Here is a 57,671-nt window from a genome sequence, read left to right on the forward strand (position 1 = left end):
AACTAGGAATGACAATAGTTCACCCTGCCTTTTATTAAAACGTTATCCACAATGCTTTTAGTTTTTTAACACCCCCCGGACCCCCCATTTCAACAATAACAATAGCTAATAAATATTCTTTCATTGACCAAAGGAATGACATATTATTTTGGGGGAATAAGGAATACGGCTCAGAGGCCGGAATCTGGGGTGCAAGCTCCCATTTTGTCTTATTATGAAATAACTATTACATTCTCATGTTGGGTTTGCCCCATCACCGGTGCGGCAGGATTAAGCATTGTTTAACTAAAAGGATCAGATTTAATATTTTCTATAGGAGCATCTACAGATTCAGCAAAATTCTTCTTAAATTTCTCCTCATGTTCAATTGAATACAGAAACCATGAAAAATAATCGCAGAGACTTTATTAAACAGGCCGTTCCGGCTGTTGCTGGTGTAACAATGTTAAGCAGTTTATCTGCATTTGCATCCGATAGAAATGTAAATCTTGATTCGTCTGATTTTCCGAGGCGTCCTCAGAAGTTTAATATGTCAGGCTATGCTGCTCCAAAGATTGAAACAGTTCGGATTGCTTTTATAGGCACCGGAAACCGGGGATCGGGTGCGGTTCAGCGAATGAGTAAGATTGGTGGAGTTGAAATTAAAGTTATCTGTGATCTGCGTCCTGAAAAGGCAAATGCAGCATTTAAGCGTATTGAGGCTTCAGGTCAGAAACCTGAACTAGTTACCGGAAATCCGGAAGCCTGGAAAAAGGTATGTGAGCGTGATGATATCGACCTGGTTTATATTGCAACTCCCTGGGCCTTACATGCTCCAATGGCTGTTTATGCAATGGATCATGGAAAACATGCTTGTACGGAGATACCGGCTGCTACAACAATTGAGGAATGCTGGCAATTGGTAGAAAGCTCTGAGCGAAACAAAAAGCATTGTATGATACTCGAAAATTGTTGCTATGACTTTTTCGAGTTACTTACACTCAATATGGCTCGACAGGGATTTTTTGGGGAGATTGTTCATGCTGAAGGAGCATATATCCATGACCTTTTGGCTGGTGATTTCTCAAAAGATAAATATTATGATTTCTGGCGTCTCAGAATGGATGCCAGCAGACAAGGCAATTTGTATCCTACCCATGGACTGGGTCCTGTAAGTCAGGTGATGAACATTAATCGTGGTGATAAAATGGATTACCTGGTTTCTGTTTCTACAAATGATTTTATGATGGGTGATACAGCGAAGAAACTGGCCGCCAGCGACGATATCTATAAGCAATTTGTTGGAAAGCCATTTAATGGCAATATGAATACCACTACCATTCGTACCAATAAAGGCAAAACGATCATGCTGCAGCATGATGTTACCTCTCCGCGCCCCTATTCCAGGATACATCTGATTAGCGGAACTAAAGGTACTGCCCTGAAATACCCGCTTCCTGGCAAGATCTCAACAGGTCATGAAGGCTGGATTTCTGAAGAGGAATTTAAGGTACTTGAAAAGAAATACGAACCCGCAATTGTTAAAAAAGTTGGTGAGCTGGCAAAGCAGGTCGGAGGCCACGGAGGGATGGATTTTTTAATGGATTGGCATAATATTGACTGTCTTCGTAATGGTTTGCCAGTCGATCAGGATGTATATGATGCGGCATTATGGAGCTCTATTTTCCCGCTAAGTGAATGGTCAGTTAAGAATCGCTCGAATTCTATAGATATCCCTGACTTTACAAGAGGTTCCTGGAAAACGAATGAGCCGGTGGATATTACTTTAAGCAAGGGTGGGAATACGGAGGTGAAAATTTAATCAGTTGACAGTTGATTTCGTCAGTCACATTTTTCGGAGCAAATGGAGGAGAATTTGTCGATGGGTTATTGAGCATTTTGTAACGCTTGTCATCCGCCCGGGGCGGAGCCAAGCGGTTTTCCTAATTTAAAGAAAAATAAAGGCGACGAAGGATCTCATTATGATGAGTATGAAATTTTGCTGAAGCAGGAATTTCTCTTTAGGGCCTCACCCTGTGTACGGAACTGCTGGTATAAAGTCTAGTGCTGCCCTCCGCCCGGGGCTGAGAGGGTTTAAAGGTATTGAAAGGAGAATTTGTCGATGAGAGAATGAGTTAATTTGTGCTTTATGTCATTCAGAGGAGCCAGCCTACTTTCTCAACCCGATGGCTATCGGGTTATTAAAAATGGGAGACGACCATGAATCTTATCACCGGGAGAAGTAATTTTCAATCAGAAGCAGATCCTTGTATTCTCCCATTTCCTAATTTGATTAATATATTTGCAGCCATCAATTAGAGAATATATGCTACCTAAACTGACGCCTGATTTGAAAATTGGAGTAATCGGGCTGGGATATGTAGGTTTGCCTTTAGCGCTTGCTTTTTCCGAAAAATACGAGGTTATAGGATACGATTTGGATGAAGGGCGTATATCCTCGCTTCATAATGGATGTGACCTTACATTGCAGGTATCAGAAGATGATCTGAAAAAATCGAAACTTATTCTCAGTAGTGATTTCAACGATCTGTTGGGTTGTGAGGTCTATATAATTACTGTACCTACTCCTGTTGATGAAAATAAGAAACCGGATATTAGTTCATTACTGCAGGCTTCTGAAACTGTTGGCAATATGCTAAAAGAAGGGGATATAGTAATTTATGAGTCGACAGTTTACCCCGGTTGTACAGAAGAAGATTGTGTTCCTGTGCTTGAAAAGGAAAGCGGGTTAAATTATAATCTTGATTTTTTCTGTGCTTATTCCCCCGAAAGGGTTAGTCCGGGAGATCCGGTACATACTCTTAGAAATATTGTTAAGGTAACCTCTGGGTCAAATCCTGAAACTGCAGATTTTGTTGATAAGCTTTATTCTTCAATAATTGATGCTGGAACTCATAAAGCGTCAAGTATCAAAATTGCTGAAGCTTCCAAAGCAATTGAGAATGCTCAAAGGGATATTAATATTTCCTTCGTCAATGAACTGGCCCTGATTTTTGATAAGATGGAAATTGATACCAAGGAGGTTCTGGACGCAGCTGCAACTAAATGGAATTTCCTGAATTTCAAACCCGGACTAGTTGGAGGACATTGTATAGGTGTTGATCCTTATTATTTATCTTTCAAAGCCGAGTCTTTAGGCTATCATCCAAGAGTAATCCTTTCAGGCAGGTATGTGAATGATCAAATGGCTTCTTTTGTGGTGAACAAGTGCGTTAAGCTGATGGTAAAAAAGAATATTCAAATAATGGGATCCAGGGCATTAATGATGGGAATAACGTTCAAGGAGAATTGTCCGGACATTAGAAATAGCAAGGTTATAGACATTGTGAGTGAATTAAAACAATTCGGGATTGATGTAGATGTGTATGACCCTCTGGCTGAGAAGGAACAAGTAAGCACCCACTATGATATAAGTTTGATCACTGATATTTATAAGCAAAAATATCAGCTCATAATTCTTGCTGTTGCTCATAATGAATTTCTTTCGATTGATTTTGGCAAAATGAAAAATTTTGATACCATACTCTTTGATACCCGGGCGGTGTTGAATAGGGAATGGGTGGATGGGAGACTTTGATTCAATTTGTCTATTTGTCAATGGGGGGATAAATTAGAGAATTTGAAAATGAGCAAATTAGCAAATTCGATGAGTGCTTCAATTGGAAATCTTAGAATATGTGGCACATTCTGTTTCTCAAACGTGTAATTGCATTTGAGTGGTAGTTGGCCTTGTGCCTGAGCCTATGCGCCCAGTGTCTCCCGCTGGTCCAAAGGACTCCTTCGGAGCGGGAGAATAAAAGAGGGTGGCTATGCTGATTGATTGAGTGAATTTGTGCTTTATGTCATTCAGAGGAGCCAATCGGTTTTCCTAATTTAAAGAAAAATAAAGGCGACGAAGGATCTCATTGTGATGAGTATGAAATTTAGCTACAATAGGAACTGCATTTAAGGCCTCACCCTCTGACAACTGGAAACAGATAACCAACAACAGATCAAAGAGCCAGGGACAACTCTTACAAAATAATTGTTAAATTTGGTTTATATATTCAGCCGCAAAAAGACTACATGTAATTTGATTTCGGATAGATGCAATGTGCAGAGGTTTTATATAGTGACCATGCGGTAGCCTAAATGTTTAAACGGGATATTGAAATAAAAGACATTCGATATGTTATTGAGTATGGCGAAGCTATTAATAGATATCCTGATGATAAACCTTATCCCAGCTTCTTGGTATTTGGGTTTGTGCAAAAAAGGCCAATACATGTGGTAATCGCAAGAGATGCAGAAAACGAAAGGTGTATCATTATCATTGCTTATGAGCCAGACAATGTAATATGGGACGCAGATTTTAGAACGAAAAAGAAATAGATATGGATTGTGCATTATGTAAAAATGGAACTACCCAAAAAGGCCATATAACGGTAACGTTGGAGAGGGGTTCTGCCATTATCCTGATAAAAGATGTACCTGCGGAGGTATGTACAAATTGTGGCCATTACTATTTATCAGAAGAGATGACAAAAATTATCATGGAGAAAGGTAGAGAAGCTATTAGTAAAGGTGCTGAATTTGAGGTGCTGAAACTTCAGGTAGCTTAATTGGCAACCCGATAGCTATCGGTGTTGAAAGGACTTAGAAAATCACATAAGTTCCAGGGATCAAGAGTCAGAAATAGTTTTCCAGGAAAATTTATAAATTTGTGTCAGGTACTCAGTACTGAGTCTTTATTTTTAATAAAATCGTTGCAGAAATAATTATTGATATCAATTGTCTGTGCTGGTTTGTTAAATAAATAATTTAAACCATTATTATGATAGCTGTAAAATTATCAGTTCAACAACTAATAGAAGCTCTTAGCGGATTAAGTGAAAAGGAAAAAATCCGCGTACGTGAGGCACTGAATAAGGATTTTGAAATTGCTGATACTGAATTGGAAGAGCTTTTGAATCGTAAACGTGATTTTCAGGCAGGCAGAATAAGTTCACGTCCCTGGGCTGAAATCCGGAGAAATTATGATAGAGTATAGTTTAGAGCTTCTTCCAATTGCAGAGGAGGAATTAAATGATTCTTTCGAATGGTACGAGAAACAGTGTGATGAACTTGGACATGAATTCATAAATGAGGTATCCCATTACCTTTCAATAATAGAACGTAACCCATTACATTATCCTTTACGTTACGGAAAAGATTTACGTTTTGCTCCCCTAAGTAGATTTCCATTTCTGATAGTATATTGGATCGAAGAAAGTAGGGATTTAATAGTTGTAGCATCATTGTTCCATACAAGTCGTAGGCCAAAAAAGATCAAAAACATCCGTAAAAATCAGTAAGATTCGTAGTTTCGGTTGAAATCGAGATGAGATTTGTTGAAGGTAAGGACTTAATCACATAGGCGATTAGAAAGTAGATCTCGTCAGTCACTTTTTCCGGAGCAAATGAAGGATAATTTGTCGATAGGAGAGAATTAGCAAATTTGTGGTGTATGTCATCCAGAGGAGCCAATCGGCTTTCTAAACCCGATAGCTATCGGGTTACTGGAATTGTAAGGCGACGAAGGATCTCATCACGATGAGTATGAACTTTTGCTGAATCCTCTTTTATATTGTATTTATACCCCTCCAGTATCGCCATCCGGCGATCAGTATCAACAGGCTTACCAGAACCATAATAATTTTAGAGAATGCAATTCTGCTTTCCTTTTCCTTAATCTTCGAATCTGTATTCTGTTCCATCCTCCGACTAAATTCAATATTATCCATTTCAAGGTTATGGACATCCTGAGGTCGATTCGAACTGTCAATAAGACTCCTTAATACATTTTGTTTTCCTTTAATACTGATACTGAATGCTTTTCCTTTAAATCCATTTTCCAGCGAAAAACTAAATGTATCAACAGGAAAAATATCTACCTCATAGATATGGCCGGTAGAATCGGATAATCGGATAGTATGGCTGTCTCTCAACCTGGCTTGCAGCTCTGAGCTAATCATGGTTTTCTGATCCTCCGATATCTGCATTTTGCTTTTCTGACGATTCAGAAATTTATCAATCTGGCATGATGTTAAAGTCATTGAAATGAACAAAGCACCCCCAAAAGTATATCCTAACTGAATTATATTGATTTTCATGATTATTGATTTTTATGTTCTTCTATTTTTTGTTTTGAACATTAGTTTTTTGCAGCATTGGCTGATGGCTGGTGCGCGCACAATGTCATTAGTTAAGGATTGGGAATACAGCTTTCGGGAATGACAAATCGTGAGAGAGGTAAGGGGAGATTTCAGCCTTCGCTGGAATCGGCTCAGCTTAATACTAATTAAATGAACCAATCCGCTGTAAGATCATACCTTCAGTTCACATCAATAAATTTTCACATTATACCCCAAAATTGCAATCCCCGAAATACATTAAGACAAAAAATGAGTAAAGGGAAGTTCCTCATTTCGATTCCAAGGCTGGAATCTCCTTCATCCCCCCACACTTGTCATTCTCGCGGAAGCGAGAACCTCCTTACCTCCAACAACATTTATCAACCGATAACTATAGGTTCCTGCAAAAGTGGGAACCAATGAGCCTAACCATACTCTTAAACAGCACGCACACCGCGCGTTCCAAAAACAATCTCAACCTTATTAATCGTGCTCTGAACATTACAATTTTCTGCTTTTACCTTTCAGCTTTCTACTGATACCTTGCCACCTGATAAACAGATTTAACCAAGCGCCTTTTTCTGTATACACCGTCACCCTCCCTGCCACCTGAAACATTCGTATTACCCTCAACTGTAATCAACCAGGTTCCATCCCATTGATCAATGAAACCGGCATGGGCAATGCGCTTTTTGTCAGGAAAGTAGATACCGAAAACGTCTGCTGTCGCAGGTTGCCAGTTACCTGTTGTCTGTTGCCTGTTATGAGTTGTTACCCGATAGCTATTGGGTTGCCTGTTACCAGTTGTCTGTCTGGTCGGATAGAGGGATGTTATTGGTGAGTGTCTTGATTCCTGGCTCCCTACCTGACCGGCAGACAGGTTGGTTCCTGACTCACCTGACAAGCTTTTGGCTTTCAGCTTTCTGCTTTCAGCCTTTGTAGTTGTTGGGCGGACAGACATTGATCCTAAAGAATTTCCGTCCTGATGCTTTTCCCTGCTTTCAACTTTCAGCTTTGAGCTTTCAGCTTTGGTCCATATCACTTTACTACCCTTAAATAATTCCGGCGACCAGCCTGTCTTGGGGTTCTCTACATTGGCCTGCCCAAAAACCCAGCAGACAAAGGCAGCGCACCAGGGGTTTCCTTTTGGAAGGTTAACATAGCGGAGGTATTGCTCTACCACTGCACCCGAGTTTGATCCTTTCTCGCGGATGCCGATCTGGCTCATATAGATGATCACTTTCTGATTGGCAGGCAGCGACCTGAAATTGCTTTCAAGCTGCCTGTCTGAATAATTGGTAAAGGCAGGCCAAATCGTAATGATGATCCACCAGGTAATGGCTTTAAATATGAGCACCGCTGATGCTGCGAGGATTATGGCACTTAAGATTCCGGGATCAATTGCTGCGGCAGATCCATCCACCTCTCGAATCAGATAAGGAAACAATAAGAATGTGGCTATGACCACTACTATGCCTGCAAGCTCCTTTCTGAAAGGAAAATGCCATGGGAGATAATATTTATTGAAGATTTCCATGATTTTGATTTTAAGATGATTAATTAAGGTTAATAAGTGATTCTGAAAAAGAAACATCCGGTAAATTAACAGCTCCCAAATACATACTGTTTGATACTGCTTTGCCTTTGGCATTAATGAAATACATATAGGTTTCCAACTGCTCACCGATAAAGCTGCAGGGCAGACTAAGCATACTCCTACAGTCGTCGGATCTCAGTTCAAGATTGTCGCAAACCCATTTCTTTCTAAGTGGGTTATAAGCCAGCATGTATAGCCTCCTGTCTAAATAGAAATCAGGGGTATCGGGACACCAGCTGAAGATCAGATTGTTCTGACTTGCATGTATAGCATGGCAGTGGCCAATAGAGAGTCTTCCGGAACTGAGTTGAATAGCAGCATAATTGAAGCAATAATCAGGGCAGGTTCCTTTAATAGCCTCTTTTAGAACTTTGCTCAGGCAGCAATTGAAAGCTGAAATCCTTCTTTTACCTTTCTCAGGTAATTGTTTCAGCTGATCACGCAAAGGAGAGATTAAAGCGATAGATAGCTTAAATTTCCCCCTTTGTGATACTTGTTTGTTGCCTGCAGGCTTGATTGATTTACGCGGCATCTGCCGGATGCAATAGTGGTTTTTATACCTGTACCCTATAATGTTTCCAACTTTTCCGCTGAAACCTCCCAGGATACCATGATGTAATATAGCCATGATTGATTTTTTTAAGGGTTTTTAAAAGAGCCGGGAATAACCCGGCTCATGAATTTATGCGATCACTACTTCGCTGATATACAGACTGGTAGAAACCGTTTTTTTATCTGCTGAAATAAAAGCAATCCAAACATGCACGGTATCCCCCACAAAGTCGGCAGGCAAATCCATGCTATCTGCCAGGGTGCTGCGATTGTCGCCATCAGTCGTAAATACATATTGCGACTTTTCGGGGTTATAAACCAGCAGCATAACTTTATCGCCAGGTTTGGCAGTACCTGAAGCAGAATTATCCTGCCAGGTGACATTTACTTTGCTGGCCGCAGAATTGACTGCCGGACCCCAGGCACCGGTCAGGTTGCCCTTACTGATCAATACCTTTGGATAATCGATCGTCAGATCAGGATAAGTCCCGGTGATTGCCTCTGCAAGGAGCTGGGAGGTAGCCACGTTGAAAGCAGTCTGCCGGTTGGCAAGACTTTTATATCCTATACTGATCAATGCACTGATCGGCTGGAGAAAGCCGGTGGCCATCCCCATTTTTGCCCGCTGGAGCATTTGTAAATCAGTTGGGGCTTTACTTGAGGGTTTGGGCAAACTGCGCATATACTCAATACCGTTCCAACTACTGCCCACTACTGTTCCGACCTTGCCGGAAAATGAGCCTAATATTCCTTTTTTATATGTTCCCATATCGTTTAAATTTTAAAGATTCAACAATCAGCACTCTTTAATTCGTACCGGTACGCTGTGCTGCTGAACGAAAGTAAGTACCGCTGAGGAGCCCGGAAATAGCTGACCCTCTTTGAACCCGTTCTGACCTCCTTTGACCTCCTTTTTGAGGATTTGTTGTGCTCTTGTTCGGCCTTTGTTGAGCTTTTATTGTGCTAAATGGCGTTTTGGAGCATTTGAGCTCAACAAGAGCTGAACAAAGTATAAGGAAAGTATTAGGAGGGTGGTTGGGAGTTGACAATTGAGAATTGACAGTTGAGCAAATTTGTCGATGGGAGGGAAAGACTTACGAAATCACATAGGCGATTAGAAAGTAGATTTCGTCAGTCACAAATGAGGGTATACGATTTGTCAATGAATTTATTTGTCTATTTGTCGATGGGATATTACCAATAATTAGCAGGCTTTTTCTAACCAACCACTAAGCTACTAAGAGTGAACAAGCGCTCTTTCAAATTTTGTATAGTAAAATGAATAAAATAATACAAATTTTGTATACTTTAGTAAGCAAAATAGTTTTATATTTGTATTCTTAATAGATCATTATGGAGGCATTATTTCAGAAATATCAAAAAAAATTACAAAATACATCTATTCAATTTGTCCGGAGTTTTATTAATGATGTCAATTGGGACGCCCGATTAATTGGGATTAAAGGAGCAAGAGGCGTAGGCAAAACAACATTGCTTTTGCAGTATATGAAACTGAACTTTAGTAAAGAGTTAGAAAAATCACTTTACGTAAGTTTAGATTCTATAGGATTTAGCAATACTACTTTGGTTGATTTGGCGGAGGAATTTGTTAAAAAAGGGGGTAAGTATTTGTTTTTGGATGAGGTTCATAAATATGCCAACTGGGCACAAGAGCTCAAAAATATTTATGATGATTATCCGGAATTGAAAGTGGTTTTTACTGGTTCTTCTCTTTTGGAAATTTTGAATGCCCGATTTGATTTGAGTAGAAGAGCTATTGTATATCACCTTCAGGGACTTTCTTTTAGAGAATACATTTCATTAGAAACAGGGATACATTTTCAGCGTTTGTCTTTAGAGCATATTCTGGAAGATCATTTATCGGAAGCGACTTTGATTAATGCTGAAATAAAACCTTTTCAATATTTTGGGGCCTATTTGAAGTATGGTTATTATCCTTTCTATAAAGAGCAGCCTGAATTGTATTGGCAACGTTTGGAAGAAGTGATCAATATGATGCTCGAAATTGAGCTGCCATTGTTACGAGGCGTTGATTTGGGGTATATTCATAAAATAAAACAATTGTTGGCTATTATTTCTGAATCGGTTCCGTTTATTCCTAATGTGAGTAATTTAAGTGCTAAAATTGGAATAAACCGATCGACTTTGATGAACTATTTACATTACTTAGAAGAAATTGGACTAACAATTAACCTATATAAAGAAGCTAAAGGCAATAGTAAATTACAAAAACCAGCCAAAATATTTTTAGAAAATACCAATCTGATGTTTGCATTATCCCCTTCTAAATTTAATATTGGTAATGTAAGGGAGACTTTTTTTTCCAATCAATTGGCTTACCATAACAATTTAAGTTATCATGAAGCAACTGATTTTTTAGTAAATGAAAAGTATGCTTTTGAGATAGGAGGAAAAGACAAGTCCGGTAAGCAAATTAAGAACCTTGAAAATGCTTTTATTGCAGCCGATGATATTGAGTATGGATTTCAAAGTAAAATACCATTGTGGATGTTTGGTTTTTTATATTAAATAATATCCCGCTTACCATTCCCTATGGTCGGTGTTATCCCGTACCATTTACCCTCTTGCCGATGTTCAAACTGTCCATCTCAACACGATGAATAGGGAATTTTGCTGTATGAACTACTTTTGGGGCCTCACCCTGTGCATGGTACTGCTGGTTTCAAGTCTGGTGCTGCCCTCCGCCCTGGGGGGAGAGGGTTTTAAGATTCTGCAAGTACAATTTGTCTATTCGATAACATTGTTAGCTTGAGCTAGGATCAGGGAAAAGAAGAGAGAAGACACCTTTTTCACGGTAGTAGAATTTATTTTTAATTTTCCTGAAGCGGAGTAATCCATCGGCACGGCGACGCTTCAGGGTGCTTTTACTCCAGCTTAGTTTAAACATCACCTCCTGATCATTATAGAAAACTTCGGGCAAGATGCCCTGAGTTTTCTATAATGATCAGCCAAAATATGGATATAGAAGAGAATCTTACCCTGAGTCTCTTCTATACTTTCAAGTTTCCGGAATAAGGGCTTGTAATCCATAGCTAATTGTTGAGTAACAGTGCTATTTCAATCCCGTATGCACAGGATTTTATTGAATATTCCTATAGAGAGTCGCTGTGTTTAAACTAAGGGACAGTATGCTGTTTTTGATTCCGGCCGGAACTGGATAAACTGGATTTCTGCTGAATTGTATCCAGGAGGTTCATACCAAACTCTTAAATACAGAGGAAAAAATTTTAGGCTAAGTCAGAATCAATCAGGTAATTTTGATTAGTTATATATTTAGTCATTGGAGAGAACGTGTCAAAATAATTGTGAATCTCAGAGGAATCCAGTAAGATTGAATTCAATTTAAAAACTCGTCTCTTATCGGGTATGACTTCAACTATGGCTTGATAAATATTGATACTTTCATGCAGAATCAACTGAACTGAATGATAGCCCCGAACCCTTAAGTTTTTGATGGCATCAGGATTTACTTCCGTATAGGATTTAGTCATCTTTTAAATAAAATATAAAATTATTCAGGAATAATATCCGTTAAATCCCAGCCTCCGCTGCATCCACGGCAATCTATAATAATCTTCTTAGAATGTGGTTTTAAAGGTGTAATATCATCCTTTTTACAAGATGTTGACAGGCTGATTATTAAAACGATGATAATAATAAATCTTTTCATAATAAATTAATTATTAAGGTTAATATTCATCTTAAATCTCCGGCTTGGCTTTTTTTGATGGACTTGATCCTGATGCCCATGATGTCATTTGCTGGTGCACGCGTGTCGCGTGGTCCATTCCCACTTACTTGTGTTCAGTTCTTTATAGGTAAGTTCAATCCCGAGGTCAGTTAAAGCACCAACCTGAGGAATTTGTTCGGAGATAAAACAGGACGCAGAAGAGTGTGCCTGCCCAAATCAAAGGCCTTCTGCCAGAAGCTTTTATTGCTGAGATATTTTAACGTCTGGGGACTATGTGTGTAACCGTTGTGGTAATAATTACCGTTGGATCATCAATTGGCCGTTTTTGCGGCCGGATTTGGCCATACGTAAAACAGTTTTCCTTTTTCAATAGAGTATTTGTTACTTTTAATGTTTTCATGGCTTTTTGTTTTTTTATTTAAAGTAGTGCTCTCCCCGATTCAAACAGAATCTTTTACACCAAGTCGCATTTTTGTATGATAAAGCGAGGGTTATGCGTGATATAATTTTTAATATTACCAGAAGAAAAATCACTACAGCACATTACCATTTTCTTTTCTGGACTCTCTTTATATTTTTTGAAATCACCTTAGCAGCGGCTATCCGAGAGAGGTTTAATCACTTCGCAGATTACCTCTTGCATTACTCATTAAACATTTTACTCTTTTATGTTCATTGTTATATTGTGATAGGGAATAGGCAGTTTAAAAAAATCAGTGACTACCAAAAGGTGTTAGTTTATTTCATGCTGGAAATTATTGCTTACTATCTATTAAGTGTGTGGATAAATAAGTGCCTGATTTTATCCAGTGTGCCTGTTAACGTGAGCGATAGCTCGTCTAGGTTATTCCTGCTGGCTATGTTATACAGATACATTTATATCATTGGCATGAGCACGGCCTTCCGAATTGCATTTAACCTAATTAAAAACAAAGAGCGAATTCATAAATACATCACCCAAAGCCTTGTTGTTGAAAAGGAAAAGGCAACTTTGCGCTCGGAATTAGTCAGCGCTGAGTTGTCGTTCTTAAGGTCGCAGATAAATCCACATTTTTTGTTCAATTCTTTAAATTCAATTTATAACCGCATCCGCAAAAAAGATCAGGTTAGCGCTGAATATCTAATGGCTTTGGCTGACCTGATGCAATACGCCCTTCAACCGAAAACTTCAACCGATAGTGTTCTGCTTGAATCTGAACTGGAACACATTTCGAATTATATGAAGCTCCAGAGAATACGTTACTCCCGCGACATTTCCTTTCATATTTCTATTGATGATCGGAATCTGAAGATCATTCCATTCCTCCTGATTACCTTAATCGAAAATGTTTTTCAGCACGGAGACCTTAGGGATGAGCAAACGCCGCCGCTGATTGAGATTAGCGCTTCCCGGGAAGAGCTCGTTTTGCGGACAATGAATTCTATAAGGCCTGATCAAAGACCTGGAAACGGCATGGGTTTGGTAAATACACTCAAACGGCTGGAACTTTATTACCCGGATAAGTACATTCTTGAATACTTCTCTGAGCAAAATATATTTTACCTCAAACTTCAACTTAAACTCAAATAATATGTCAGACTATAATTGTTATGTCGTAGATGACGAGGCTGATTCAATTGATATCATACAGGATTATATTAGTCAAACACCGAATCTCAGACTTATATATTCAAGTACTAATCCAAGAGATATCTTTTCTGTGATCACAAAGCAGGGCAAACCGAAAATAACCTTTCTGGATATTGAAATGCCTGGCATAAGCGGCCTTGAATTAGCGGGGCTGATCAGTTCACATACTGCTATAATATTTATCACATCACACACAGAACATGCACTTGAGGCATTTGAAAGGGATGCTTATGACTTCCTGGTTAAACCTGTTTCGTATTCACGCTTTTTACAGGCTGTAATAAAAGTACAAGGGCGGATACAAAACAACCTTATAAGCAGACCAACCGAAGACAATTACTTTTTTATACGTGGCAATAAGCAGGGAGAGCTCATTAAAATTTATTTCGCGGAAATACTGTACATAGAATCCCTTCAAAATTATGTTAAGCTTTATACGGAAAAGAGAATGCATATCACCTACCTGACGCTTAAAGAGTTTGAGTTCAAACTGAACAGGAATAATTTTTTAAAAGTTCATAAAAGCTACGTTGTAAATCTTGACCGGATATCAGGACTTATGAATAATGAATTATTGATGGAAAATAATATTGCTGTACCTGTTGGCTCAGTTTTTCGCTCCGACCTTCTTATCCGTTTGAAAAACAGGATCTTTTCTACCGACAGAAGAAAAGCGCTTGATAATTGACCATTGATCGGACAATTTTTACAAGAAAGTACTTGTAATCCATGTTGGAATTTTTTCTAGTGACCCTTAAGGGCAATGTCATTATTTAAGAGAAAGATTGTGCTAATCTAATTTAAAAATGGGATCCTGGCCTCCGCCACGATGACAGCTCAACATATTAAACCTAGAATACGGCGCGGAGGCCGGAATCTGATTCAATAAATAAATACTGATTTGTAATGCCTGGCTTGACCTGGCACCTAATACATAGCAGGCAATCGTTAAGCTTATTATTTTTTCTCCCGAATGGCCTTAAATTCTGAACCATCTTTCCATTGAGGCATTTTTTCTTCGAAAGCTAATCGTTTACCAACCTGAAAAAACAACTTCAGATCTTCCAGACCACCTTCAAAGGTCCATGTTGCAGAATCAAATTCATCTGAAGGACGGTGATAATGTTTCTCAGTGTATTCTTTTTCTCTTTTTTCACCATAGCCGGCTTCTTTGCCGATTACATCGATGCCATTTGAAGTGTAGAGTGCAGGTACCCCAACTTTAGCAAAATTAAAATGGTCGGAGCGGTAGTAATATCCTGCTTCAGGATGATTTTCAAAGGCGATGACACGCCCAGCTTTTTCTGCAGCTTCTTTCAGATATTCTTCCAGTTCTGATTGGCCTTCGCCGACAATAATGATGTCTTTTGTTTTCTCAAAAGGATTTAAACCGTCAATATTAATATTCGCGACTGTTTTTGAAGTTGGATAAATAGGGTTTTGAGCATAATATGCAGAACCCCAAAGCCCCTGCTCTTCGGCAGTTACTGCAAGCAAAATGATGGTACGTTCAGGCTGGGCTTTCATACTTTTAAATGCCCGTGCCAGTTCGATCAGTCCCGCGGTGCCGCTGGCGTTATCGAATGCACCATTATAAATAGAGTCGGCAGTTTCATCTGGTTTACCTATTCCGAGGTGATCCCAGTGAGAAGTGTAAATAATTACTTCATCAGGACGTTTGCTGCCTGCTATCTTGCCGATTACATTGTAAGATTTGTTAAATATGGTCTTAACGGCGACGTTGGTACTTAGTTTCAGATCCAATGCCAAAGCTTTAAATCCTTGTTTATCTGCCTGCGCGAAGAAATTAGTCGAATCCTGTCCCGCAGCAGCTACTAATTTCTTTGCAGCCGGAAGCGAGAGCCATCCGTTTATATCCGTATAAGTATTGCTTTTCCCCCGGTCGTCTAATCTTAGTTTGGATGCGTTCCAGTTATTCTGAACAACAGTAAATGGATAGCTGGCACCCTCAGTCGTATGTACTATGAGGCAACCTTTAGCACCCTGACGTGCAGCTTCTTCAAACTTATAGGTCCAGCGTCCGTAATAGGTCATCGTTTTACCCTTAAATAAACTGGAATCTCCGGCAGCAAATCCCGGATCATTTACCATCACCATGACGATCTTTCCTTTAACATCAAGACCGGCATAATCATCCCAGTTATACTCCGGTGCGACAACCCCATAACCCGCAAAGACCACCTCATCATTATCGAAGCTGACTTTATCGGTGATCTTATCAGTCCAAATGACATAATCGTCAAAGCCTTTGAGTTTAAAACTTCCTTTTGATGTGCTTACCTGCATATCCGCAGCCGCAGTAGTCTGAATATTGACCATCGGGACTTCCTGGATATAACTTTCGCCATTTCCAGGCTCCAAACCTGCAGCTTTGAATTGCCTTTGCAGGTAAGCTATTGTTTTTGTTTCTCCTTCGGTAAAGGGTTTACGTCCCTGAAGTGAGTCGTGCGAAAGCTCAGCGACATGCAGTTTTAAACTATCTGCATTGAAAGCAGCAAGCCCATCTTCATCTGAAATTTTTGGCTTATTCTGATTGCAAGCCGCCAGGCAGATCAAAGCAGAAAATGCGAGGAATTTAATTTTTAAGTTCATATGGTTAGTATGGTTAGGTTTTGCTAAAATACTGATAAAATTACAGGCTATTTAAAAAATTTGATTCTTGCTTTGAAATGAGGGGTAATGATTTTTTTGCTTTTCTGTTAGAAGCATCTTTGAATTGCTTAATGCCAAAATATAATCAATTTATTTTTTAGATTAGGGTAAATGCTTGATAATAAGCATTTTTATTTAGAATAACGGACCTGCCGGAATACCACAAAAATTGGTAGGCTTGTAATAGTTTTATCATTATATACAAGTGGATGAGAAAGGAGAAAAGGGAGGTATGGTTTCCAGGATAGCTGAAAACATTCCCAAGCAATTTGTTTCGATTCAACATTATGGGCTTTTAAAAGCTGATGAGGAAATTACAGAAGGACCAGAAGTAGAAAAATGGGCAAACGGATTTGAAAACTATACCTTCGAAGAAAAGAATGCCCGCCCGGACGATCCGGTCGGACGGGGAACCACAAGCCTTACTGTCGACTTAGACACCACAGAAGATTTTGTAGATTATATGAATGAGAACTATCCAAAAGCACTCAACAAGCTGAAAGAACTTTGTGAAAAATAGCAAGTTTAAGAATATCTTAAAAAGACAGAGAAATAAACACAACCTGTATAGCATCTACAAGCAATTGGCAGTTTAGTGGTTGAATGCAGTTTTGTATCCCGCACTTGCGGGATTCAGTTCTGGAGACAGTTTTAATCTCTGAAATCGACAACTTCTTATAGCTACCCAACGTCATGTAGTATCGGATACCCCACCTATCTATCTTCTATCTCTTTTTGAATTTATAAATCAAATAATTACCTTTGACGTTAGTAACGTGAAACATTAGTAAATGATTAATTCATTTGGCAATAAAGAAACGCGCAAAATATGGGAAGGCGAACGAATTAGAGGGCTTCCTGTTAAAATCCAGGAAATTGCCCGAAGAAAACTAAGGATGCTTAACAACTCCCAAAATGTGTCAGACCTAATGATTCCTCCTTCAAACAGGTTGGAAAAACTAAAAGGAAACTTTAAATCCTTTTACTCCATCCGAATAAATGACCAGTGGAGGATTATCTTTCAATGGAAGAACGGAAACGCCGAGCAAGTAGAAGTAATCGATTATCATTAAAATAAGAAAATGGAAAAGCTAAAAAACATTCATCCGGGTGAGATCCTGCTTGAAGAATTTCTGATACCATTATCAATTAGTGCGTACAGGCTTTCTAAAGATATTGGGATTCCACAAACACGGATTTCCGAGATAATCAAAGGAAACAGACGCATTACTGCAGATACCGCACTGCGGCTTTCCAGATATTTCGGAAATAGCGCAAAATTCTGGCTGGGCATACAGAATGATTATGACATAGAAGCGGAAGAGGTCCAAAAGAAGGAAGAGTTAAATTCCATCAGACAACATAGCGAACATGCAGCATAAAAACCCAAAAAACAATTCCCCACAAACCCAAACAAAATGATCAGACCCTATATTTTAGCAGAAACAAACTGGAAATCTGTAAAAGATTCAGATTATGACCTGGCAATCCTTCCCTGGGGTGCTACAGAAGCGCATAATTATCATTTGCCCTATTCAACGGATGTGATTGAAGCCGACCATATCGCTGCTGAATCTGCTAGGATTGCCTGGGAAAGCGGTGCGAAGATCATTGTTTTGCCTACAGTCCCTTTTGGAGTTAATACCGGTCAGGCGGACATAAAATTGGACCTGAATATTTATCCAAGTACCCAGCTGGCAATTTTATGCGACCTAATTGAGGTGCTTCAAAGGTCGAATATTTTTAAGCTGCTGATTTTGAATGGTCATGGGGGAAATGATTTTAGAATGATGGTCAGGGAGCTGGGATTAAAATACCCAAAGATGTTTCTTAGCACCTGTAATTGGTTTCAGGCTGAAGACAAAATGAAATTCTTTGAACAGGATGGAGACCATGCCGACGAAATGGAAACAAGCCTGATTCAACACCTGGCTCCAAATTTAATGCTTCCTTTAGATACGGCAGGAGATGGGAAAGAGAAAAAATATAAAATTAAAGAGTTTTCAGAAGGCTGGGCCTGGGCAGAAAGAAAGTGGTCGCAAATTACTAAAGACACAGGTGTAGGAAATCCCGAATTTGCAACTAAAGAGAAAGGAGAAAAATACTTTAAGGCTGTAACCTTAAAAGTATCCCATTTTCTGATTGAATTGGCAAAAGCTGATGTGAATGATCTTTATGAATAGGGGGGTTTCGTTGGTTTATAAATAAGATGGTTTGCAGGAGGTTTCCGATCACAGTGATTCAATCTTGTAATATGTTTTGCAGGAGGTTCTCGCTTCCGCGAGAATGACAAGCTCATGGAGATGAAGGAGAATACAGCCTCCGCTGGAATCGAAATGGGAAACCATATAATATTTACCCAAATATCCGCTTGTTATTAGGGTTTAAGCGCAGTTCCTCCTACGGATTGTAGAAGGATGAAGAGTCCCACCTTTGCTTTTGTCTGAACCATGATTCAGATGATTTATTTGATTATTATGAATCATTACAATCAAGCTAATCAAAAAAATCATAGTTCAGACAAAATGATACACTCACAACCCGCCTGTCCTTACAGTTTCAGCGCAGCGCTCTAAGGATTATTCAATGAATAAGAGTCTTCAGACTCGTTTATTAAAATACCAACACTACCTTCCGTAAGACCGGAAATTTATATCTTCATATCCGGAATAAAATATCAAATGCTATAATGAAAAATCAACAACATGGATTTTTGACAGATTGTTCAATCAGAATAATTTGCCTGATTTTCTTCTTCGGACTCACAACAATAGCCTTTGCTGATCATAAGATAAAATTTCATAATCCGGATACAATTGCACAAGCAGACAGTTTAAAACGAAAAGTCAGCCTTTCCAGAATCATGAATGTTTTACCCGGGGATCGTGTAGCTAATGGTCGGGTTTCTTTTCTGGATGAGACATTTAAGGATTGGATCAGACGAACCGGCGAGCTTCCACCCGATTTCAATAAAATGCCTTCAATACCTTTTCTTCCTGATCCCCTCATTGAGGACGAGGGCGGCAAGAATATTCCGATTACTTCGGCCGTGCAATGGAAAGAAAAGCGTCAATGGATGAAGGAGCAACTGGAATATTATATTACCGGCACCTATCCGAAAGCTCCCGGTGATTTCAAGGTTAAGGTTCTGAGTGAAAAGAAGGAGGGTTCAACTACGCTTCGTATGGTTGAGCTGTCATTCGGTCCGCAAGAGCAAGCCAAACTAACCATTGAACTAATGATTCCGCAGGGGAAAGGCCCCTTCCCTGTGTTTATGACCCAATGGAACCATAGAGGCTGGGCTCAAATTGCGGTAAGACGTGGCTATATGGCCTGTGTTTATGCAGCCTCGGATGCAAATGACGATACTGAAAAGTACGCTGAAATATGGTCAGGTAAATATGACTTTACCAGATTGATGCGAAGAGCATTCGGTACTTTCAGGGCGGTCGATTATTTACATACACTTCCAATTGTCGATAAAGAAAGAATTGCCTTAACAGGACACTCCAGGAATGGTAAATTAGCACTGATGGCTGCTGCTTTTGACGAACGCATAAAGGCTGTTATTCCGAGCAGCGGTGGTTCAGGTGCCGAAGTCCCATGGCGTTATGCTACCCAGCAATATGATGTTGAAGATATTGCATTATTATCCGCTGCCCAACCGTCCTGGCTTCATCCCCGCTTAAGATTTTTTATAGGTCGCGAGAATAAGCTTCCAATCGATCAAAATCATTTTATGGCATTGATTGCACCCAGAGGATTAATGTTAAGTACAGCAATCAATGAAGGTGCCAGCAATCCATGGGGTATTGAGCAGGCATATTACTCTGCGCAAAAGGTATATAAGTTTCTTGATGCACAGGATAATCTGGCCATCAGATTTAGGAACGGAGAACATGGTACCCATGCAGGGGACATTGAAGACTATATAGATTTCTTTGATTATGTTTTTAAACGTTCTGACTATAAGTCTGAAAATAAATTGCTTTACAATTATACGTTTGAAGGCTGGCGTGAGCGAAGTAAGGAAAATATAAATCCTTTAAATTATCCTTCAAAAGTCGGGCAAGGCACCGGGGCAATTGCCGGGAAAAACTTATCAAAGGAAAATTGGGCTGTTAAAAAAACTGAAATAAAACAACAGTTACGATGGATAATAGGAGATGAACCTCCCGGCCTGAATAATCCCGGTCCGCAGCGATTACAAAACGGGGGAGCCGGAGAAGATTATTTTGGAACTGTTCTCAAACGACCAAATGTCACTGCCCGGATGGGTCGAATGGCCATCACTCCTTACAAGGAATTTGGCGATTATTTGTATGGCTATATTTACTATCCAAAGGATAAAACTGGAAATATTAAGGCTGGTAAATTGCCGGCTCTTATCTATCAGCACGAATACGACTATTCCAAGGGTTTTTCCACTTATCATGATCTTCAGTCATTCTTTGAGGGTATGACCGATCTTGGTTATGTTGTTTTTTCATACGATATGGTCGGTTTTGGGAACCGAATTGAAGAAGGCACACGTTTTTATGACCGTTATCCAAATTGGTCGAAAATGGGAAAAATGGTGGCAGATGCTAAAGGGGCCGTTGACGCATTGAGCAATCTGGATTTTGTTGATAGTTCTAAAATATTTATCACAGGTTATGCCATGGGTGCAACAGTCGGACTTTATGCTACTGCACTAGATGAAAGAGTTGCCGGACTTGTTTCAGTTAGTGGATTTACTCCGATGCGTACAGATTCAAAGGAAAATGGAAGGGAAGGGATCAAAGCTTTTTCGCATTTGCACGGACTGATTCCTCGTTTAGGCTTCTTTGTTGGCCATGAGGATCGTATCCCATATGATTATCAGGAAATCTTAGGATCAATTGCTCCGAGGCCTGTATTGGTGATTGCCCCCAAATTAGACCAGACTGCTAATCTTACAGATATCAGAGCATCTGTTAATGAAGCTGGAAAAATATACAAATTATTAGGTGCTTCTGATCAGCTCATTCTTAATTCACCTGATGATTTTAACAGGTTTACTGAAGAAATGCAAAAAACAATTTATGATTGGGCTCGCAAATTAATGGCACCTGTTTCTAATTGATAATTTAGTTTAATAGGCCATTTGTGAATTTTGCTTATTAAAGTTTCTTGTACTAAAGGATTTCATTGATTCTGCCGGGCTGCCCCTTCCGATGAAATACAGCTCCAGGTAAAATAAACCTTGCCGGAGTAGGTAGCTTCCGGCTATCGTTATTTTGAATCAGAACGTTATTTCATGCCGGAACTACTACGGAGGAAAGGGCTGAACTATCCTATATGACACAGGTATTGCTTTCCTTAATCAAATTATTTCACTCCAGAGCCCTGTCTGGACGATTATAATTCCCGTCTGGTCGGTGTTCTCGCCGTACCAGGCACGATTATATCATTGGTGGTGATAACACCAACTTCAGGGAAAGTGGTCGGTGATAACACCAACCACAGGGAAACCTATATCTAATCTCAATACTCAATACTCAATACTCGCTAAATTTGCTTGATAGATTAAAGAAGGGTAGTTTTGTGGCTTAAATTCAAATTATGGCTGTTGAAAGAGGACCTATATCCCGTTTTATAGAAAAAAACTATCTGCATTTTAATTCTGCCGCTCTGGTGGATGCTGCAAAAGGGTATGAAACCCATCTGGATGAAGGTGGAAAAATGATGATCACGCTTGCTGGAGCAATGAGTACTGCCGAATTAGGTATTTCACTCGCTGAGATGATCCGTCAGGATAAAGTATCAATCATATCATGTACCGGAGCGAATCTGGAAGAGGATATTATGAATCTGGTTGCTCATTCGCATTATAAACGTGTTCCTAATTACCGTGATTTAAGTCCGCAGGATGAGTGGGATCTCCTTGAGAACCATTACAACAGGGTTACTGATACCTGTATTCCTGAAGAGGAAGCATTCAGAAGGCTTCAAAAGCATATTCATAAGCTTTGGAAAGATGCCGATGATTCTGGTGAGCGTTATTTTCCACATGAATATATGTACAAAATGCTTCTTAGCGGGGTTCTTGAACAGTATTATGAGATAGACCCTAAGAATTCCTGGATGCTTGCTGCTGCAGAGAAAAATCTTCCGATTATAGTTCCGGGCTGGGAAGATTCAACAATGGGAAATATTTTCGCTTCTTATGTGATGAAAAAAGAAATCAAAGCATCAACAATGAAAAGCGGAATTGAATACATGGGCTGGCTGGCAGATTGGTATATCGCTAATTCAGCGGGAAAGGGTATTGGATTTTTTCAGATTGGCGGTGGAATTGCCGGTGATTTTCCAATTTGTGTTGTGCCAATGCTTTATCAGGATATGGAAATGGAAAACATTCCTTTCTGGAGCTATTTCTGCCAGATTTCAGATTCTACAACATCCTATGGATCGTATTCCGGCGCTGTTCCAAATGAGAAGATTACCTGGGGTAAACTGGATATCCATACCCCTAAATTTATTGTGGAATCAGATGCGACAATTGTTGCTCCGCTCATATTTGCCTGGGTTCTGAAGCAGTAGTGATTCTCTGTTTTAAAAACAAGTGTTAAGGCTGGTATTAAAAGGGCTATTTTTCAAAAATACTTTAAAAGTATCTGTTAATCAGCTAACTATGTAATAGTTTAGAATGGTTATAAATTGATAAAATAGGTCATGTTAATGTCATCCGTATTTGAATAAAGCATACTTTTGTCAACTGAAAATGTTGATTATAACCTTATGGTCGACTTTTTAATTATACGTTTCAAATTTTAAGCAACAAATACTCAATATGAGAAGCATCTCATTATTTTTTAGAAGTGTTACAAAATCATTGGTTCTGGTTACTTTACTGTGTTCAATGGCTGTTTCTTCGGCCAATGCGCAGGATGCAGCAGCTGGAGCAGCGATTTTCAAGCAGAAGTGTACCGCTTGCCATGGTATTGACAAGGCGGTTGTAGGTCCGGCCCTAAAAGGGATTGATACTAAGTATGATGAAGCATGGTTGCTCAAATGGATCAAAAATGCTCCTGCATTCATTGCTTCAGGCGATGCAAAGGCAGTAAAAGCAGCTGAGTATTCACCGGCTATGATGTCAGCTTTTCCTGAATTATCAGACGATGACATTAAGAACATTGTAGCTTATGTTAAAGTTGGGGATGTTAAGCCTGCAGCCGATCCAAATGCTGCCGCTGGTGCAGCCGGAGCGCCTGCTGATAAAGGCGGTGTAAGTAACTTCATGTTATTTGGTCTGCTGGCAGTAATCATCATTGCCTTCTTGGTTATCCTGGTTTTAAATCGTGTGATTACCACTCTGGAACGTGTAATGCTTCAGAAAAAAGGCATTGCTGTTGAAGAGGAAGACGGTGCCGAGACGAAAGATCGTTTCGAAGGGCTTAAAAAGCTAAGTAAAAACAAAAAATTCATTTTGTTCATAGTTATACTTTGTGTGATTTTCCTTGGCTCTGCAGGTTGGAAAGGCATGTGGGAAACAGGTGTTCATACTGGTTATCAGCCGGTACAGCCAATTAAATTTTCTCACCAGCTTCATGCAGGTGTAAATAAAATTGATTGTCAGTATTGTCATTCAGGTGCATTTACTTCTAAAAATGCATCTATTCCATCTCTTAATGTTTGTATGAACTGCCATAATTATGTTACGGCATCCGAAAAATATGATGGAAAAACTTCTCCTGAAATAATGAAGATTTATAATGCTCTTGATTATAATGAGGAAACCAAAGTTTATGGTAATGATACCAAGCCTGTTGAATGGATTAGAATTCACAATTTACCTGATTTGGCTTACTTTAATCACTCACAACACGTTTCAGTTGCGGGCATAGAGTGTCAGAATTGTCACGGTCCGATCCAAACCATGGAAGAGGTTTATCAATATTCTCCTCTGACTATGAAATGGTGTATCAACTGCCACAAACAAACAGAGGTTAATCATAAGGACAATCCTTATTATGATAAACTGATTGCTGCACATGATAAATTGAAAAAAGGTGGAAAAGTTACAGCTGCTGTATTAGGCGGACTGGAATGTGCTAAGTGTCACTACTAATTAGAATAATTTTAAGATAACATACGTATACTTTATATAGCTTAAATGGAAAGCAATAAAAAATACTGGAAAGGTTTAGAAGAGCTGCAGAACACAAAGGATTTTGTTGAAAAAAACAAAAACGAGTTCGCTGAGCCACTTCCTATGGAAGAAGTTCTGAATGAAGCCGGTTTAAGTACCGTAACTCCACGTCGCGACTTTTTGAAGGCGCTTGGATTTGGTTTGGGAGCAGTTACTCTTGCTGCATGTCAGACAACTCCGGTTCATAAATCAATTCCTTATTTGGTTAAACCTGAAGAAATAGTACCTGGTATTCCTAATTACTATACTTCTACTTTCAATGGTCACAGCGTTCTGGTTAAAACCCGTGAAGGTCGTCCAATTAAGATTGAAGGAAATCCAAATTGTATTCTGAGCAAAGGAAGTCTGGATGCAAAAGGACAGGCCTCAGTGCTTGATCTTTACGATGTTTCCAAACTGAAAAATCCTGTTCTGAATGATTCAGAATCAAGTTGGGCAAAAATTGATGAGTACGTAAAAGCTGAGCTTGCTAAAATTAAAGCAGGTGGCAAAAAAATTCGTATTGTTTCTTCTACTGTTAATAGTCCTTCGACTAAAGCAGCTATTGCCGACTTTACAGCACAATATCCAAATACAAAACACGTACAGGTTGATGCGGTTTCTTATACCGGTATCATCAAAGCAAATGAAAACAGTTTTGGTAAGGTAGTTCTTCCAAAATACCGTTTTGACAGAGCAGATCTTATTGTAAGTTTCGGAGCTGATTTTCTGGGTACATGGATCTCTCCTGTAGAGTTTAGTCGCCAGTACACTTCCAAAAGAAATAATACTGCTCTTCAGGGCAAAAAAATGTCCCGTCATATTCAGTTCGAGACAGGAATGAGTTTAACAGGTACCAATGCTGATGCGCGTCTTCCATTAAAGCCATCAGAAGAAGGTATTGCCTTATTAAATTTATATGCTGCTTTAGGCGGTGCGGTTATCGGAACTAAGCCTCTTGCAAATAATCCGAATGCAGAAAAAGCGATTGCATTAACTGCTAAAGAATTAGCTGCTGCAAAAGGAAGAGCCCTTGTAATCAGCGGTTCAAATGATGTTTCTACCCAGATCGTTGTAAATGCGATCAACTCAATCCTGGGAAGTTACGGGACTACTATTGATCTTGATAATCCATCATACCAGTATGCAGGAAATGATGCTGAATTCGCTGAGTTCGTTAATGAAATGAACCGTTCTGAAGTGGATGCAGTTTTCTTTTTGAATACAAATCCTGCTTACGAATTCAATGACACCAAGGCATTCACAAATGCCCTTTCAAAAGTTAAGTTGCGTGTTTCTTTTGCTGATCGCAAAGATGAAACAGCTTCACTATGCCAGGTAATTGCTCCAAATCATCATTATCTTGAATCATGGGGCGATTCAAATCCGGTAGAAGGATATTATACTATTGTTCAGCCTGCTATCAACCCTGTTAATAATTCACGTAATGCTGAGCAGGGTCTGTTAATCTGGTCCGAAGGTGCTGTTACAGATTATTATCAGTATATCCAGAATAACTGGGCGAAAACAGTTCTTGCTCAATCCGCTACAAGTTGGAAGGATCTTTTACAAAAAGGTTCGGTTAGTCTTCCTGAAAGATCAGCAGGTACTTATACTTTCTCCCGCGAACTTGATTCAGTAGTTCAGACTATCCTCGCTGAAAGCAATACACTTGCAAAAGGCGGTGATAATGCTGTAGAATTACATATTTATCAGAATGTTTCAATTGGTGACGGTAAGTCGGCCAATAACCCTTGGTTGCAGGAGTTACCTGATCCGGTTTCAAAAGTAACCTGGGATAACTATGCTGCTATCAATGCAAAGTTTGCAGAAAAATTGGGTATTGCCGAGAATGATCTTGTAGAGATCAAAACAGATAAATACACCATTACTTTACCAGTACTTATCCAGCCAGGGCAGGCTTATGGAACGGTTTCAGTAGCCCTTGGTTATGGCAGAACGAAAGCCGGAAAAGCCGGATCTGAGGTTGGTAAGAATGCTTATCCATTCCTGCGTTTGGTTAATGCAACTTTCCACACTGCAACAGCCGCTAGCCTGTCTAAAGCTTCGGGTACTTATGAGCTGGCTCAAACACAGACACATCATTCAATTGAAGGCAGGAATATCGTTCGCGAGACTACCTTAAAGGATTATTTAAAAGATCCTAACTCTGGAACAGGTCATGCTCACGTAAATCACTATGATTTATGGAATGAGTATGAGCAGCCCGGACATAGCTGGGTTATGGCAATTGATCTGAATGCCTGTACAGGTTGTGGCGCATGTATCGTGGCTTGTAATGCCGAAAATAATATTCCGGTTGTTGGACGTGAGGAGGTTCGTCGTCGTCGCGAAATGCACTGGATTCGTATCGACCGTTACTATACCGTTAATGAAGGTGGAAATAAGGTAACAGAAGAGAAAGAAGTAGAGAAACTTGAGAACATAGATAACGTTTCTGTTATACATCAGCCAATGATGTGTCAGCATTGTGATCATGCTCCTTGTGAAACTGTTTGTCCTGTTTTAGCAACGGTTCACTCTTCCGAAGGCTTGAACCAAATGGCTTATAACCGTTGTATCGGAACACGTTACTGTGCGAACAACTGTCCGTATAAAGTACGTCGTTTCAACTGGTTTAACTACTGGAATGATTCACGTTTCGATAATTACATGAACAATGAGTTTACACAGCTTGTGTTAAACCCTGATGTTACTTCACGTTCAAGAGGGGTAATGGAGAAATGTTCAATGTGTGTTCAGCGTATTCAGGCAGGTAAGCTTCAGGCTAAATTAGAGAAGCGTACTTTGAAAGATGGTGATATTAAAGTTGCCTGTCAGCAAACATGTCCTACCAATGCAATCATCTTTGGAGATGGAAATGATCCTGAATCTGAAGTATCAAAAGCACTGAAGAGTGAGCGTACATACTATGTCCTGGAAGAGCTTAATGTTAAGCCGGGTGTAGGATATCAAACAAAAGTTAGAAATACTGTAGAGGTTTAATACAAGAAATAAAAAAGAATATGTCATCTCATCACGAGTCTATACTTAGAGAACCCTTAGTAACCGGTGAAAATATTACCTATTCAAAGGTCACCGAAGATATATTGGTTCCTGTAGAAAATAAGCCAAATAAAGCCTGGTGGATTGGTTTCATTGTTTCCGCCCTTGGTGCTGGACTTTGGGTATTCTCTGTTAGCTGGACCTTCTGGTTTGGTATCGGCGAATGGGGTTTAAATAAAACAGTTGGATGGGCCTGGGATATTACCGGTTTCGTTTGGTGGGTAGGTATTGGTCATGCCGGTACCCTTATCTCGGCGGTATTGCTCCTGTTCCGACAGAACTGGCGAAATTCAATTAACCGTTCAGCAGAGGCAATGACCATTTTTGCCGTTATCTGTGCCGCTACCTATATTATTTCACACATGGGTCGTCCATGGTTGTTTACCTGGGCACTTCCGCTTCCAAATCAATTCGGATCATTATGGGTTAACTTTAACTCACCACTTGTATGGGACGTATTTGCAATCTCAACATATTTCTCGGTTTCATTGGTGTTCTGGTACACAGGATTACTTCCTGATATAGCAACCATCCGTGACCGGGCAGTGGGTACCCGTCGTCGTGTTTATTCTATTTTATCTTTCGGATGGAATGGTTCAGTAAAAACCTGGCAGCGTTTTGAGTTAGTATCACTGATATTAGCGGGTGTTTCTACTCCTCTGGTACTTTCAGTGCATACAATTGTATCCATGGACTTTGCAACTTCCCTGGTTCCGGGATGGCATACAACTATCTTCCCTCCATATTTCGTTGCAGGGGCGATCTTCTCTGGTTTTGCAATGGTTCAAACCTTATTGCTGATTACCCGTAAGGTAATGAACTTCGAAAACTACATTACCATGTTCCATATCGAATCGATGAATAAGATCATCATTCTTACAGGATCAATTGTGGGTGTAGCTTATTTAACAGAATTATTTATTGCCTGGTACTCAGGAGTTGAATATGAGCAGTATGCATTTTTGAACAGGGTGAGCGGACCATACTGGTGGGCTTACTGGATCATGATGACCTGTAACGTAATTTCTCCGCAATTGTTCTGGTTCAAAAAGATTCGTACCAGCATAGCCTTATCATGGATTTTATCGATCGTTGTGAATATTGGTATGTGGTTCGAGCGTTTTGTAATCATCGTCACTTCATTGCACCGTGATTACCTTCCATCAAGCTGGGTTATGTTTTACCCAAGCTGGGTTGATGTGGGCGTATTTATCGGATCTATAGGAGTATTCTTTACCTTATTCCTTCTTTTCCTTAGAGTATTTCCGGCTATTGCAATGGCAGAGGTTAAATTATTGCTGAAGAGTTCAAGTGATCAGGCTAAGAAGAAGTTGATTGCTGAGAAAGTTGTAGACAGCGGAGAGGCTGAGTACTACCTCGAATCTCTCGAAAAGTATGATAGTGTTTCTCCAAAAGTTGCTGAATTCCAAAAAGTTTAAAGATGAGTAATATAAAATATATTTTAGGTCATTTTGAGGATCCGGATGATCTGATGCACGGGATAGACAAACTGCAGGAGAATAGCGTAAGTATTTACGATGTTTATACTCCGATGCCAATCCACGGTATTGAGGATAAATTAGGAATTAAAAGATCAAGGCTGGGTAAAGTGGCATTTGGGTTCGGCTTGACCGGTACTATCACTGCTATCTCCATGATAACTTACATGCTTGTTATCGACTGGCCAATGAATATTGGTGGTAAACCACATTTTGCATTCCCTGATTTTATTCCAATCATGTTCGAATTAACCGTATTGTTTGCAGCTTTCGGAATGGTAGGAACTTATTTCTTTGCAAATCACCTGGCTCCTGGTCGTGCTCCCAGAGTAATGGACCTTAGAGCAACTAACGATAGATTTGTGATTGCGATTGATGCAAGAACAAATACCTCGCATGATCAAATAGATAACATTTTAAAAGAAGCAGGTGCTGTTGAAATTAAGCACAACGAAAGGAAATATGTTAGTTATGAATAAGCGCCTAATAATTTGTACCGCTTTTTTAACTGTAGCCGCTGTTACGGTTATTTCTTCCTGTTCAAATAATAGAAGTACGGGACTTGAATTTGCCCGTAATATGTATGATCCTATTGGTTACAATCCGGATCAGCCAAATAAGAACTTTAAGGACGGTAAAACTGCTCAGAATCCGCCAGCCGGTACAATGCCAGTGGGATTTGACAAATATGATGTTTATCCTAATACACTTGAAGGCTATCAGGCAGCAAGTGCAGGGATGGCAAATCCACTTCCGGTAAGTGTAGCCACTCTTGAGCAGGGAAAAACATTGTATTTAAACATGTGTTCTCATTGTCATGGTCTTGAAGGAAAGGGTGATGGTTCTATCGTTAAACTTGGTAAATTTCCTGCTCCTCCTTCATATTCAACCGGAAACTCTTCAAGAGGTGGTACTATGAAGGATCTTACAGATGGTAAAATTTATCATACGATCACACACGGTGTTAACCTGATGGGGCCACACAAATCTCAATTATCTCCGGAGCAACGGTGGAAAATTGTTATGTACGTTCACGAATTACAAAAATTACAATAGTCAATTGCTAAAACCAGATGGGAAATCATAATCATACTCATAATTTCACGGAACAATTTACATTTTCTGGAAAATTAAAAACCTGGACCTTAATAGCAATAGTGGTTGGAATTCTTGCTACAGCTTTTGGTTTACTAACAGGTCAGCAGGAACGTACTTTCGCTAACCTGCTTTTAATGGCCTATTACTTTACCTGTGTTTGCGCAACGGGTTTATTCTTTCTGGCATTGCAGTATGTTGCACAGGCAGGATGGGCAACCGGTTTGTTAAGGATACCGCAGGCAATGTCAAGGGTGCTTCCTATTGCATCTCTTGTATTGTTTGCAGTGTGTGCAGCAGGTTTATTAACTCATAATTTATATCATCACTGGAATGGTGAGGGTCTGACAGATCCTTCCAGCCCAAATTATGATAAACTGATTGCCGGAAAAGCAAGTTTCCTGAATGTACCTTTCTTTTTAACCAGACTGGCAGTATTTCTTGGAGCATACAGCTTCTTTGCATGGTTGTTTGCAAAATATACCAAAGCACAGGAGTTAGAAGGCGGACTTGTTTATCACGATAAAAACTTTAAGTGGTCGGCTATATTCCTGATTGTTTTTGGATTCACTACTCCAATCTGGGCCTTTGATACCATTATGTCGTTGGAGGCTCATTGGTTCTCAACAATGTTCGGTTGGTATAACTTCGCAGCAATGTGGGTTAGTGGACTTTGTGTGATTACACTGATAGTTATCTTTATGAAGAAGGCAGGCTATCTAACCTGGATCAATGAAAACCATTTACATGATCTTGGTAAATTTATATTTGCATTCTCCATTTTCTGGACTTATATATGGTTCTCTCAGTTCGTTCTTATCTATTATGCCAACATGCCTGAGGAAACTGTTTACTTTTATAAGCGCTGGGAGCCTGAGTATCTTCCATGGTTCTGGTTGAATATCATTATTAACTTTGCTGCACCATTACTGATCCTGATGTCAAGAAATTCCAAGCGCCAAATGAATACATTAATGTTCGTGTGTATCCTGCTTTTATGTGGTCATTGGTTGGATTATTACATGATGATCATGCCAGGAACAGTTGAGTCTCACAGAGGATTTGGTATAATTGAGATTGGAATTGCGATTGGTTTTGTAGGGCTTTTCACATTCCTTACACTTAACCAGTTAACTAAGCGGTCATTGGTGACAACAAATCATCCTTTCCTACAGGAAAGTATCAATCACCAGATATAAACACAGTTCTTAATAGCTTAAAGAAAATAGTACGAATAAAATGAGGTTAAGAGAAATTTTTAATATCAGGACTGTAGCTGCATTACTAGTAATATGCACTCTTACTGTAACTAACAGTGCAACATACGCGCAGGTTCAGGATTCTACGATCAGTTCAACAACTGCAGCAATTGATACAGCCGTAAAAGCTGCTTCAACTGAACTGACCCCATCATCTGCTCCTTTGATCAGTACCGCTGTTGATACTGTAGCAAGGTATAAGAATATGCAGCCAATCGCTGAAACAAAGGATTATTCAGAATCCTACAAATCAGCTACTTATTATGTTTTAATGTTTTTCCTTCTATGTGTATTTATTGCAATAATTGGAAAGATATTAAAGGTATATGAACTGAGCCGTGAGATGCAGGGTGTAAAATCAAGCCTTAATGCCCGTAGGATTCAGGGTGTTTTCCTTGGGATCTTTTTGATTTTAGGTATTTATGGTGTTTACTGGTCTTATGCAGTTCAGGGGCCAATGAGTATGCATGAATCAGCTTCTGAGCATGGTCTGGATATCGACTTCATGTTTAATACAACCTTAATTTTAACTACGATTGTATTTATTTTAACTCATATTGCTCTATTTGGCTTCTCATTTAAGTATAGAGGATCTGAAAATAGAAAGGCATATTTCTATCCGCATAATAATGCGCTTGAAAGGATATGGACTATTATTCCAGCCATAGTTTTAACTGTTCTGGTATTACTGGGATTCTTTACCTGGAGAGGTATTACCAATGTTTCTCCGGAAGATCAGAAGAAAGCGATCAATATTGAGGTTACCGGTGAGCAGTTCAAATGGAGCCTTCGTTATGCGGGTGCTGATAACCAGGTTGGAAACCGTAACTACAAATTGACTACACCAACCAACGGACTTGGAATAGATTTCAAAGATCAGAAGAGTTGGGATGACAAACTTACGAGTGAGATTGTAATTCCTGTAAATAAGGCGGTTCGCGTAATCATTAATTCTAAAGATGTTTTACACAGTTTCTATCTTCCTGACTTTAGGGTGCAGATGAATGCTGTACCGGGAATGCCTACTTCATTCCAGTTTACACCCCGCCTTACCACTGCTCAGATGAGAGAGAAGAGAAATAATCCGAAATATGATTATGTTCTTCTTTGTGCCAAGATTTGTGGTGCAGGACATTATAATATGCAGGCTAAAGTAACAGTGGTTTCTGAAGCGGAATACGCTACATGGCTTGCTAAACAGCCTTTATATTATAATGATGATGTTAAAAAAGAACTTCAGCTGGCTGAGAATACCAAAACTGAAGAAGTCAACAAAATAGCTTTAAATACAAATACTATTAGAAACTAATTATGGCAAGCACTGCAATACACGATTCAGCCGTACTTCACCAACACGACGATCACGGTCACGATCAAGGACATCATAAGGAAACATTTATTACTAAATATATCTTTAGTCAGGATCATAAAATGATCGCCAAGCAATTCCTGATCACAGGCATATTAATGGCAGTTGTTGCTATGATTCTATCTATCCTTTTCAGGTTGCAATTAGCATGGCCTGATGAGAGCTTTCCATTATTGGAAACATTCCTTGGCGAAAAATGGGCTGAAGGTGGTAGAATAAAACCCGATTTTTATCTTGCAATTGTAACCATACACGGTACCATGATGGTATTCTTTGTATTGACTGCAGGATTAAGCGGTACTTTCAGTAACCTTCTTATTCCTCTTCAATTGGGAGCAAGGGATATGGCTTCACCATTCCTGAATATGATCTCTTACTGGTTGTTTTTTGTTTCCTGTGTGATCATGATGTGTTCTTTCTTTGTAGAAAGCGGACCTGCAAGTTCAGGATGGACTGTTTACCCTCCTTTGTCTGCCTTGCCGAAAGCAATTAGTGGTTCTGGTACTGGTATGACACTTTGGTTAATCAGTATGGTATTATTCGTTGCATCAGCCCTTATCGGAGCATTGAACTATATCTCAACAATTCTGAATATGCGTACCAAAGGTATGGATATGTGGAAAATGCCATTAACGATCTGGGCTTTCTTCCTTACTGCTATAGTAGGTGTATTGTCTTTCCCGGTGTTAGTTTCAGCAGTTGTACTATTAATCTTTGATAGGAGTTTCGGCACCAGTTTTTATCTTTCTGATATTGTTGTTGCTGGACAAATTCTTCCAAATCAGGGGGGTAGTCCAGTTTTATGGCAGCACTTATTCTGGTTCCTGGGTCACCCAGAGGTATATATTGTAATTATGCCTGCATTGGGCATCACTTCAGAGGTAATTGCTACGAATTCCAGAAAGCCAATCTTTGGCTACCATGCGATGGTTTATTCCTTAATTGGTATTACCGTGTTGTCGTTCATCGTTTGGGGACATCATATGTTCGTAACGGGTATGAACCCATTCCTTGGAGGTGTATTCATGATTACGACCTTAATAATTGCAGTGCCTTCAGCAGTAAAGACTTTTAATTACCTGGCAACCATCTGGCGTGGAAATCTACGCTTTACTCCAGCGATGTTATTTGCTATTGGTCTGGTTTCTTTTTTTATCTCCGGTGGACTTACCGGTTTATTTTTAGGAAATGCCGCTTTGGATATCAATCTGCATGATACCTATTTCGTTGTAGCTCACTTTCACCTTGTAATGGGTTGTGCGGCAATCTTCGGTATGCTTTGTGGTGTTTATCACTGGTATCCTAAAATGTTCGGTCGTTTGCTGGACGAGCGTCTGGGTTATATTCACTTCTGGTTTACCTTTATTGGGGCTTATCTGGTATTCTTCCCTATGCACTTTATGGGTATTGATGGTGTGCCTCGTCGTTACTATGCTTTCACAGAGTTTGCATTTATGCAAGAATGGTTAACAGTGAACGTGTTTATAACATGGGCAGCAATTATTTCTGCACTAGCTCAGGTTGCCTTCCTTTGGAATTTCTTCTATTCTATTTTTTACGGAAAGAAGTCACCACAAAACCCTTGGGATTCAAATACACTTGAATGGACTGCACCGGTAGAGCACCTGCACGGAAACTGGCCTGGAGAAATTCCTTCGGTACATCGCTGGCCATATGATTACAGTAAGCCTGGTCACCATACTGACTTTATTCCTCAAACTACTCCTTTTTCTGAGACAATGAGCTCCAATCTGCTCCATGATTTTGAAGGAAACCCTGAATCTGAGCATATTCAGCAGGAATGGGATAAGGAACATGCATCGGAGCGGCATAATCCTGAACAGGTTTAAAAAAATTAGGTTAATAGTTTAAGCAGGCGATATCTTGATATCGCCTGCTTACTATAATGAATATTCTTTCTGCTATTTCCGCAGAGAAATTACAACGAATGTATCCTTTTTCAAAAGAGGTTTCTGTCGTTAGAATTATCTTAAAATCGACTCTTTTTTTGAAAATCTGAGTTGTATTTTAAAATTGTCGGCAATTGATATGAAACAGTGAAACAGAAAATATAGTGAGGAATTTTATATCCGACTTCAATAAATTAATTAAACTAAGGCTGACCCTTACCGTGGTCTTTTCTGCTTCTGTCTGTTTTTTGATGGGTAGCAGATTTCAGGGTGATATTAATTGGATCAACTGGATTATTCTGACACTTGGAGGATTTCTGGTCACAGGCGCGGCAAATGGATTTAATGAGATCATTGAAAAGGATCTGGATAAATTAATGAAAAGAACAATGGACAGACCGATTCCATCCGGAAAAATGACCACAGGTCAGGCTCTTGTTCTCAGCCTGATTATGGGAATTTCTGGTACATATCTTTTGGTTAGTCTTAATTTCCCCACCGGTGTACTCGCGGTTTTTTCGATATTTCTGTATGCATTTGTTTATACCCCAATGAAACGGAAATCGCCAATCGCAGTTTTTATTGGTGCATTCCCTGGTGCATTCCCTCCTTTAATCGGGTATTTTGCGGCCTTTAATGAACCTCAAATATCCTGGATACCGATTATTTTGTTTTTGATTCAGTTCGTCTGGCAATTTCCTCATTTCTGGGCAATAGCCTGGGTTCTTGATGAAGACTATAAAAGGGCAGGCTTCCGATTACTTCCAAGTACTAAACAGGATAAGACAAGCGCAATGGTCACTCTTTTTTCTACAATCATCCTGATTCCGGTGAGTTTAATGCCAACAGTATATTTAATGCCTTCGGGGCAAGCTTTTGGAGGTGTTATTTATATGGTTGTTGCCTTGCTGGCAGGGCTGTTTTTTGTTTGGCAGGCAGTTCAGCTTTATAGTAAGAGAGATGTAGCATCTGCTAAGAAGCTTATGTATACCTCTTTTATTTATCTTCCTATAATGCAATTAACCCTGTTATTTGACTTCATAGTAAAATAATTTTATCGAAATGGAAAATTTACAAGTTGAGGATAGGTTGAATTTAAAAGCTAAGAAATTTTTAATGTGGCTATTTATTATTGCTTCTTTTATGATGTTTGCCGCATTGACCAGTGGTTTTATCGTCTACACTGAAGGAAATGCAGAGCGCGGAATAAAAGTATTACTTCCCAGAGCATTTATGTACAGCTCTGTGATTATCATACTTAGCAGTGTCACAGCTCATATGGCCTATCTGTCTGCCAACAGCTTGCAATTGGGTAAGCAAAAACTGTATATTCTGTTAACGATTTTGCTGGGTGTTGCATTTTTCTACAGTCAGTTCCAGGCATGGCAAGCCTTGTATAATTCAGGTGCTTATTTCGTGAATTATAATGCTTCTCAATCCTTTATTTATGTGTTTAGTGGTGCTCATTTATTGCACGTAATTGTAGGACTATTTTTTCTAATTTATGCGCTGATAGGGGCGATACGCACAATTCCTCAGGTCCGGAATGTGTTCCGAATGGAAGTCGCTTCCATTTTTTGGCATTTTCTTGATATCCTATGGATTTATCTATATGTTTTCTTACTTTTGAATCAATAATAACTCAATATACCATTGTTTAAATGAACACTACTGTATCAAAATTAGATGAAATAAGAACTGACGCCTGGAGCGGCGGGAAGTCGCCTTTTGCTGTAGAATACGGAAAACTCATGATGTGGTTTTTCCTTTTGTCAGATGCATTTACTTTTTCGGCATTTCTGATCTATTACGGAGCTCAACGCTTCAGTAAAATTAGCTGGCCTGATCCTGATGTAGTATTTCAGTCGATACCCGGGATAACCGATCATGGCTACCCATTGGTGTTTGTAGGTATTATGACATTTATTTTGATCATGAGTTCAGTAACCATGGTACTTGCAGTTGAGGCAGGACATCGTAACTCTAAAAAGGAGGTTGTATGGTGGATGATCGGTACTATCATCGGCGGATTAATGTTCCTTGGTTGTCAGGCATTGGAGTGGTCACATTTACACCATGAAGGTTATTGGTGGGGAAGTTTTCCTGCATCTTATACCGGGGTAGATACAGTCGGGGCCCTGCAATTTGCGAACCTGTTCTTTACAATCACCGGTTTCCATGGGTTCCACGTGTTTACCGGAGTATTGATAAATATTATTATTCTGCTAATGGTTCTCGCAAATGTTTTCCAAAAAAGTGGCAGCTACCTGATGGTTGAGAAGGTTGGTTTATACTGGCACTTTGTAGACCTTGTATGGGTATTCGTATTTACATTTTTCTATTTAGTTTAAAATCCTGATAATCGATATAAAATGTCAGCAGAACACACACATGATGAACATGCTTCTGAGCATGAAGGAATGACCAAGAAAAAAATCTGGCAGGTTTTCTTTTACCTTTTGGGTATTACAGCTATAGAATTTTTCATTGCACTTTACCTGCTTCCTAAGGGTATTGTAGGGCACGGTATTGGTAATTTCGCCTACATAGTTCTTACACTGGTGAAAGCCTTTTACATTGTAGCCTATTTTATGCACCTGAAATTCGAAAAATTTGCACTTAAAACAGGTATTACTGTTTCATTGGTGTTTATTATCTATTTCATTGTACTTATGCTTATTGAAGGGAACTACCAGTTCATTCATATGAATTAATGAGCTTACCCTCTTTTCCTGTAAAGAAAATTCTGATTCTGCTGATATTATTGGCAGTACCCGGCACTTTATATTACCTGTTAAAAGAGAAAGGGCAGAACCGTTATCGCCCCCTGAACATATATGGGGAGAAAAAGGTAGCTTCAACGTTTCATACCAAACGTGGTAAGCAGATTCCGGATACAATTTATCATGTTATCCGGGATTTCAGCCTTTTGAACCAAAATTCAGACACCATTAAATTCCCTGCAGATAGTAATCAAATTACTGTTGTTAGCTTTTTTTATACCCGCTGCACACTCTTGTGCAGGGATATGAATAAGGATTTAGCAAGGGTGGCAAAAATGTACAATAACAATCGTTTGATGCGCTTTATTTCTATTAGCGTTGACCCTGATTACGACAGCCCTGCGGTACTCGCTGAATACAGTAAGCCATATATTTCAGAAAATAAAAAATGGGATTTTTTAACCGGTGATAAGGATTTGATTTATTCGCTTGCAAAAACGGATTTTATGGTAGATGCCATTGCCGATACCACCGGAAAGGCAAGCATTATCCACAGTCCTATGCTTATTCTGATTGACCCCCAAAAGCGGATAAGAGGATATTATGATTCAAGCCTGGGACATGAGCAGGTTACCTTATTGAGTGATGAAATTAAATTATTGATCACAGAAGAGCTCAGAAGTATTAAAATACGCTAAACTAACACCTACTGTTTTTTAAATAGTATTTTATGAATGATAAACTGATTTCAAGAATTATTACAGCGGTATCAATTATTGTTCTGATCGTTGTTGTGATTTTACAGAGTAAGATTTTAACTATTTTCCCTCAAAAAGAGTTGATTCCATCCTGGGTATTTTCACTCCCTTTAATAAATGCTGTAATCAATGGTAGCTGCAGTATTCTTTTGCTTCTGTCACTTTATTTCATCAAAAGAAAAAATATTAAGGCCCATAAGAACCTGAATATCCTCACGTTTATTCTTTCCTCCCTTTTTCTTGTGTCTTACATAATATTCCATGCAACTGGTATAAAAACCACTTATGGAGGAGTAGGCCCCATCCGGACCGTCTATTATATTATTCTTATTACTCATATTATTCTGGCGGCTATTGTTTTACCCCTTGTATTATTCAGTTTTCAGAAGGGTTTACAAATGAAGGTTGAGGAGCACAGGAAACTGGTGCGCTGGACATATCCGATTTGGTTATATGTTACTGTTAGCGGCGTTATTGTATATCTGATGATCTCGCCTTATTATTCTTTTTAGATCGGGCCAAAAATGGCTTGATTTAATCAGCAGACTGTAAACTTAACTTTGAATACAATCGTATCATTATTAAAATTCTCGCAATTGGCGTATCTTTACATTATGAAAAGGCTAAGAATAGCAATTATTGGTTTCATCCTGATATTTTCATGTCTGAGTTCCGCTGAAGTTTCAGCACAGTGTTCAATGTGCACATTAAATGCCGAAAATTCTGTTAAGAATGGGAATACAGAAGGCAAAGGGCTGAATAATGGTATCTTATATCTTTTAGCTGCACCTTATCTGGCCATTGCCGGTGTTGGGTTTCTTTGGTATAAGAAGTACAGACGTAAAAATGTCAATTTAAATATTAAGGATAGTAAGATTAATCTGAATTAAGCCCCGCTTGATTTCCATTAATTTTCTGATCTCTTAATATCCCATCATGTTCCTTATTATGGCAAAGACTTCTAAATTTGTAGCTATAGCGACTTCAAAATGTCCCAAATGCAGAAGGGGTGATGTTTTTTCAGGGACTTTGTATGGTCTCAATTTTCAGGAAACCAATGAACGATGCTCACATTGCGGGATGAAGTTTGAAGTAGAGCCTGGATATTTTTACGGTGCTATGTACGTGAGCTATGCATTTGTAGTTGGCGAAATGCTTAATGTGGGGCTCCTCACATATCTGATCACAGGAAATGACACTTTGCCCTGGTTATACATTTCAACTATTCTGGGCTCAATTTTATTACTCACACCAATCAACTATCGCTATTCCAGAATAATTCTGCTTCATTTATTGACTCCAAAAATCAAGTATTACCCTGATTACGATACCGATGATAAACTCAGCAACATTTGATTTTCTAAAAGACCTGGCTGCGAATAATAATCGGGACTGGTTTCAGGCAAATAAATTAAGGCATGATGAAGCCAGAAATAATGTTCTTGAATTTGCTGATATGTTGATCGCAAAGCTTTCAAAAATTGACCCTGCTGTATCCTCGGAACTTGACCCAAAGAACTGTGTGATGCGAATCTATCGGGATGTCCGGTTCAGTAAAGACAAAACCCCTTATAAAACTAATTTCGGTGCCGGATTTTCTGAGAATGGTAAGAATTTTAAAGGAGCTGGCTATTATTTGCATATCCATCCTGAACAATCATTTCTTGCGGGCGGATGCTGGATGCCGGAAGGGGATATGCTTAAGGCCATTCGTCAGGAGATTGATTATAATGGTGCTGATTTTCATGAAATTATTGATGATAAGGCATTTAAAAAATATTTTGGTGCTCCCGATTCTGGGTATAAATTAAAAACTCTGCCAAAGGGGTACCAACCCGACCATCAGGATATTGAATATTTAAAACTTAAAAGTTTTACATTTAGCCATGAATTGACAAGAACAGAACTTACAGGTTCAAATGCTGTTGATGAGGTGTGTAATGGATTTATACGATTGTACCCCTTTATTGCGTTTTTGAGAAATGCGGTGTCATAAAATCATTTTTGTATGAGGAAAACTATTTATTCTGTAATTGCCCTGTTTTTATTTATTTGTTTACTTGCTTCATGTGTTGTCATGTCGCCAAAAAAGTATAATAATTTAATAGCTCAGAAGGATTCAATTTCCCTGGGCTGGGAAAATGCAAGAATTAAAATCACTTCTCTGGAAGAAATGATCTCAGGGTTAAAATCAGATAGTGCTCTCCTTCAGGCCAAAATCACAGATTTGGAGGAAAAAATTAAGGGGATGAATGACAGTTTTACTTCATTGCGTTCAAATTCCTCCTCAGAAATAAATAAACTGGAGACTAACCTTAAAAAATTGGAAGCTGATCTGCAAAAACGTGAAGCCAGACTGAGGGAGGTTGAGGACATTTTGCGTAAAAGGGATGAAGCCACCAATGCGCTTAAGAATAAACTGCAAAAAGCTTTATTAGGCTTTCAGCAGAGTGGATTGACGGTGGATATTCGTAACGGGAAGGTCTATGTTTCCTTAACGGATAAATTACTATTCAGCAGTGGTAGTATTGTTATTGATGATAAAGGGAAGCTTGCTCTGCGCGAACTTGCCAAGGTGCTTAAAACACAGCCCGAGATCAATATTTCTGTGGAAGGGCATACAGATAATCAGCGGGTTGTAAACCTTGGCCAGATAAAGGATAATTGGGATCTGAGCGTATTGCGTGCCACTTCAGTGGTTAGATTCCTAACTGAAACAGAGAAAATTGAGAATGGCAGGATCACTGCAACAGGTAAAGGAGAATACCAGCCAATTGAGGAAGGCTCAAGTCCGGAGATCAGAAGCCGCAACAGACGGATAGAGATCGTACTTTCACCGAAGCTTGATGAATTATACAATCTGATCAAGTAAGGTTCAAAATTTGATATGTTCTTAAGCCGGAGTTGAAAGCTCCGGCTTTTTATTTTAAGAACTAAAAAGGACTGTTCAGATCTTTAAACAGAGGCAGCATTTTATCTTTTTCTGAGAGAATTATTTCCTCCGCTGCAATACCCCAGTCAATATTCAATTCCGGATCATTCCATACAACCCCAAATTCTGAATTCTTATCGTAGAGGCTAGTTACTTTATAAGTAAATATGGTATCATTTTCAAGGGTGACAAAACCGTGCAAGAATCCGGGTGGTACCCATAGCATCCGGTGGTTATCGCCGGATAATTCAACAGTAACATGCTGTCCATAGGTTTCTGATGCTTTACGGATATCCACAGCGACATCAATAGCCCTCCCCTTTATTACTCTTACCAGCTTTCCCTGTGCATTTGGATTGGATTGGGCATGAAGTCCTCTTAAAGTTCCCTTTTGGGAGAGAGACTGATTATCCTGTACAAAGCTGGCATCAATTCCAGCTTCTTCGAAATTTCGCTTACTGTAACTTTCGTAAAAATATCCCCGGTCATCTTTCCAGATCTTTGGTTCTACAATTAGCAAATCCTTGATTTTTGTTTTTATAAAGTTCATTCGGCCTCAATAAATTCCATTAATGTACTAAATACTACAAATTTATTCAGGAATTCTGCCGGAGCATTGGTCTGCAGTTGATTAGGGTGTATTTGCATGTATTCATTGTATTTTTCAACTGAGTCGGCAATGTACTGTACACAATAAGTAAGGCCTTCATTGGGTGAGTCCAGCACCTTCAGAATCCTGTAAGAAATAAAAAATCCTGTACTCATCACCTCCTTCAAATGTTCATTCTTCAGCCATTTGAGCCAGTTCACATGAATTTCCTCGTCCAGAATAATAGTGACATTATATAAGATCATGCTGCGAAGATAGGAATTGAGTTTTGTATAATTTATCAGAAAACCTAACCCAGTTTATCTCCTCTAAGCTGACGAAAGCGTTTTCTTGCTTCAATGATGTACAAACTACCTGAATAATCATTTATTATTTTCTGATAGAGTTCGATTGCCTTCCCGGGTTGGTTCAGCTTTGTTTCATAAATATCGGCCAGCATGAAAATTGCGTCATCACCCCAGAGTTCCGAACTAAAATTATCTATTATAGCCTGCAATTGAATTACGGCCTGCTCAAGGTCATTGGAACTTATAAATATTTTTGATTTTGCAATTAAAATATCATCGGCAAGTGAATTTGAAGGGTAAAGTATATTAATGCTGTCTAAAATTGCCAATGCTTTTTCAGGTTGATTTTTAAAGATGTTGAGTTCCGCTTCCGAATATCTTTTCAGCGCGGCGGTGTCATTCTCATTTTGGAGGTTATCAGAAATTAGCAGACTTAAATTCAGGGCATCATTTGCAATTAACTGTGAGGTTGAACTTTTCAATACGTCAAGCTGAGCTTTTGCCCACAGAAAGTCCCCCTGAAAATAAGCTAATCTGGCATTTTTGTACCTGGCTTCCTGTCCATAAACGTCATTTGGGAAAGACTTTTCTACCTGCCCATAGATCAGGGCAGCTTCCCAAACCTCTCCCGATAATGTATAAATATCCCCAAGTTCTAATTTTGTTTGTGCAATTATAATTGGTGTTATGCCAGGTAATTCCAGCAGTTTTTGAAGTTGTATGGCTGATTCTGCTGGTTTTTTCAGGTAAAATGCCTGCAGATTGGCAAGCTGCCGGATTGCGAAGGCAGTACCTGAACTTCGACCGAATTCATTTAATAATGACTCGTAATCACTTTCAAGGGTCAGCAAATTAGCTTTATCGAACTTGCTATTGGTCAGTTGTTTAGTTTTTACACTCAACAGATCGATTTTTGCCGCAATATAATACCTGCTTTTTTCCCCTTTTGCAACAAGATAATTCAGGGCTTCAATTCCCTGTTCATATGCCTGGTTTGAAATCAGTAATCTTGACAGGTCAAATACTCTGCTTCCATCTTCTTTAAGTCTGCGATCGAGTGCAAGCGTTTGTCGCAATGCCATATCGAAATCTTTTTGCTGGACATATTGCCAGGCAAGAAACTCAGTAAGTACAACATTTTGAGCATCTTTCTGCAGGCGACGTAAGATTGCTGTTTTAAGCAGGTCAAAGTCATCTTTATCTTCCAGGATATTACCCAATACATTTTGCGCTTGCTGTAATGCTTCGGGATTTATGCTCAAAAGCAATAAGTACTCCTGGATAAGCATTACCTTATCCTTCCGGTAACGATATAAACTTAAGAGATCATAGATAAATGATTTTTCATCATTTAGTATTTTTCGGCCATTTAAAAAGGTCTTGATCGAAAAATCATAAGCTTCTGCCCTGTAAAAGGTTATTGCGAGATCTTTTATCGCAAACTCATTGGCCGGGAGATTTTTAATCAGATTATTATACAGCGCAATTGATTTCTCCTGTTCACCCCGTTCCTGAAAAACCCTGCCCAGATCAACCGGATAATTAAAATTTTCGGGATTATTCTTTTGAAGAACGCGAGCCAGCTTTTCTGCTTCATCAAACTTTTTTAGCCGAAGTAAACAACTGAAGTAGGGGTCGTAATAACTTGCATTTTTTGTTCTGTTGAACAGCTTTTCATACAGTACTGCAGCCTTTTCATAGTCGCCAGACTGGAAATATTGGACAGCCATAGCCTCATCAGTATTTAGCTGAGCTTTCACTTCTGAAGTGACAGATATAATCAATAGCAGAAGCAGGAATTTTTTCATAGAACCAGGCTTGTTAAAATTCTAAGATCAATATGAATATATTTTTTGGGGAATATCATTTTTTTGATTCCTATTAAAGTTCGCTTTATTCAGGTACAATTTAGATAAAAAATCACTTGTAGTTTAAATGTTACGATTCCATTCAACTACTTAAAAATGTATTTACTAACTTGACTGATTAGTTGAGGAGTTAGTCTATCTGTTTTTTGATGGCCTTAAAAACCTTTATTTTATCTGTTTTGGTGCATGTTTTTAAATCTTGCCTCAAAATTTGAATTTAATTTTATAATAGAATGCCGGGATCTAAAATTTATTTCTTCTGTTTTGTTCTTGCTACTTTGGTGTCCTGCTCTATGGAAAAAGCGACGAAGCGGATACCGATAGAAAATTTTTTCAACGTTCCCATTAATACTTCTTATCTGATTTCACCCGATGGTAAATTTATATCCTATCTAAAGCCAGATAATAATAGAATTCATATCTATGTTGAAACACTTGATGGAAAAACTACCACCCAGCTAACCTGTGATTCTAACCGGAGTATTGCCAATTATTTCTGGGCTAGTAATAATGAGATTCTATATTTAAAGGGGGCCTCCGAGAATATGGAGCCAGGTTTGTTTGCGGTTAATATTGACGGAAGCAATAAGCGGGAGCTGCTTTCTTTTCCAAATACAAAAATCAGACTAATTTCTTCAGGCCCGGTTAGTGACGGTCAGGTGCTGGTTTCTCTTAACAAACGTGATTCAACCGTTTTTGATGCCTACCGGTTAAATATGCAGACCGAGGATTTGTCCTTGTTATTTCAAAACCCAGGGAACATCACAAAGTGGTATTCCGATCCTGCCGGAAAGTTAAGAATGGCTATTGCAAGTGATGGAGTCAATGAAACATTATTGTACCGCGATAAAGAGAGCCAGAATTTCAGAAGTGTTTTAACGAATAATTTCAAGACAAGTATTTCTCCAATTAGTTTCAGTGCAGATAATAGTTGTATTTATGCTTTGTCGAATAAAAATCGGGATAAAATGGCATTGGTGGAGTTGGATTGTGTGACCGGGAAAGAACACCGTGTTATTTATAGTAATCCCCTGGTTGATGTCTCTGAAGCGATTTACTCTGTCAACAAGGACAAATTGATCTATGCCGGTTTTGAGACCTGGAAAAAGGAGCGTCATTATCTGGATGATACATTTAAGGCCACTTTTAAAAAACTTGAGAAATTGCTGCCAAACACTGAAATTGTGATTGCCAGTTCAGACTCCTTAGAAAAGAAATTTATTGTCAGAACCTATACAGACCGTAATCCCGGATCTTTCTATTTATATACAATAGATGATGACAAGCTGGTTAAACTGAGTGATGTAAACTCATCTCTGAAAGTAGAAAATATGGCTGAAATGAAACCCATCAGCTATAAAACCAGGGATGGTCTAACTGTATATGGGTATTTAACTCTTCCCAGAGGTATGCCGTCAAAAACTCTTCCCGTAGTTGTCATGCCTCATGGGGGGCCGGACACAAGGAATAGCTGGGGCTATAACTCTGAGGTTCAATTTCTTGCAAGCCGGGGTTATGCGGTTTTTCAGGTTAATTTTAGAGGATCAAAAGGTTATGGGAAGGATTTCTGGATTGCAGGCTTTAAGGAATGGGGTGCCAAGATGCAGGATGATATAACGGACGGGGTTCACTGGCTGATTGAGCAAAAGATTGCAGATCCATCAAGGATTGGGATTTATGGTTTCAGTTTTGGAGGATTCTCGGCACTTCACGGACTGATGTCGGGCCCTGAACTTTATAGATGCGGTGCTTCTTATTCAGGCTTCACTAATTTATTCACCTATTTTAAGGACATACCACCCTATTTCAGACCTTATTTACAGATGTATTATGAAACTGTGGGTAATCCTGAAACTGACGCGGATTATTTCAGAGCAGCATCGCCTGTTTTTCATACAGATAAAATAAAAGTACCGGTTTTAATTGCCCAGGGTGGTAGAGATCCCCGGGTTAATATGAATGAAACCCATCAGTTTGTAAAGGAGTTAAAGAAGAAGAAAGTACCTGTTACTTATATCTTTAAAGAGGGAGAAGGGCATGTTTTTAGGAACAATGAAAACCGGCTTGAATTTTATAAGAAACTTGAAATATTCCTCGACCAGAATCTAAGCAGGGAATAGCCGGATGCAGGAGTATCAGTATATATACCGCAAAAATTTTACTCTGGTTATAATTTTTCTTTTCCTCATCACCTCTGCGATGGCTGGGGCTTTTTTCCTTGCTTATAATCTGACATCAAAATACGTAGAGAATGAATTTGCATCTCAAAAGATTGATGTGCTCGAAGAAACAGTGAAACCTTACAATGATTTCTTCCAAAATAAAATACCTGAAATATCTTTTTATCAGGGTTATTTGGATTCGGCTCAAACCTCTAAATACATTGATACCATATTTAGAAAATTTCGCTTTGTTGAAAGGGTTATATTTTATGATGTAGAAATTAGTAATCATAAAATTCCGGATGGAATCAGGGTGAACAATTTCTCCATGGGACCAAAGTCGGCATATCAGTTCGGCAGGGATATCCCAAAGGATTCGATTGTGCTTTATAAAAATGATCGTCCAGACCCCTTATTTATCTTAAAAACAGGGGATGAGTTCAACAAAATGGCAATTAAGTTCAGTGGCTTTATTGAACTTGCTGATACTGCCAAAGCTTTGAAGGATGACGACCGCTTCAATATTTTTTACACTATCAGGTCAAACAGGATCACCTTTATGAATATTCCCAGACGTGAGGAAATAAAGGTCTATAAGGATCTGATGTATAAAAAGGAACCAAGCTCTCCGGTATATGAAATGGATATGCTTACATTTTACTTAAATCCACTGGAGCTGAAAATTATAAATTCACATCCTGAATTATATCAGTATATCAGTATTAAGCCTCTGGTTTATGAATCGCTCGAAAATGACTCCGGGTTTATGGAAAATGATCTGCCCTTATCCGGCCCTTTCTCTGACTATAAATTATACTTCAGTTCAGGCAAGGATTTTTTAAGGAAAGAAGTGAACTCCCGCTTCAGGCCTATCGCCGCCGGCTTATTTATTATCTATTTTGTGCTGGTGCTTATTGCATATCTGATCTTCAGAAACCTAAATATCAACAGTAAACTATTCAAGCTGCAGTATGATTTTATCAATAATCTTACTCATGAATTTAAAACTCCTGTCAGTGTTATAAAAATTGCCGGTAATAATATCCGGAGTGCTTCTAAATTGTCAGATCGTGAGCGTCTGCATTATGGCAAGATACTGGATGAAGAGGCAGATAAGCTTAATGATCTGATGAACAGACTCTTGTCTTTTGCTCAAATTGAGAATAAAGCCATAAAATTGAAGCCTGAGAGCATTAATCTTGAAGTATTCTGTCAGAATATGATCGATAGCTACCAGTTAAAATACCCTGGTTTCGATATAGAATGTGATATTAAAGATGTTGAGTATTTTAATTCCGATCCTGTACTTTTAGGAAGTATCTTTCAGAATCTTATCGATAATGCTTTTAAATATTCCAATCCCGACAATAAGGTCCTAAGGATCAGTATTCAAAAGGTGAAGAATCGAATAATTTTTAAATTTTCGGATCAGGGGATCGGAATTCCGGAAAAAGATATCAGGAATATCTTTAAGAAATTTTACAGGGTACAAAATCAATATAATCAGCAGGGTAGTGTAGGATTAGGTTTGGCATTCTGTGCAGAACTGATTAAATTTATGAACGGAACAATTACAATAAAAAGTGTGGTAGGAAAGGGAACAGAGTTTAGAATTGAATTGCCTTACGAAATATAAACATGGGAAAAGAAATCAAAATTGCAGTTATTGAAGATGATGAGAATCTTCGGTTTTTAGTTGTACATCGTCTTCAAACCGAAGGATATAAAGTTGTTGAGGCTGCTGACGGCCAGATTGCAGAAGAACTTATTATGAATGAGGAACCTGATATTGTGTTGCTCGACTGGATGCTCCCAACAAAACAGGGCTCTGAAGTCTGTCAGAATGTTCGTAAACTGGGTTTTGATAATCTGATTATCATGATGACGGCCAAGGCGCAGGATATTGATAAAATTGATGCCTACAATTTCGGGGTTTCTGATTATGTAACCAAGCCCTTCAATATGGATGTACTGGTTGCATTGATTGAAAATAAGGTGAAGTTCTTTATCAATAATGAGAAGACCGAAGTATATAAATTCGGAAACATGGAGCATCATCCCAACACGCATTCTCTGATGCGTGAGGGAAAGAAAATTGAGCTTACTATACTTGAGAACAGGATTCTTCTGTATTTTTTGAAGAATGCAAATACGGTTATTAACCGTGATGAATTAATGATGGTGGTTTGGGGCTATAATTCTGATGTAAATACAAGAACGCTTGATATGCATATTGTACGTTTACGTAAAAAAATAGAGAGTAATCCAGACAGACCTCATTTTATGCAAACTGTTCGCGGAGTAGGTTATAAATTCATCATTGAATAAGTTTTAATGGAATGATTGAATGCGTGGATTATAATTTGTCCAACATTTTCTCAAACCGTTCTCTCCATTCTAAAGTCAATTCCTTGAGATCGACTAGCCGCTGAAGCCATTCTTTGTTTTCAGGGTCATGATATCTTACAAAGTTTACATTCATCACTGATATCTTTTCAGGATGGGAGCTAATATGTATTAGCTTATCGGTCTTCTTTACCAGGCCTGTTTTGATTGTCCTGAAATAATATCCTGTAAGCCCGGTTTGCTGCAGATGAACAGGGAACTGCTTATAATTGTACCTGATCCCAATCATATAACAAGGGCCACGAGGTTCTGAGACTTCAACTACCGCTTCGCCCAGTTGATAGCGGTCGCCTATAAAAATATGTTCTTCATTTGCGTTTTTGCCACTTAGCGTCAAGTTTTCCCCAAAAGCGGCAGATTCCAGATTAAAACCAAGTTCTGACTTCCATTTTTTAAAATGATCAGAATTATAGCAGCATATGGCTTTGTCATTTCCACCATGATGTTTTGTGTCCACTATAATATCACCTGCAAAACCTGTCATTTCCAGTTCAATAGAATCACCTGATATGGCCTGCTTGCGGTATGCAGAATATGCTTTCTGGTGGTCAGAAACTAATAATTCAGGTTTGCCAAGTATATTGATCGATGAAATACTGATATTTTTCATCCGTTTATTTATTGTTTTTTAAAGGTGATGAAGCCCGTCCGAACGGCTTGGCCGGGCGGGCGATCATGATTTAATAATCCCCCCTGTGGTTTGGATAAAATCATGATGGTTTCATAAAATGATTGAGCCACAAAGAAGAAGCATAAAAAACTGAAGGATCATTATGCCATCTAAATATAAAAAATAATAGTATTCATTTTTTTCCCATTTTGATTTAAAAATTAGCCATCCGCTTAGAATTATGGTAAGACATAATCCAAAAAAGTTAGCGTCAAACTGCTCAGTGAAAAGAACTAATAAAATAAGGTATGCTCCCAGCAATCCCTGGCAAATTAAGTATGCCCATCTTTCTCCGAATAATACCGGGATGGTTTTCAATTCATAGAATTTGTCCTGATAGATATCGCGAATATCGAAAGGCACCGTTATTGCCGCTATAAAGAGGAAGCGCTTAGCGATAAGTAATATCGTATCATTTAATGTAACAGAAATAGCCTGATTGTTTTCCATTTCAAGAATCGGGAGTAAAACACAACTCAATGCCCAGACTGATGCAATGAGGAATAATTTTATTCCCGGAATGTTTCTCAAGCCGAATTTTTTATCATGTATGGTAAACAGCGGAAGATTGTAGGCCACTGATATCAGGGCAAGTGTGAACAGCAAAATCTTTGAGGAAGTGCTCAGGAATAAACTCAGGGGGATTATTGAAAATACCGAAATGATGCTGATTGTGATCATTAGTCGATAATGGGAAAATATCCACCTTACCCTTGCTGATTTAGAACTCTCCGGATTTTTAGGTTTGGAGAGAACGATGCTGAAATTATAAAGTGCTAAAGTTGAGCTGAAAAGAAGTCCTAACACATGCATATCAGGTTTGACTTTTAGCAGCTGATAGGTGACCAAACCCTGAGCTACCGCACAAAGAGCAATAAAAATATTGCTGAATAAAAGAAGGTCGACGCTCTGCCTAAGGTATTTGTTCATAGATAGAACCCGGGATCTTTTCAGGAATCCCCCCGGCGTAACTCAAAGATCGTAATTTCAGGTAAAATTCCAACCCGACCAGGATAGCCTAAGAAGCCATATCCTACGTTAACATAAAGCTGTTGCAATCCTTCTTTATAGTGTCCTGCCCATTCTTTGTAAACGTATTGTGCAGGGCTCCATTGAAATTTATCAGTTACCAGGCCAAACTGCATACCATGTGTATGGCCACTGAACATGGCATCAATCTGAGGATATTCTGGTAACACTTGTGCCCGCCAATGTGATGGATCATGTGATAACAATAACTTTACAGGAACATCATCCGTATCTTTTACAGCCAGATCCATACGGCCATACTTTGCAAAGCGGCCAACACCCCAGTTTTCTATACCTAAAATTGCAATCTCGTCCCCATCAATCCTTATCCTCCTGTTTTCGTTAAGAAGAAGATCCCAGCCCATGTTTTTGTGAGTCTGCTTGACATCTGCCAGATTTTTAATTTTAGCAGCTGAAGTTCCCTGCCCGTAATGATAATCTCCATAGTCATGGTTACCAAGCACAGAAAATACTCCAAGAGGAGCTTTTACTTTTGAGAAAATATCCTGGTAATTATACATTTCTGAGGCAACATTATTCACCAGATCTCCTGTAAAAAATACCATATCCGGCTTTTCTTTCAGTAACATATTAACGCCACCGATAACTGCCTTGCGGTCGTAGAAGCTACCCGAGTGAATGTCTGAAAGCTGTCCGAGTTTAATTCCATCAAATGCTTTTGGCAAGTTTGGAAGATATAGGGTTCTGCGTTTTACACGATAATCATAGGCACTTGAAACAACGCCGTAGGTCAGGGATGCTAAAGGTATTGCAGCAACCAGAGTTCCGGCTTTGATCAGAAATTCAGAACGGGGTATCCTATTACTTTTATTTTGCTCAGTGTTTTCTTTTCTTTTTAGCTTCCTGCTGATCCATACCATTGCCCTGCGTAAATCATCAGCAATAAGAAATGGCAGAATAAATATTTTGGATACGAAGGTCAGAAAGAAAACCACCAGAATGATAGATCGGAGGAGGAATTTAATATTGAAAAATATACTGATAAAAACTCCGGCGATCAGCAGAAAGGTATATCCCCACCAGATATAGGTAAATGAAAGGTGCTTTTGCCCTTTCCATTTCCAGCTCACAGAGCGTATTGCCCTGTAAATATAGATATCAATAAGAATCAGCAGAATACTGATGATTATTAATCCAAAAATACGGTTAGCCATTTTTATTTTAAGCTTGAGAGCAGGAATTAAAACTGATCCCGGTCTTCGTTATACTCATCATCATCCTCAAATTCGGTATTGAAAAGACTGTTAAACATATCATTAAAGCTAAATCCTTTATCGAGGAAGGATTTATTGATCAATGAAAATTCAGACAGGCCATGCAATAAGAACTCCATTAAGAGAATCTGCTGGTTTTTACTTAGAGTCTTATGGAACTGTTTTATTACAGTTCTTAGTCCGGGTACTGATTCTAAAGCTGTAATATATTCTTCCAGTGACAGGTCATCAACCAGGCTGATGCTATTACCTACTGCAAACCAGTTGATTATATCCGCATATGGGTTCGCTGCTTTTGCTTTCTTAAGTTTTTCCGGGTCTGGAAAGTAGTTGAGCATCAGGGTTTTAATAGCTTTTCCAAGCAAAATGTTCGCTACTTTACCCGGACCTTCCAATTCACCTTCATAAACAAGTTCAATTTTTCCGGTAATGGCGGGAATTACACCCAGAAAATCCGAAATCCGAACAAATGTGTTGCTTTCACCATTGAGTAACATTCTCCGCTCAGCATTACTGATCAGATTCTCATATGCAGAGATGGTCAGACGGGCAGAAACTCCTGATTTTTTATCGATATATTCAGATTCACGTGCTTCAAAGGCAATCTGCTCAACAAGATCCTTTACCAATCCATCAGCTTCGATAGTGCTTCTTTGGGAAGCCGATAGCCTGGCTTCCTGCTGCGTAATCTTTCTCGAAACATCGATGCTTTTTGGATAATGTGTTAAAATCTGACTTTCGATCCTGTCTTTCAAAGGGGTTACAATTGCCCCACGATTGGTATAATCTTCCGGATTTGCTGTAAATACAAATTGAATATCCAATGGTAGACGCAGTTTGAAACCTCTTATCTGTATATCTTTCTCCTGCAGGATATTGAAAAGGGCTACCTGAATTCGTGCCTGTAAATCCGGGAGTTCATTGATCACAAAAATACCACGGTGTGCACGCGGGATCAATCCGAAATGTATTACTCTCTCATCAGAATAGGTTAATTTTAAGGTCGCTGCTTTAATTGGATCAACATCTCCAATAAGATCGGCCACTGTTACATCGGGTGTAGCTAACTTCTCAGTATACCGATCAGAACGGTGCAACCATGCAATCGGCGTAGTATCACCTTTAATTTCCAGGGTATGATGTCCAGACCATGAAATTGGGTTTAAGGGGTCTTCAAATAATTCAGAGCCTTCAATATAGGGCACATATTCATCAAGAAGGTTGATCATCAGACGGGCAATACGCGTTTTTGCCTGTCCGCGCAAGCCTAAGAGTAGAATATTATGCTGAGATAGAATGGCAGTCTGCAGGTCAGGAATAACGGTATCTTCATAGCCAATAATTCCTTCGAGTACTGTGTTTTTGTTCTTTAGTTCGCGTATGAGATTTTCACGGAGTTCTTCCTTTACTGATCGGGAAACATAACCCGATTCTTTTAGTTCTTTCAGTGTTTTGATATGCAGCATAATATCTGTCGAATTTCTATCTAATCGTTCTTCTTCTGTTCTTAATGTAATCCTCAAAAATGTATTCTCCCAGCCCTTTTAGGGAGCTGTAAAACGCCTTGCCTCCGTTGATCTCGGTAAACTGCTTGACAAATTGTTGAAGATATGGATCCCTGGCAATCATAAATGTGGTTATCGGTATTCCAAGCCTTTTACACTGTGCAGCCATTCCAAGGGTTTTATTAACCACCTTTCTATCCAGACCGATACTATTTTTATAGTATTTGGTACCTTCCTTTAAACAAGTTGGCTTCCCGTCGGTGATCATAAAGATCTGTTTGTTATGGGTTTTTCGCCTCCTGAGCAGGTCTACCGCAAGTTCCAACCCTGCGTAAGTATTGGTATGGTAAGGCCCTACCTGAAGATAAGGAAGTTCTTTTAAGGTTATTGGCCAGGCATCGTTTCCAAAAACAACGATATCAAGGGTGTCTTTAGGATATTTGGTCCTGATTAACTCTGCAAGTGCCATCGCTACCTTTTTTGCAGGTGTAATGCGATCTTCACCATAGAGTATCATGGAGTGAGAAATATCGATCATCAGAACTGTTGAAGTAATGGTCTTATAGTCCTTTTCTTCAACTTCCAGATCTCTTTCAGTCATTGAGAAGTCGCCAATGCCATGATTAACCTGAGCATTGTGGATAGATGCAGTCATGTCGATCTGATCCAGGCTATCGCCAAACTGATATTCTCTGCGATCTGCATTTTTCTCTTCTCCGAGCCCTGAAATATTGGTGTTATGTCCACCTTTACCAGACTTTTTGAGCTTCCCAAAGATTTCCTCGAGCGCTGATTGTCTGATACTTTGTTCGGTTTTTGAAGTGATTTTAAAACCTTTGGGATTTTGATCATCATCTCCCAAATAGCCCTTCTTTTTCAGATCTTCAATGAAGTCACCCATTCCGTAATCATCGCTGGTAAGCTTATATTGCTTATCCAACTCGTTCATCCAGTCCAAAGCTTCATTTGCATCCCCCGAAGTATAATTCAGGAGTTCGAGAAATAACTTCAAAAGTTCTTCGAAACCTCCTTTGGGAAGTTCATTTGGAATAAATTTCGAGAATACGTGTCCCCGCATGATTTGATTTTACCTTGATTTACGAAAAAACGAAGTTAGAGGTTTATGAATCTAAATATGTTATCGACATGTCAAATAAAGGAAAGTCCGATTATTTAATATTCTTACTTTTAGGTATGAAGAAAATTATGATCATGTTCCTGTTTTTTATCGGGACTTTGCAGGCATCAGCTCAGAATGATGACAAGATTTTAATCCTTAAACTTCTTGAGGATCAGCGACAGGCATGGAACAAGGGAAATATAATGGAATTTATGCAGGGGTATTTGAAATCTGATTCACTGCTCTTTGTTGGTAAAAACGGACCGAAATATGGCTGGGATACTACACTTGCGAATTACAAAAAAAGCTATCCTGATCAGAAAGCAATGGGATTCTTAAGTTTTGACATTAAAGAGGTTAGACTGATTCCTGCTAATCATGCATTTGTATTAGGTGCATGGCATTTAAAGCGCGAAAAGGACGAACCCATGGGTTTTTTCACTCTTCTTTTAAAGAAAATTAATGGTGAATGGAAGGTAATTGCCGATCATTCGAGCTAGAGCTTCAGGTAACTTTGGCTTTTCTTACAATCTTTGAAAACAATCCGGGTAGAAATCTTTTCAGTAGTACGGCATATTTCTCTTTTCCGCCGATATAAACCTCTTCTTTTCCGGATTTTATCGCCTTTATAATCTGTACTGCACATTCATCAGCAGACATTCCATTTGCCTGGGCATCATCCATCGTGTTTTGCCTTGTTCCGTCAGCAGTTAAAGCATTAATCGTAACATTGGTTTTAATAAAGCCCGGGCAAATGATGCTGATCTTGATTTTTGGATCGATTTCTGAACGCAGGGAGTCGAAATAACCATGCAATGCATGCTTGGATGCCGAATATGCTGAGCGGAATTTGGTGCCGAATTTCCCAACCAGGCTACTGATGATTACAATATGTCCTGATTGATTTGATAACATGGATGGGATTACTGCCTTGGTCAAGGCAACCGTCCCCCAGAAATTAATATTCATGATTTTTTGGGCAACATCAAGGTCAGTATCCATTGCAAGCGAACGCTGACTCACACCTCCCGAATGAATAATGATATCGATCCTTCCAAAAATATTCAGTGCTGCATTTGCCTTATCTTCTAACTCCAGGGTATTTTCAAGATCAAGTGGAAGTACGTGTACGTCCAGTTGATTTTTCATGCATTTGCTCTTTACCTGATACAGGCTTTCCGTACTTCGTGATGAAATAATCAGTTTGGCCCCAGCCTGATTCAGTTCATAGCAAAGTGCTTCGCCTATTCCGCTTGAGGCGCCGGTGATCCAAATTATTTTATTCTTTACTTCCATACGATTGTAACCTAATTAGTGCTGAGGAATAATTCTGAGGCAATATGATCTGCAAATAGCTTTCCTTCCCTTGTTAAGGTAACCAATTGTTCATTAATATTTATCCATTCTCTCTCGAGGAAGGGTTCCAGACCATTATAAATTTCATTTGAATAGTCGGATCCGAATTTCTCTGTAATCGATTGCAGATTCATTCCTTTACTGGTACGAAGGGAAGTCATGATGTACTCGTTGAGCTTATTTTCGGTACTCAATATTTCAGTTTCTGCCGGAATCTTCTTCAATTCAATCCCATCAATGTATTTTGAATTATTCGAAATATTCCATTGTCGGCTTTCCCCATTGAAAGAATGAGCGGAGGGCCCGATGCCAAGATAATTTACCCCATCCCAGTAATTTGAATTATGCCTTGAATGCATGCCAGGTTTTGCAAAGTTTGAGATCTCATAATGCTCAAAACCAGATTCTGCAAGATGGTCAATGAGTATAAGGAACTGGGATGCACTCTGGCCTTCATCCATAATGGGCTGCTTGCCTTTATTGATGAAGGCTGCCAATGCGGTTTTGGGTTCTACTGTGATAGAATAAGAAGAGATATGAGGAACATGGTATTCTATAAGCTGCTGAATATTAAATTCCCATTTTTCATTACTCAGAAGAGGGAATCCGTAAATAAGGTCAGCCGTAATATTTTCAAATCCAGCATCCTGAACTCTTTTTATTGCGCTTTGGGCTTCGCTGGCAGTATGTGCACGGTTCATCCATTTCAAATCTTCCTCATAAAATGATTGCACTCCAATGCTGAAACGATTGATCAGGGTATTTTTTATTTCCCTTACATACTGAGGATTCAGATCGTCGGGATTGGCCTCAAGAGTTATTTCAGCATTTGATGAAACTTCAAACTGATCGGTGATCTGACCAATCAGGGTTTGCAATTCATCGGCACTCATTAGTGAAGGAGTACCACCACCAAAATAGATCGTTTCAATTTTTTCCTTATCCAGATAGTTCTTTCGAAGGATGATTTCAGATCTTAATGTATTGAGCATTTGATCCTTATATTGAGGAGAAGTGCTGAAATGAAAATCACAATAGTGACAGGCTTTTTTGCAAAAAGGGATATGAATATAGATTCCGGCCATTCTGCAAATCTACAACAATAGTGTAATCCTTTGTTTTTATGAATTCCTGATCTGATAAATACTTATTCTATCCCTGCGATCTTCCTTTCTGCCAGTTTTTCTCTTCTATACCTTGCCATATTGATCATGAAAACACTGCCCAGGATAATAATAAGCCCAATTATCTGAATAGATGAGATTTTCTCGTTAGCAAAAAATACTCCCAGAAGCACGGCCACAACGGGGTTTACATAAGCATAGGTACTAACCTGCATCGCCGGTCTTTCCTTTAATAACCATACATAAGCACTGAAACCTGCTATAGAACCCAAAACGACGAGGTATATTACAGCCATCCAGGCATCTCCCGATACATCTTTCCATTGAAAGCCATTAAATTCATCACGAATGATAATTCCGGGTATAAAAGCAATGCCGGCAGCCATCATCTGCCAGGTACTGGTTACGATAATTGGGTCTTCAGATGATTTGTATTTAGAGTAAAGCGATCCCCCTGACCAGGTTATTGCCGCAATAACAAGCATGACCATACTGCTCATTTTTACAGATTCACTTCCCTGAAGAGACAATGCCTCAGAAACCTGTTCACTAAAGAGCAGGATTACACCGGCAAGTCCGATCAGCATGCCCGCAATAATCGATTTGCTTCTTAAGTTTTCAGACCATTTAGGCTTGTCGAGCAAAACAAACCATATTGGAGCAGATGAGACCATGATGGCTACCATTGCACTCGGCATACTTTGTTCAACCCAGATTATAATACCATTCCCGCAAAAAAGCAGTAGTATTCCGCTGATTGCCGCATGCTCTATTCCTCTCGCTGCAAAAACATTCTCACCCTTAAAAATACACCAGGCCGCCATCAGTACACCAGCAATTATAAATCGTAAGGCACCTAAAATGAAAGGAGGAAAATCCTTGACGGCAATCTGAATAAAAAAGTAAGTTGAGCCCCATACAATATAGACTATTGCAAAGGCGAGGACAACCATTAAAAGAGATGCAGATTTTTTAGTAGAACTAGACATGTTTATTTCGTGGGTATAACCAATTGCTGCTGTTCTTTGACCGTTTCAAGAACAATAGTTGTACGGGTAGATAGAATATTAGGAATTTTTCCAATGGATTTTCTCATCAATTCCATGAGTGAGGCTGAGTCAAAAGTGCGAATCTTGACCAGATAACAATCATCCCCGGCTACATGGTGCACTTCCTGAACCTCAGGTATTGCAGCAAGT

56 protein-coding genes (1 of these 56 running past the window's edge) are annotated in these 57,671 nt (G+C 39.1%); 37 read left to right on the top strand and 19 right to left on the bottom strand.

Going from position 1 to position 57,671, the window contains the following annotated elements:
* Nucleotides 1–382 precede the first annotated feature (382 nt).
* The 6 genes from Q8M41_RS01065 (at nt 383) to Q8M41_RS01085 (ending at nt 5,333) form a co-directional block, all read left to right on the top strand.
* Nucleotides 383–1,801, top strand: a complete 1,419-nt coding sequence (locus Q8M41_RS01065; RefSeq protein ID WP_305363381.1) for a Gfo/Idh/MocA family protein — start codon at nt 383–385, stop codon at nt 1,799–1,801.
* 504 nt (nt 1,802–2,305) lie between these two features.
* On the top strand, nt 2,306–3,577 hold the full coding sequence (locus tag Q8M41_RS01070; protein WP_305363382.1) for a nucleotide sugar dehydrogenase: 1,272 nt from the start codon (nt 2,306–2,308) through the stop codon (nt 3,575–3,577).
* A 554-nt stretch (nt 3,578–4,131) separates the two neighbouring features.
* Nucleotides 4,132–4,371, top strand: a complete 240-nt coding sequence (locus Q8M41_RS18165) for a DUF4258 domain-containing protein (RefSeq protein WP_370870415.1) — start codon at nt 4,132–4,134, stop codon at nt 4,369–4,371.
* Between the two features lie 2 nt (nt 4,372–4,373).
* Nucleotides 4,374–4,601 carry a type II toxin-antitoxin system MqsA family antitoxin gene (locus Q8M41_RS01075; RefSeq protein WP_305363383.1) on the top strand — a complete coding sequence of 76 codons (228 nt, stop codon included), beginning with the start codon at nt 4,374–4,376 and terminating at the stop codon, nt 4,599–4,601.
* 212 nt (nt 4,602–4,813) lie between these two features.
* Entirely contained in the window at nt 4,814–5,029 is a 216-nt protein-coding gene (locus tag Q8M41_RS01080; RefSeq protein WP_305363384.1) for a hypothetical protein, read from the top strand.
* Nucleotides 5,016–5,333, top strand: a complete 318-nt coding sequence (locus Q8M41_RS01085) for a type II toxin-antitoxin system RelE/ParE family toxin (RefSeq protein WP_305363385.1) — start codon at nt 5,016–5,018, stop codon at nt 5,331–5,333. Before Q8M41_RS01080 ends, Q8M41_RS01085 begins: the two co-directional genes overlap by 14 nt.
* A 267-nt stretch (nt 5,334–5,600) precedes the next feature.
* On the opposite strand, the gene Q8M41_RS01090 is transcribed toward Q8M41_RS01085, so the two are convergent.
* From Q8M41_RS01090 to Q8M41_RS01105, 4 genes are all read right to left on the bottom strand, one after another.
* Nucleotides 5,601–6,131 (bottom strand): hypothetical protein, encoded by a 531-nt coding sequence (locus tag Q8M41_RS01090; protein ID WP_305363386.1) that lies wholly within the window; start codon nt 6,129–6,131, stop codon nt 5,601–5,603.
* Between the two features lie 553 nt (nt 6,132–6,684).
* Nucleotides 6,685–7,689, bottom strand: coding sequence for a hypothetical protein (locus Q8M41_RS01095; RefSeq protein WP_305363387.1), 1,005 nt, complete (start codon nt 7,687–7,689; stop codon nt 6,685–6,687).
* Nucleotides 7,690–7,708: 19 nt separating this feature from the next.
* Complete coding sequence (locus Q8M41_RS01100) at nt 7,709–8,377, bottom strand: DUF6266 family protein (RefSeq protein ID WP_305363388.1); 669 nt, start codon at nt 8,375–8,377, stop codon at nt 7,709–7,711.
* 54 nt (nt 8,378–8,431) lie between these two features.
* Nucleotides 8,432–9,070, bottom strand: a complete 639-nt coding sequence (locus Q8M41_RS01105; protein WP_305363389.1) for a DUF6266 family protein — start codon at nt 9,068–9,070, stop codon at nt 8,432–8,434.
* 584 nt (nt 9,071–9,654) lie between these two features.
* On the opposite strand from Q8M41_RS01105, the gene Q8M41_RS01110 reads away from it, so the two are divergent.
* Nucleotides 9,655–10,851, top strand: a complete 1,197-nt coding sequence (locus Q8M41_RS01110; RefSeq protein ID WP_305363390.1) for an ATP-binding protein — start codon at nt 9,655–9,657, stop codon at nt 10,849–10,851.
* 235 nt (nt 10,852–11,086) lie between these two features.
* Here the strand turns inward: Q8M41_RS01110 and Q8M41_RS01115 are convergent, their stop codons facing one another.
* Nucleotides 11,087–11,263, bottom strand: coding sequence for a hypothetical protein (locus Q8M41_RS01115; RefSeq protein ID WP_305363391.1), 177 nt, complete (start codon nt 11,261–11,263; stop codon nt 11,087–11,089).
* 307 nt (nt 11,264–11,570) lie between these two features.
* A complete protein-coding gene (locus Q8M41_RS01120) occupies nt 11,571–11,834 on the bottom strand; it encodes a hypothetical protein (protein ID WP_305363392.1) in 264 nt (87 codons plus the stop codon).
* A gap of 1,059 nt (nt 11,835–12,893) precedes the next feature.
* Between Q8M41_RS01120 and Q8M41_RS01125 the strand changes: the two genes are divergently transcribed.
* A complete protein-coding gene (locus tag Q8M41_RS01125) occupies nt 12,894–13,604 on the top strand; it encodes a sensor histidine kinase (RefSeq protein ID WP_305363393.1) in 711 nt (236 codons plus the stop codon).
* Between the two features lies 1 nt (nt 13,605).
* Complete coding sequence (locus Q8M41_RS01130; protein WP_305363394.1) at nt 13,606–14,352, top strand: LytTR family DNA-binding domain-containing protein; 747 nt, start codon at nt 13,606–13,608, stop codon at nt 14,350–14,352.
* A gap of 269 nt (nt 14,353–14,621) precedes the next feature.
* On the opposite strand, the gene Q8M41_RS01135 is transcribed toward Q8M41_RS01130, so the two are convergent.
* Nucleotides 14,622–16,277: a M28 family metallopeptidase gene (locus tag Q8M41_RS01135; protein ID WP_305363395.1), complete on the bottom strand. Its 1,656-nt coding sequence runs from the start codon at nt 16,275–16,277 to the stop codon at nt 14,622–14,624.
* Between the two features lie 265 nt (nt 16,278–16,542).
* On the opposite strand from Q8M41_RS01135, the gene Q8M41_RS01140 reads away from it, so the two are divergent.
* The 24 genes from Q8M41_RS01140 (at nt 16,543) to Q8M41_RS01255 (ending at nt 41,040) form a co-directional block, all read left to right on the top strand.
* The gene (locus Q8M41_RS01140) at nt 16,543–16,857 is read left to right on the top strand and encodes a hypothetical protein (RefSeq protein ID WP_305363396.1); all 315 of its coding nucleotides are present in this window, start codon (nt 16,543–16,545) and stop codon (nt 16,855–16,857) included.
* Between the two features lie 271 nt (nt 16,858–17,128).
* Nucleotides 17,129–17,410, top strand: a complete 282-nt coding sequence (locus tag Q8M41_RS01145; RefSeq protein ID WP_305363397.1) for a type II toxin-antitoxin system RelE/ParE family toxin — start codon at nt 17,129–17,131, stop codon at nt 17,408–17,410.
* 9 nt (nt 17,411–17,419) lie between these two features.
* On the top strand, nt 17,420–17,719 hold the full coding sequence (locus tag Q8M41_RS01150; protein WP_305363398.1) for a HigA family addiction module antitoxin: 300 nt from the start codon (nt 17,420–17,422) through the stop codon (nt 17,717–17,719).
* A gap of 36 nt (nt 17,720–17,755) precedes the next feature.
* Complete coding sequence (locus Q8M41_RS01155) at nt 17,756–18,520, top strand: creatininase family protein (RefSeq protein ID WP_305363399.1); 765 nt, start codon at nt 17,756–17,758, stop codon at nt 18,518–18,520.
* Between the two features lie 506 nt (nt 18,521–19,026).
* Nucleotides 19,027–21,441, top strand: coding sequence for an acetylxylan esterase (locus Q8M41_RS01160; RefSeq protein WP_305363400.1), 2,415 nt, complete (start codon nt 19,027–19,029; stop codon nt 21,439–21,441).
* A 479-nt stretch (nt 21,442–21,920) separates the two neighbouring features.
* Nucleotides 21,921–22,901: a deoxyhypusine synthase family protein gene (locus tag Q8M41_RS01165; RefSeq protein ID WP_305363401.1), complete on the top strand. Its 981-nt coding sequence runs from the start codon at nt 21,921–21,923 to the stop codon at nt 22,899–22,901.
* 250 nt (nt 22,902–23,151) lie between these two features.
* On the top strand, nt 23,152–24,429 hold the full coding sequence (locus Q8M41_RS01170; protein WP_305363402.1) for a cytochrome c3 family protein: 1,278 nt from the start codon (nt 23,152–23,154) through the stop codon (nt 24,427–24,429).
* Between the two features lie 45 nt (nt 24,430–24,474).
* A complete protein-coding gene (locus tag Q8M41_RS01175) occupies nt 24,475–27,495 on the top strand; it encodes a TAT-variant-translocated molybdopterin oxidoreductase (protein ID WP_305363403.1) in 3,021 nt (1,006 codons plus the stop codon).
* Between the two features lie 20 nt (nt 27,496–27,515).
* Entirely contained in the window at nt 27,516–28,994 is a 1,479-nt protein-coding gene (gene nrfD / locus Q8M41_RS01180; RefSeq protein ID WP_305363404.1) for an NrfD/PsrC family molybdoenzyme membrane anchor subunit, read from the top strand.
* Between the two features lie 2 nt (nt 28,995–28,996).
* Nucleotides 28,997–29,533: a DUF3341 domain-containing protein gene (locus tag Q8M41_RS01185; RefSeq protein ID WP_305363405.1), complete on the top strand. Its 537-nt coding sequence runs from the start codon at nt 28,997–28,999 to the stop codon at nt 29,531–29,533.
* Nucleotides 29,526–30,110: a cytochrome c gene (locus Q8M41_RS01190; RefSeq protein WP_370870417.1), complete on the top strand. Its 585-nt coding sequence runs from the start codon at nt 29,526–29,528 to the stop codon at nt 30,108–30,110. Before Q8M41_RS01185 ends, Q8M41_RS01190 begins: the two co-directional genes overlap by 8 nt.
* A gap of 17 nt (nt 30,111–30,127) precedes the next feature.
* Nucleotides 30,128–31,348 (top strand): quinol:cytochrome C oxidoreductase, encoded by a 1,221-nt coding sequence (locus Q8M41_RS01195; RefSeq protein WP_305363406.1) that lies wholly within the window; start codon nt 30,128–30,130, stop codon nt 31,346–31,348.
* Between the two features lie 40 nt (nt 31,349–31,388).
* Nucleotides 31,389–32,717 carry a cytochrome c oxidase subunit II gene (locus Q8M41_RS01200; protein WP_305363407.1) on the top strand — a complete coding sequence of 443 codons (1,329 nt, stop codon included), beginning with the start codon at nt 31,389–31,391 and terminating at the stop codon, nt 32,715–32,717.
* A gap of 2 nt (nt 32,718–32,719) precedes the next feature.
* Nucleotides 32,720–34,627: a cbb3-type cytochrome c oxidase subunit I gene (locus Q8M41_RS01205; RefSeq protein ID WP_305363408.1), complete on the top strand. Its 1,908-nt coding sequence runs from the start codon at nt 32,720–32,722 to the stop codon at nt 34,625–34,627.
* 224 nt (nt 34,628–34,851) lie between these two features.
* Nucleotides 34,852–35,739, top strand: a complete 888-nt coding sequence (gene cyoE / locus Q8M41_RS01210) for a heme o synthase (RefSeq protein ID WP_305363409.1) — start codon at nt 34,852–34,854, stop codon at nt 35,737–35,739.
* 10 nt (nt 35,740–35,749) lie between these two features.
* Nucleotides 35,750–36,325, top strand: a complete 576-nt coding sequence (locus Q8M41_RS01215) for a cytochrome c oxidase subunit 3 (protein ID WP_305363410.1) — start codon at nt 35,750–35,752, stop codon at nt 36,323–36,325.
* 23 nt (nt 36,326–36,348) lie between these two features.
* Nucleotides 36,349–37,038 carry a cytochrome c oxidase subunit 3 gene (locus Q8M41_RS01220; RefSeq protein WP_305363411.1) on the top strand — a complete coding sequence of 230 codons (690 nt, stop codon included), beginning with the start codon at nt 36,349–36,351 and terminating at the stop codon, nt 37,036–37,038.
* 21 nt (nt 37,039–37,059) lie between these two features.
* The gene (locus Q8M41_RS01225) at nt 37,060–37,401 is read left to right on the top strand and encodes a cytochrome C oxidase subunit IV family protein (protein ID WP_305363412.1); all 342 of its coding nucleotides are present in this window, start codon (nt 37,060–37,062) and stop codon (nt 37,399–37,401) included.
* Nucleotides 37,401–38,108: an SCO family protein gene (locus tag Q8M41_RS01230; RefSeq protein WP_305363413.1), complete on the top strand. Its 708-nt coding sequence runs from the start codon at nt 37,401–37,403 to the stop codon at nt 38,106–38,108. The genes Q8M41_RS01225 and Q8M41_RS01230 overlap by 1 nt, the downstream gene beginning before the upstream one ends.
* A 32-nt stretch (nt 38,109–38,140) precedes the next feature.
* Nucleotides 38,141–38,680: a DUF420 domain-containing protein gene (locus Q8M41_RS01235; protein ID WP_305363414.1), complete on the top strand. Its 540-nt coding sequence runs from the start codon at nt 38,141–38,143 to the stop codon at nt 38,678–38,680.
* A 102-nt stretch (nt 38,681–38,782) separates the two neighbouring features.
* Nucleotides 38,783–39,058: a hypothetical protein gene (locus tag Q8M41_RS01240; RefSeq protein WP_305363415.1), complete on the top strand. Its 276-nt coding sequence runs from the start codon at nt 38,783–38,785 to the stop codon at nt 39,056–39,058.
* Between the two features lie 58 nt (nt 39,059–39,116).
* The gene (locus Q8M41_RS01245) at nt 39,117–39,524 is read left to right on the top strand and encodes a DUF983 domain-containing protein (RefSeq protein ID WP_305363416.1); all 408 of its coding nucleotides are present in this window, start codon (nt 39,117–39,119) and stop codon (nt 39,522–39,524) included.
* Nucleotides 39,502–40,164, top strand: a complete 663-nt coding sequence (locus tag Q8M41_RS01250; RefSeq protein ID WP_305363417.1) for a DUF2461 domain-containing protein — start codon at nt 39,502–39,504, stop codon at nt 40,162–40,164. Before Q8M41_RS01245 ends, Q8M41_RS01250 begins: the two co-directional genes overlap by 23 nt.
* Before the next feature lie 12 nt (nt 40,165–40,176).
* On the top strand, nt 40,177–41,040 hold the full coding sequence (locus Q8M41_RS01255; RefSeq protein WP_305363418.1) for an OmpA family protein: 864 nt from the start codon (nt 40,177–40,179) through the stop codon (nt 41,038–41,040).
* Nucleotides 41,041–41,101: 61 nt separating this feature from the next.
* On the opposite strand, the gene rfbC is transcribed toward Q8M41_RS01255, so the two are convergent.
* From rfbC to Q8M41_RS01270, 3 genes are read right to left on the bottom strand one after another with little or no spacing between them, the layout of a single operon-like run.
* Nucleotides 41,102–41,650 (bottom strand): dTDP-4-dehydrorhamnose 3,5-epimerase, encoded by a 549-nt coding sequence (gene rfbC, locus Q8M41_RS01260; protein WP_305363419.1) that lies wholly within the window; start codon nt 41,648–41,650, stop codon nt 41,102–41,104.
* Nucleotides 41,647–41,955, bottom strand: coding sequence for a DUF4286 family protein (locus Q8M41_RS01265; protein WP_305363420.1), 309 nt, complete (start codon nt 41,953–41,955; stop codon nt 41,647–41,649). Before Q8M41_RS01265 ends, rfbC begins: the two co-directional genes overlap by 4 nt.
* Nucleotides 41,956–41,999: 44 nt before the next feature.
* Nucleotides 42,000–43,805 (bottom strand): tetratricopeptide repeat protein, encoded by a 1,806-nt coding sequence (locus Q8M41_RS01270; RefSeq protein ID WP_305363421.1) that lies wholly within the window; start codon nt 43,803–43,805, stop codon nt 42,000–42,002.
* A 293-nt stretch (nt 43,806–44,098) separates the two neighbouring features.
* Here Q8M41_RS01270 and Q8M41_RS01275 point away from each other — a divergent pair, with 293 nt between their 5' ends.
* The 3 genes from Q8M41_RS01275 to Q8M41_RS01285 all read left to right on the top strand — a co-directional run bounded on the left by Q8M41_RS01275 (nt 44,099) and on the right by Q8M41_RS01285 (nt 48,355).
* A complete protein-coding gene (locus tag Q8M41_RS01275; protein ID WP_305363422.1) occupies nt 44,099–45,985 on the top strand; it encodes a S9 family peptidase in 1,887 nt (628 codons plus the stop codon).
* 79 nt (nt 45,986–46,064) lie between these two features.
* A complete protein-coding gene (locus Q8M41_RS01280; protein WP_305363423.1) occupies nt 46,065–47,663 on the top strand; it encodes a sensor histidine kinase KdpD in 1,599 nt (532 codons plus the stop codon).
* A gap of 2 nt (nt 47,664–47,665) precedes the next feature.
* A complete protein-coding gene (locus Q8M41_RS01285) occupies nt 47,666–48,355 on the top strand; it encodes a response regulator transcription factor (RefSeq protein ID WP_305363424.1) in 690 nt (229 codons plus the stop codon).
* Nucleotides 48,356–48,383: 28 nt separating this feature from the next.
* Here the strand turns inward: Q8M41_RS01285 and Q8M41_RS01290 are convergent, their stop codons facing one another.
* The 5 genes from Q8M41_RS01290 to Q8M41_RS01310 form a co-directional block, all read right to left on the bottom strand.
* Nucleotides 48,384–49,043, bottom strand: coding sequence for an MOSC domain-containing protein (locus Q8M41_RS01290; protein WP_305363425.1), 660 nt, complete (start codon nt 49,041–49,043; stop codon nt 48,384–48,386).
* A gap of 111 nt (nt 49,044–49,154) precedes the next feature.
* Complete coding sequence (locus Q8M41_RS01295; RefSeq protein WP_305363426.1) at nt 49,155–50,033, bottom strand: hypothetical protein; 879 nt, start codon at nt 50,031–50,033, stop codon at nt 49,155–49,157.
* A 20-nt stretch (nt 50,034–50,053) separates the two neighbouring features.
* Nucleotides 50,054–51,307 carry a metallophosphoesterase gene (locus Q8M41_RS01300; protein WP_305363427.1) on the bottom strand — a complete coding sequence of 418 codons (1,254 nt, stop codon included), beginning with the start codon at nt 51,305–51,307 and terminating at the stop codon, nt 50,054–50,056.
* 26 nt (nt 51,308–51,333) lie between these two features.
* Nucleotides 51,334–52,833, bottom strand: a complete 1,500-nt coding sequence (locus Q8M41_RS01305; RefSeq protein WP_305363428.1) for a sigma 54-interacting transcriptional regulator — start codon at nt 52,831–52,833, stop codon at nt 51,334–51,336.
* Nucleotides 52,834–52,849: 16 nt separating this feature from the next.
* Nucleotides 52,850–53,950: a VWA domain-containing protein gene (locus tag Q8M41_RS01310; RefSeq protein ID WP_305363429.1), complete on the bottom strand. Its 1,101-nt coding sequence runs from the start codon at nt 53,948–53,950 to the stop codon at nt 52,850–52,852.
* Nucleotides 53,951–54,018: 68 nt separating this feature from the next.
* On the opposite strand from Q8M41_RS01310, the gene Q8M41_RS01315 reads away from it, so the two are divergent.
* On the top strand, nt 54,019–54,492 hold the full coding sequence (locus Q8M41_RS01315) for a nuclear transport factor 2 family protein (RefSeq protein WP_305363430.1): 474 nt from the start codon (nt 54,019–54,021) through the stop codon (nt 54,490–54,492).
* 4 nt (nt 54,493–54,496) lie between these two features.
* On the opposite strand, the gene Q8M41_RS01320 is transcribed toward Q8M41_RS01315, so the two are convergent.
* From Q8M41_RS01320 to Q8M41_RS01335, 4 genes are all read right to left on the bottom strand, one after another.
* Nucleotides 54,497–55,288, bottom strand: a complete 792-nt coding sequence (locus tag Q8M41_RS01320) for an SDR family oxidoreductase (RefSeq protein WP_305363431.1) — start codon at nt 55,286–55,288, stop codon at nt 54,497–54,499.
* Between the two features lie 11 nt (nt 55,289–55,299).
* Nucleotides 55,300–56,433 carry a radical SAM family heme chaperone HemW gene (gene hemW, locus Q8M41_RS01325; protein WP_305363432.1) on the bottom strand — a complete coding sequence of 378 codons (1,134 nt, stop codon included), beginning with the start codon at nt 56,431–56,433 and terminating at the stop codon, nt 55,300–55,302.
* Between the two features lie 62 nt (nt 56,434–56,495).
* A complete protein-coding gene (locus Q8M41_RS01330) occupies nt 56,496–57,461 on the bottom strand; it encodes an EamA family transporter (protein WP_305363433.1) in 966 nt (321 codons plus the stop codon).
* Nucleotides 57,462–57,463: 2 nt separating this feature from the next.
* Nucleotides 57,464–57,671, bottom strand: partial view of an Lrp/AsnC family transcriptional regulator gene (locus tag Q8M41_RS01335; protein ID WP_305363434.1) — the 3' portion only. Its footprint extends 269 nt past the window's final position; only the last 208 of its 477 coding nucleotides appear in the window; its start codon lies beyond the right edge, outside the window — the gene reads right to left on this strand; it ends in the stop codon at nt 57,464–57,466.

The sequence above is a fragment of the Daejeonella sp. genome (genome assembly GCF_030684675.1).
Taxonomy (GTDB): Bacteria; Bacteroidota; Bacteroidia; order Sphingobacteriales; family Sphingobacteriaceae; genus Daejeonella.

Bases quoted from the DNA above. Each gene is read 5' to 3' on its own strand.
- Q8M41_RS01270 (WP_305363421.1), bottom strand. From the start codon at position 43,805: ATGAAAAAATTCCTGCTTCTGCTATTGATTATATCTGTCACTTCAGAA.
- Q8M41_RS01330 (WP_305363433.1), bottom strand. From the start codon at position 57,461: ATGTCTAGTTCTACTAAAAAATCTGCATCTCTTTTAATGGTTGTCCTC.
- Q8M41_RS01215 (WP_305363410.1), top strand. From the start codon at position 35,750: ATGGAAAATTTACAAGTTGAGGATAGGTTGAATTTAAAAGCTAAGAAA.
- Q8M41_RS01170 (WP_305363402.1), top strand. From the start codon at position 23,152: ATGAGAAGCATCTCATTATTTTTTAGAAGTGTTACAAAATCATTGGTT.
- Q8M41_RS01160 (WP_305363400.1), top strand. From the start codon at position 19,027: ATGAAAAATCAACAACATGGATTTTTGACAGATTGTTCAATCAGAATA.
- Q8M41_RS01175 (WP_305363403.1), top strand. From the start codon at position 24,475: ATGGAAAGCAATAAAAAATACTGGAAAGGTTTAGAAGAGCTGCAGAAC.
- Q8M41_RS01290 (WP_305363425.1), bottom strand. From the start codon at position 49,043: ATGAAAAATATCAGTATTTCATCGATCAATATACTTGGCAAACCTGAA.
- Q8M41_RS01130 (WP_305363394.1), top strand. From the start codon at position 13,606: ATGTCAGACTATAATTGTTATGTCGTAGATGACGAGGCTGATTCAATT.
- Q8M41_RS01280 (WP_305363423.1), top strand. From the start codon at position 46,065: ATGGCTGGGGCTTTTTTCCTTGCTTATAATCTGACATCAAAATACGTA.
- nrfD (WP_305363404.1), top strand. From the start codon at position 27,516: ATGTCATCTCATCACGAGTCTATACTTAGAGAACCCTTAGTAACCGGT.
- Q8M41_RS18165 (WP_370870415.1), top strand. From the start codon at position 4,132: ATGTTTAAACGGGATATTGAAATAAAAGACATTCGATATGTTATTGAG.
- Q8M41_RS01085 (WP_305363385.1), top strand. From the start codon at position 5,016: ATGATAGAGTATAGTTTAGAGCTTCTTCCAATTGCAGAGGAGGAATTA.
- Q8M41_RS01250 (WP_305363417.1), top strand. From the start codon at position 39,502: ATGATAAACTCAGCAACATTTGATTTTCTAAAAGACCTGGCTGCGAAT.
- Q8M41_RS01265 (WP_305363420.1), bottom strand. From the start codon at position 41,955: ATGATCTTATATAATGTCACTATTATTCTGGACGAGGAAATTCATGTG.
- Q8M41_RS01255 (WP_305363418.1), top strand. From the start codon at position 40,177: ATGAGGAAAACTATTTATTCTGTAATTGCCCTGTTTTTATTTATTTGT.
- Q8M41_RS01110 (WP_305363390.1), top strand. From the start codon at position 9,655: ATGGAGGCATTATTTCAGAAATATCAAAAAAAATTACAAAATACATCT.
- Q8M41_RS01195 (WP_305363406.1), top strand. From the start codon at position 30,128: ATGGGAAATCATAATCATACTCATAATTTCACGGAACAATTTACATTT.
- hemW (WP_305363432.1), bottom strand. From the start codon at position 56,433: ATGGCCGGAATCTATATTCATATCCCTTTTTGCAAAAAAGCCTGTCAC.
- Q8M41_RS01245 (WP_305363416.1), top strand. From the start codon at position 39,117: ATGGCAAAGACTTCTAAATTTGTAGCTATAGCGACTTCAAAATGTCCC.
- Q8M41_RS01135 (WP_305363395.1), bottom strand. From the start codon at position 16,277: ATGAACTTAAAAATTAAATTCCTCGCATTTTCTGCTTTGATCTGCCTG.
- Q8M41_RS01155 (WP_305363399.1), top strand. From the start codon at position 17,756: ATGATCAGACCCTATATTTTAGCAGAAACAAACTGGAAATCTGTAAAA.
- Q8M41_RS01075 (WP_305363383.1), top strand. From the start codon at position 4,374: ATGGATTGTGCATTATGTAAAAATGGAACTACCCAAAAAGGCCATATA.
- Q8M41_RS01165 (WP_305363401.1), top strand. From the start codon at position 21,921: ATGGCTGTTGAAAGAGGACCTATATCCCGTTTTATAGAAAAAAACTAT.
- Q8M41_RS01065 (WP_305363381.1), top strand. From the start codon at position 383: ATGAAAAATAATCGCAGAGACTTTATTAAACAGGCCGTTCCGGCTGTT.
- Q8M41_RS01315 (WP_305363430.1), top strand. From the start codon at position 54,019: ATGTCAAATAAAGGAAAGTCCGATTATTTAATATTCTTACTTTTAGGT.
- Q8M41_RS01185 (WP_305363405.1), top strand. From the start codon at position 28,997: ATGAGTAATATAAAATATATTTTAGGTCATTTTGAGGATCCGGATGAT.
- Q8M41_RS01225 (WP_305363412.1), top strand. From the start codon at position 37,060: ATGTCAGCAGAACACACACATGATGAACATGCTTCTGAGCATGAAGGA.
- Q8M41_RS01090 (WP_305363386.1), bottom strand. From the start codon at position 6,131: ATGAAAATCAATATAATTCAGTTAGGATATACTTTTGGGGGTGCTTTG.
- Q8M41_RS01220 (WP_305363411.1), top strand. From the start codon at position 36,349: ATGAACACTACTGTATCAAAATTAGATGAAATAAGAACTGACGCCTGG.
- Q8M41_RS01275 (WP_305363422.1), top strand. From the start codon at position 44,099: ATGCCGGGATCTAAAATTTATTTCTTCTGTTTTGTTCTTGCTACTTTG.
- Q8M41_RS01235 (WP_305363414.1), top strand. From the start codon at position 38,141: ATGAATGATAAACTGATTTCAAGAATTATTACAGCGGTATCAATTATT.
- Q8M41_RS01080 (WP_305363384.1), top strand. From the start codon at position 4,814: ATGATAGCTGTAAAATTATCAGTTCAACAACTAATAGAAGCTCTTAGC.
- Q8M41_RS01300 (WP_305363427.1), bottom strand. From the start codon at position 51,307: ATGGCTAACCGTATTTTTGGATTAATAATCATCAGTATTCTGCTGATT.
- Q8M41_RS01305 (WP_305363428.1), bottom strand. From the start codon at position 52,833: ATGCTGCATATCAAAACACTGAAAGAACTAAAAGAATCGGGTTATGTT.
- Q8M41_RS01100 (WP_305363388.1), bottom strand. From the start codon at position 8,377: ATGGCTATATTACATCATGGTATCCTGGGAGGTTTCAGCGGAAAAGTT.
- Q8M41_RS01310 (WP_305363429.1), bottom strand. From the start codon at position 53,950: ATGCGGGGACACGTATTCTCGAAATTTATTCCAAATGAACTTCCCAAA.
- Q8M41_RS01320 (WP_305363431.1), bottom strand. From the start codon at position 55,288: ATGGAAGTAAAGAATAAAATAATTTGGATCACCGGCGCCTCAAGCGGA.
- Q8M41_RS01105 (WP_305363389.1), bottom strand. From the start codon at position 9,070: ATGGGAACATATAAAAAAGGAATATTAGGCTCATTTTCCGGCAAGGTC.
- Q8M41_RS01070 (WP_305363382.1), top strand. From the start codon at position 2,306: ATGCTACCTAAACTGACGCCTGATTTGAAAATTGGAGTAATCGGGCTG.
- Q8M41_RS01230 (WP_305363413.1), top strand. From the start codon at position 37,401: ATGAGCTTACCCTCTTTTCCTGTAAAGAAAATTCTGATTCTGCTGATA.
- rfbC (WP_305363419.1), bottom strand. From the start codon at position 41,650: ATGAACTTTATAAAAACAAAAATCAAGGATTTGCTAATTGTAGAACCA.
- Q8M41_RS01120 (WP_305363392.1), bottom strand. From the start codon at position 11,834: ATGACTAAATCCTATACGGAAGTAAATCCTGATGCCATCAAAAACTTA.
- Q8M41_RS01285 (WP_305363424.1), top strand. From the start codon at position 47,666: ATGGGAAAAGAAATCAAAATTGCAGTTATTGAAGATGATGAGAATCTT.
- Q8M41_RS01190 (WP_370870417.1), top strand. From the start codon at position 29,526: ATGAATAAGCGCCTAATAATTTGTACCGCTTTTTTAACTGTAGCCGCT.
- Q8M41_RS01145 (WP_305363397.1), top strand. From the start codon at position 17,129: ATGATTAATTCATTTGGCAATAAAGAAACGCGCAAAATATGGGAAGGC.
- Q8M41_RS01240 (WP_305363415.1), top strand. From the start codon at position 38,783: ATGAAAAGGCTAAGAATAGCAATTATTGGTTTCATCCTGATATTTTCA.
- Q8M41_RS01125 (WP_305363393.1), top strand. From the start codon at position 12,894: ATGTTATACAGATACATTTATATCATTGGCATGAGCACGGCCTTCCGA.
- Q8M41_RS01200 (WP_305363407.1), top strand. From the start codon at position 31,389: ATGAGGTTAAGAGAAATTTTTAATATCAGGACTGTAGCTGCATTACTA.
- Q8M41_RS01095 (WP_305363387.1), bottom strand. From the start codon at position 7,689: ATGGAAATCTTCAATAAATATTATCTCCCATGGCATTTTCCTTTCAGA.
- Q8M41_RS01150 (WP_305363398.1), top strand. From the start codon at position 17,420: ATGGAAAAGCTAAAAAACATTCATCCGGGTGAGATCCTGCTTGAAGAA.
- Q8M41_RS01205 (WP_305363408.1), top strand. From the start codon at position 32,720: ATGGCAAGCACTGCAATACACGATTCAGCCGTACTTCACCAACACGAC.
- Q8M41_RS01295 (WP_305363426.1), bottom strand. From the start codon at position 50,033: ATGAACAAATACCTTAGGCAGAGCGTCGACCTTCTTTTATTCAGCAAT.